The sequence below is a fragment of the Streptomyces longwoodensis genome, from assembly GCF_001514125.1.
GTDB lineage: Bacteria > Actinomycetota > Actinomycetes > Streptomycetales > Streptomycetaceae > Streptomyces > Streptomyces longwoodensis.
On sequence record NZ_KQ948559.1, the window covers coordinates 1 to 46095 of the forward strand.

Consider the following 46095-nt stretch of genomic DNA (forward strand, 5'->3'; position numbering starts at 1 on the left):
CCGCGGGTGCACCGCGTCGTGGCCGCCCTCCGGCGAGCCGATCGCCCACGGCACCCCCACATCGTCCGGACCGGGCGAGAGCGTGTTGTTCTTGCCCTTGCGGAACGTGGTGCCGATCGGGTGGATCGGCGGCAGGTAGACGACGTCGAAGCCCATCTCCGCGATCGCCGGCAGCCGCCGCGCGGCGGTGCGGAACGTGCCGTGCGGCTGCTCGGGGGTGCCCTCCGAGCGCGGGAAGAACTCGTACCAGGACCCGAACAGCGCCCGCTCCCGCTCCACCAGCAGCGGCAGCGGGTCGGAGGCCGTCACCAGGTCGCGCAGCGGGTGCCGGGACAGCACCTCGGCCACCTCCGGCGCCAGCGCCGCCGCCAGGCGGGAGGCCGCCGGGCGGGAGGTGTCGCGCAGGCCCTCCACGGCCGCGCGCACCACGTCGCGCCCGTCGTCCTCGGGCACCCCGTCGGCCGCCCGCTCGTACAGGCGGGCGCCCTCCTCCAGCACCAGCTCGGTGTCCAGACCCGCCGGGATCTTGATCTCGGCGTGGTGCCGCCAGGTGGCGACCGGGTCGCCCCAGGCCTCCACCGTGTACGACCACATCCCCGGCGCGTCGGCGCGCACGGTGGCCCCCCAGCGGTCCGTGCCGGGGGCCAGCTCGCGCATCGGCGTGAAGGGCCCCGGACGGCCTTCCGGGTCGCGCAGCACCACGTCGGCGGCGACCGCGTCGTGCCCCTCACGGAACACGGTGGCCGAGACCTCGAACGACTCCCCGACGACCGCCTTGGCCGGCCGGCGTCCGTGCTGGACGCACGGGCGGACGTCCAGGACCGGTATGCGCCCCACGGCGGTCCCCGGGCCGTGGCCCCGGGCGCCGGCGGAGGGGTCCTCCGGGGCCGGTGGCCGGGTGCGCCCCGGGGGCGCGGAACCGGCCCGGGTGGACCGGGACGTCGGGGGTACTGACGAGTGGTGCGTGGCGGGCATGACCGCTCCTGTCCGCATCGAACGGGGGTGGTGGGCGGAGGGAAGGGGGTGGCGCGTACTGCGGGGGTCCGGGGAACGTGCGAGGGGCCGTACCTGAGGCGTGTTTCCCATGTTGCCCCGAACATGTTTCCGGAGGGTGATCTGCCGGGGAACGCGAGAGCGTGTCCCGGGACCTTCCGGAAGATGCGTCGTGCACCGCAGGAGCCTTCCCATGCTCTTCGGGTGGGCAATCCGGCACGTTGCTAACTACTCGCCCGTATGTCGACCCGTCCGACCCGCCCGATTCGAGACATCCGCAGCCGGTCCCGGCGTCGCTCAACGGACGGCCGGCACCTGGAGGAGCCTGTCCGGCGAACCGGCGCCCCGGCCGGACACCCTCCCGCGCGCCGCGGCCGCCACCAGGGCCCGCCCGACCTGGGCCGGCGACGCCTGCGGGTGGGCGCCCAGGTGGAGCGCGGCCGCGCCCGCGGCGTGCGGCGCCGCCATCGACGTACCCGAGTACACCGCGCAGCCCGTGTCGCTGCGGTGGGACGCGGAGGTGATCGACACGCCGGGGGCGAACAGGTCGACCGCCGAGCCGAGGTTCGAGGTCGCGGCGCGCGCGTCCCCCCGGCCGGTCGCGCCGACCGTGAGGGCCTCGCGCACGTCGGCGGGGGAGTGCAGGGCGGCGGCCTCGCCGTCGTTGCCGGCGGCGACCACGAAGGTGATCCCGGCCCGGATCGAGGCCCGCACGGCCGCGTCGAGCTGGGCGTTGTACGGCCCGCCGAGGCTCAGGTCGGCGACGGCCGGCCGGTGGGCGTGCCGGGTGACCCAGTCGATCCCGGCGATCACCCGGCCGGTGGTGCCCGCCCCCTCGTCGTCCAGCACCCGCACCGAGACGATCCGCGCCCGCTTCGCCACGCCGTACGTCGTCCCGGCGACCGTGGCCGCGATGTGCGTGCCGTGCCCGTTGCCGTCCCCGGCGCTGCCGTCGCCGTCCACGAAGTCCCGGCCGTAGCGCGCGCGCCCGCCGAACTCCCGGTGGGTGACGCGCACCCCGGTGTCCAGGACGTAGACCGTCACCCCGGCGCCGCCCGAGGACGGTGCCGAGAAACGGCCGTCCAGCGGGAGCCGTGGCTGGTCCAGGCGGTCCAGCCCCCAGGACGGCGGTCTGCGCTGGGTCCTCGGCGACGGCCCGGTGCGCCCGGTCCGCGGCGCGGGCCCGCCGTCCACGGCCACCCGCGTGTCCTGCACGACCGAGGCGACCCGCGGGTCCGCGGCGAGCCGGCGGGCCTGTGCCGGGGCGGCCGTGACGGCGTAGCCGTGCAGCACCGCGCCGTAGACATGGCCGATTCTCGCCCCGTACCCCTCGACGGTCTGCCGGGTGTCCGCGGAGTCAGAGCGCACCCCCTCCCGCAGCGACACGAGGTAGCTGCCGCGGACCGACCCCGGTGCCCCGGCGCCCACGACGGTCCCCTCCGGTACGGCGTGCGCGGGCAGGGTGACGGCCGACAGCGCCGCGGCCGCGACCGCTGTGATCAGCCCCCCTGCCCGGCGCGGGCGCCCGTTCCGCGTCCGAGCCATGCTGCGCGTTCCCTCCCTCGACGCGACGCACACCGCCCTGTGCCGGGTGCGTCCGGGGGGAAGCCTCTCGTGCCCGGACGAACGCCCACAAGACGGCCCGGGGGGAGGAAACCGGCCTGATCGGCCGCGTGCGCCCCCGCATGCGCCACCCCGTCACCCCCGAGACGCCCCCACCAACCCCGAAGTAACCACTACGGTCGGGGGTGACGACGAGGACGCACAGCGCCGTGTGTCCCTCCGCACGCGCGACGAGGTGGAATGTGAAGGCGATCCGTCGATTCACCGTCCGACCCGTTCTCCCGGAACCCCTGAGGCCCCTGAGCGACCTAGCGCGCAACCTGCGCTGGTCCTGGCACCCGGAGACCCGTGACCTGTTCCAGTCCGTGGATCCAGAGCGCTGGGCCGCCTCGGACGGTGATCCCGTACGGCTCCTCGGCAGTGTGCGCCCCGCGCGCCTGGCCGAGCTGGCCGAGGACCGCCGCTTCCTGCGCCGGCTCGGCGCGGTCTGCGACGACCTGAACGACTACCTGACCGGCGAGCGCTGGTACCAGGCCCAGCCCGGCGGACTGCCCGCCGCGATCGCCTACTTCTCGCCCGAGTTCGGGATCACCGCCGCCCTGCCGCAGTACTCCGGCGGCCTCGGCATCCTGGCCGGCGACCACCTGAAGGCGGCCAGCGACCTCGGGGTGCCGCTCATCGGCGTGGGCCTGCTCTACCGGCACGGCTACTTCCGCCAGAGCCTGTCCCGGGACGGCTGGCAGCAGGAGCACTACCCGGTGCTCGACCCCAACGAGCTGCCGGTGAGCCTGCTGAAGGAGGAGGACGGCAGCCCGGCGTACGTGGCGCTGGCCCTGCCCGGCGGACGCCGGCTGCGCGCCCGGATCTGGCTCGCCCAGGTCGGCCGCGTCCCGCTGCTGATGCTGGACTCCGACGTCGAGGACAACGACCCCGGCGAGCGCGGGGTGACCGACCGGCTCTACGGCGGGGGCAGCGAGCACCGGCTGCTGCAGGAGATGCTGCTCGGCATCGGCGGCGTGCGGGCGGTGCGCACCTACTGCCGGCTCACCGGTCACCCGGCGCCCGAGGTGTTCCACACGAACGAGGGACACGCCGGTTTCCTCGGCCTGGAGCGGATCGCCGAGCTGTGCGACGAGCAGCGGCTCGACTTCGACTCCGCCCTGGAGGCGGTGCGGGCCGGCACCGTGTTCACCACCCACACCCCGGTCCCGGCCGGCATCGACCGCTTCGACCGCGAGCTGGTCGCCCACCACTTCGGGCCCGACGCCGAGCTGCCCGGCATCGACGTCGAGCGCGTCCTGCGGCTCGGCATGGAGACCTATCCCGGCGGCGAGCCCAACCTGTTCAACATGGCGGTGATGGGCCTGCGGCTCGCCCAGCGCGCCAACGGCGTCTCGCTGCTGCATGGACAGGTCAGCCGGGAGATGTTCTCGGGGCTGTGGCCTGGCTTCGACCCCGAGGAGGTGCCGATCACCTCGGTCACCAACGGGGTGCACGCCCCGACCTGGGTCGCCCCGGAGGTGTTCCGGCTCGGCGCACGCCAGGTCGGTGCCCAGCGCGCCGAGGACGTGCTGAGCCTCGGCGGCTCCGAGCGCTGGGACGCCGTGGCCGACATCCCGGACCAGGAGGTCTGGGACCTGCGGCGCGACCTGCGCGAGCAGCTCGTGCAGGAGGTGCGCTCCCGGCTGCGGGCCTCCTGGCGGCAGCGCGGCGCCGGTACCGCCGAGCTGGGCTGGATCGACTCCGTGCTCGACCCCGACGTGCTGACCATCGGCTTCGCCCGCCGCGTCCCGTCGTACAAGCGGCTGACGCTGATGCTGCGCGACCCGGACCGGCTGATGGAGCTGCTGCTGCACCCCGAGCGGCCGGTGCAGATCGTGGTGGCCGGCAAGGCGCACCCGGCGGACGACGGCGGCAAGCGGCTGGTGCAGGAGCTGGTGCGGTTCGCGGACGACCCGCGGGTGCGCGGGCGGATCGTGTTCCTGCCCAACTACGACATGGCGATGGCGCAGAAGCTCTACCCCGGCTGCGACATCTGGCTGAACAACCCGCTGCGCCCGCTGGAGGCGTGCGGCACCTCCGGCATGAAGGCCGCGCTCAACGGCTGTCTCAACCTCTCGGTGCTGGACGGCTGGTGGGACGAGTGGTTCCAGCCCGACTTCGGCTGGGCGATCCCCACCGCGGACGGCGCCGGCACCGACCCGGAGCACCGGGACGACGTGGAGGCGGCCGCCCTGTACGACCTGCTGGAGCAGCGGGTCACCCCGCGCTTCTACGAGCGGGGCCGCCAGGGGCTGCCGGACCGCTGGATCGAGATGGTCCGCCAGACCCTGATGCGGCTCGGCCCGAAGGTGCTGGCCGGGCGGATGGTCCGCGAGTACGTCGAGCGGCTCTACGCCCCGGCCGCCGTGGCGCACCGCGCGCTGGACGCCGACACCGCGCGGGAGCTCGCCGACTGGAAGGAGCGGGTCCGGGCCTCCTGGCAGCAGGTGACCGTCGAGCACGTGGAGACCTCGGCGGCCGCCGCCACCGCGGAGCTGGGCAGCACCCTCGCGCTGCGCGTCCACGTGCGCCTCGGCGCCCTCGGCCCCGACGACGTGGAGGTGCAGGCCCTGTCGGGCCGGGTGGACAGCGAGGACCGCATCACGGAGGCGGTGACGGTCGCGCTGAAGCCGGCGGGCGGCGCCGACCAGGAGGGCCGCTGGGTGTACGAGGGGCCCCTCACCCTGGACCGCACGGGCCCGTTCGGCTACACGGTCCGTGTCCTGCCGGCCCACCGGCTGCTGGCCTCGGCCGCGGAGCTGGGCCTGGTGGCGGGCCCCTCGCAGGAGCTGGTCGAGGCGGCGGGTGTGCTGATGCGGTGATCGCCTGAGGCGGTCAGGCGGCGTCCTGCGGCGCGCACAGGCGCCGCAGGACCGTCCCGCAGCGGCGGGCGTACGCCTGCTGCAGGCCACGGGTCGCCGGGCCGCCCGCCTTGGCGTACCACTTGGCCGGGCGGCTGAAGGCGGTGACCGTCAGCCAGACCGTGCCGTCGCCGGTGCGGTCGACCACGAAGGACTCCTCGCCGCACTCGGGGTGGCCGCCGAGCGTGCCGTACGCCCAGCCGGCCCGGCGGGGCTCGGACACGGTCCACACCACACGGCACGGGGCCTTGATCATGCCGGCCAGGGTGACCGTGACGTCGACGCCCGGCTCGGCCCGCTCGGCCGTGGCGTCGATGCCGACGCCCAGCTCGCGGTGCATCTCCCAGGTGAGGACCGCCTCGGCGGCGCGGCGGAACAGCGCCTCGCCCTCGCCGATGCGGGTGCGCACCTGCATCGGGCGGAAGCCGGGCGGGCAGCCGGCGGGACCCTCACGGGTCGCGCCGACGGCTTCGTAGGTGAAGGCCGGGGACGTCGAGGACATGGTGCCCAAGCGTACGGCGGCACCCGGAAGCCTGGGCTCCTGGGTGCCGCCGTCGTTCAGCCACCGGCCGACTAGTTGACGTTGACCGCCGACCAGGCCGCGGCCACCGCCTTGTACTCGGCGCTGGTGGAGCCGTACAGGGCCGACGCCGCGTTCAGCGTCGCCGTGCGGGCGCCCGCGTACTTGGTGGTCGAGGTCATGTACGTGGTGAGCGCCTTGTACCAGATCTGCAGCGCCTTGGCGCGGCCGATGCCGGTGACCGTCGAGCCGTTGTACGTCGGCGAGTTGTAGCTCACGCCGTTGATGGTCTTCGCGCCGCTGCCCTCGGACAGCAGGTAGAAGAAGTGGTTCGCCACGCCGGACGAGTAGTGCACGTCCTTGCTGCCCACGGAGGAGGACCAGTAGTCGGCCGAGCCGCCGTCCTTGCTGGGCTTGTCCATGTAGCGCAGCGGGGTGCCGTTGCCGTTGATGTTGATCTTCTCGCCGATGAGGTAGTCACCGGCGTCGGAGGCGTTGCCCGCGAAGAACTCCACGCCCGTGCCGAAGATGTCCGAGGTGGCCTCGTTCAGGCCGCCGGACTCGCCCGAGTAGTTCAGGCCCGCCGTGTTCGAGGTGACGCCGTGGCTCATCTCGTGGCCGGCCACGTCCAGCGAGGTCAGCGGGTGGGTGTTGCTGCTGCCGTCGCCGTAGGTCATGCAGAAGCAGCTGTCGTCCCAGAACGCGTTGACGTAGCTGCTGCCGTAGTGGACGCGGGAGTAGGCGCCGACGCCGTTGTTCTTGATGCCGTTGCGGCCGAACGTCGACTTGTAGAAGTCCCAGGTCTCCTGCGCGCCGTAGGCGGCGTCCGCGGCGGCCGTCTGGTCCGTGGAGGAGCTGGAGGCGGCGCCGGTGCCCCAGATGTTGTCGGCGTCGGTGAACAGGGTGCCGGTGCCGGAGGTGCCGCGGGCCAGGTTGTACGTCTTGTGGCCGCCGCGCGTGGTGTCGTACAGCTGGTACGTCGAGCCCGACAGGTTGGTGGTCAGGCTGACCGTGCCGGAGTACAGGGTCTTGCCGGTGCCGGTCGCGTTCTCGACGCCCTGGTACTCGTAGAGCTTCTTGCCGGTGGCGGCGTCGGTGATGACGTGCAGCTGGTTCGGGGTGCCGTCGTCCTGGAAGCCGCCGACGACCGTCTCGTAGGCGAGGACGGGGGTGCCGGAACCGGCCCAGATGACCTTGCGGGCGCCGTCGGCCGCGGCCTTGTCGGAGCCCAGGGTCTTGGCGGCGCCCAGCGCCTGCTTCTCCGCCGCGCCGGCGGCGATCTTCGGCGTGAGCGAGGAGACCTTGATGGCCGCCTTCGTGGCCTTGGTGACGCCCTCGGCCTTGCCGGCCTTCGAGGTGTGCACGACGAGGTCGCCGCCGAGGACCGGCAGGCCCGCGTAGGTGCGCTCGTAGCGGGTGTGGACGGTGCCGTCGGCGTCCTTCACCACGTCCTTGACGACCAGTCTCTCCTGGGCGCCGAGGCCTATCTGCTGGGCCGTGGTGGCCGCTTCGGCCTGGCGCTCCTGCAGCAGCGAGGTGCGCGCGGAGGCGGACAGCTGCACCGGGGCGGCGAGCGGGGTCGCCGCGGCCGTGGCGTCCGCCTGGGCGGCGGCCGTGCCGGTGGTCACTCCGGTGGCCAGCAGCGCACCGGCCGCGACGGCGGTGGCGATGGCCAGCGTGCTGCGCTTGTGACGCATGGGGAGGGGAGACACACAAGCTCCTTCGTGGGGGAGTCCGGCTCAGTCGTGGGGCGGCCGACCGGGATCTGAGTGAAGTTGTGCGGCGGGTGAGAGGAAGCCTGACAGCAGGTCGCGTACATGTCATGACCCCCTCGTGATGTTGGCCGAAAAGTGACTGTCCGATGAACGTTGCGGGAATGTGAACGCCCGTCACCTCGGTAAAACGCCAACAGGCCGTCGGCAAGGCCCTGGCAAAATACGGGCGTCGCCCCGGGGGGCCGGACCCCCGGGGCGACGCCTTGTACGAGTGCCGCGACCTGGCCGTCTACGGGAAGGTCAGGCTCCAGGAGTTGATGTAGCCGGTGTCCTGCGCCGCCTGGTCCTGGACCCGCAACGCCCAGGTTCCGTTGGCGACTTCGGAGGACGCGTCGACCGTGTACGTGGCCTGGACGTTGTCCGCGGAGTCGGAGGAGCTGAAGCTCTTCAGGCGGTACGCCGTGCCGTCCGGCGCCACCAGGTCGACGACCAGGTCACCGCGCCAGGTGTGCACGATGTCGACCGCGACCTGGAGGTTGGACGGCGCGTTGCCGGTCCGGCCGGAGACGGTGATCGACGACGTGACCGCCGCGCCGTTGTCCGGAATCGATACGTCGGCCGTGTTCTCGAAGGTGGTGCCGCCACCCCCGCCGCCGCCCGAGCGCGCCCCGACCGCGACCGCGGCCCAGGCGTCCTGCACCGCCTTGTACTCGGCGGAGGAGGTGCCGTACAGCTCGCCGGCCGCCGCCAGGGTGCCGGTGCGGGCGCCCGCGTAGTTGGTGGTCGAGGTGAACTTGGTGCTGAGCGCGCGGAACCAGATCTTCTCCGCCTTGGCCCGGCCGATGCCGGTGACCGGCAGCCCGTCCGAGGTCGGCGAGTTGTAGCTGACGCCGTTGATGACCTTGGCGCCGCTGCCCTCGCTCAGCAGGTAGAAGAAGTGGTTGGCCGGGCCGGAGGAGTAGTGCACGTCCACCGAGCCGATGCCCGAGTACCAGCTGTCCTTGGACGCCCCGTCCTTGCTGGGCTTGTCCATGTAGCGCAGCGGGGTGCCGTTGCCGTTGATGTCGATCTCCTCGCCGATGAGGTAGTCACCGACGTCGGAGGCGTTGTTGGCGTAGAACTCGACCGAGGTGCCGAAGATGTCGCTGGTCGCCTCGTTCAGGCCGCCGGACTCGCCGCTGTAGTTGAGCCCGGCCGTGTTGGAGGTGACGCCGTGCGTCATCTCGTGCCCGGCCACGTCGATGGCGGTCAGCGGGTGGGTGTTGCCCGAGCCGTCGCCGTACGTCATGCAGAAGCAGCTGTCCGACCAGAAGGCGTTGACGTAGTTGTTGCCGTAGTGGACCCGCGAGTACGCGCCCACGCCGTCGCCCCGGATGCCGCTGCGCCCGTGGACGTTCTTGTAGTAGTCCCAGGTGAGGGCCGCGCCGTAGTGCGCGTCGGCGCCCGCGGTCTCCGCGTTGGAGGCGCTGCCGTTGCCCCAGACGTCGTCGGGGCCGGAGAACAGCGTGCCGGTGCCGGAGGTGCCCCGGTTGAGGTTGTACGTCTTGTGGTTGCCGCGCGCGGTGTCGGTCAGGGTGTACGTCGACCCCGACTGGCTGGTGCCCAGCGTCACCGTGCCGCTGTACATGGTGTTGCCCGTGCCGGTCTCGATGCCCTGGTACGCGAAGAGCTTCTTGCCGGTGGCGGCGTCCGTGACGACGTGCAGCTCGTTCGGGGTGCCGTCCTCCTGGAGGCCGCCCACCACCGTCTCGTACGCGAGGACCGGGGTGCCGTCCGCAGCCCAGACCACCTTGCGCGGGGCCCGGCGCGCGTCCGCGGAGTCCGCGCCGGCGTCGGCGGCCAGGCGCAGCGCCTGCTTGCGGGCCTGGTCCGCGGGGACGGCCGGGGTGAGCGAGGCGACCTTGATGGTGGCGCGGGTGGCCTTGACCACGCCCCGGGTGTCGCCCGACTTCGCGGTGTCGACGACCAGGTCGCCGCCGAGGACCGGCAGGCCGGCGTAGGTGCGCTCGTAGCGGGTGTGGACGGTGCCGTCGGCGTCCTTGACGACGTCCCGGACGACCAGCGCCTCCTGGGCTCCCAGGCCCAGTTCCCGGGCGGTGGTCGCCTTGGCCGCGTCGGCCTGGCGTATCAGCTCGGCGCGCTGGGCGGGGGCGAGCCGCACGGACTCGGCACCGGGCCGGGCGGCCGCTGCTGCCGAGGAGGGCGCGGCGGACGCGGCGCCCGACTGCACGGCGGCCGCGACCAGGGCCGCGACGCCGACGAGGGCGGCGGCCGCGGTCCTGCGGTACGGGGTGGGGGAGGTGCGTCTGCGTGAGGACCTGCTGCTCAACACTGACTCCTTCTGCGGGCCGTGGGTCGCACGGCCGGGGGAGACCGGGCGGCGGGTGGGCCGTCCGGGCAGAACAGGACGTACACAGTGCTCGGAGAACGGCCGTTCCTGTGTCGGTGCTGTGGGGTTCCTGTGGGAGCGGCCGTGGGAAGAGTGGCAGCAGACCGCGCTTCCTGTCAGGAGCGCGTCAGAAAGTTGACCGGAAACGGTCCGTTGGCCGGGAGTTCGGGTCCGCTATGCGAACGGTTCACCCGCTGAACGGCGGTTCAGCAGTGCGCCGTTCGTCCGCCCCGTCGCCGTGCCAGGTCCGCCACAGGGCCGCGTAGGCGCCGCCCGCCGCCACCAGCTCGTCGTGCGTACCGAGTTCGGTCAGCCGGCCGTCCTCCATCACCGCCACCCGGTCCGCGTCGTGCGCGGTGTGCAGCCGGTGCGCGATGGCGATGACCGTACGGCCCCGCAGCACCGCGGCCAGCGCCCGCTCGGTGTGCCGCGCGGTCGCCGGGTCCAGCAGGGCGGTCGCCTCGTCCAGGATCAGCGTGTGCGGGTCGGCCAGCACCACCCGGGCCAGCGCGAGTTGCTGCGCCCGCGAGCCGTCGGCGCGGCAACCGCCCTGCCCGAGCCGGGTGTCCAGGCCCAGTGGCAGCCCCCGCACCCACCCGGCCGCCCCCACCGTGCCGAGCGCCGCCCACAACCGGTCGTCCGACGCGTCCGGTTCGGCGATCAGCAGGTTCTCCCGGACCGTGCCCAGGAACACGTGGTGCTCCTGGGTGACCAGGACGACCTGGCGGCGCAGCCGCTCCGGCGACAGCCCCGCTACCGGCACCCCGCCCACCGTCACCGTGCCCGCGGTCGGCGCGTCCACCCCGGCCAGCAGCCGGCTCAGCGTCGACTTGCCGGCCCCCGACGGGCCCACCACGGCCAGCCGCTCCCCGGGCCGCACGGTCAGGTCCACCCCGCGCAGCACCTCGCCGCCGCGCTCGTAGGCGTAGCGCACGCCCGTCACGTCGATCCGGTCGTCCGCCGGCACCGCGTCCCCGCCCGACCCGGCGCGCGGCGAGCCCGCCAGGCCCTCCACCCGGGCGAACGAGGCGCCGCTGCTCTGCAGTTGCTCCACCCGCATCAGGACCATGTCCAGCGGCTCGGTGAACTGCCGCAGGTACAGCGCGGCCGCCACCACCGCGCCCAGGCTCACCGCGCCCCGCCCGTGCAGCACCCCGCCCACCAGCAGCACCCCGGCCACCGGCAGGGTGTACGACACCTCCACCGCCGGGAAGAACACCGACCGCAGGTACAGCGTGTGGAACCGGGCCCGGCGCGAGGTCTCCAGCGCGTCCCGGCTCGCCGCGGTCCGCCGCTCGCGCAGCCGGAACGCCTCCACCGTCCGCGCCCCGGCCGCCGTGGACGCCAGCACCTCGGCCACCTCCGAATCGGCCGCGCCCTGCGCGAGGTACCCGGCCCGGGCCCGGCGCAGGTACCAGCGCAGCGCCCACCCGATCGGCGTCAGCGCCAGCACCCCGACCGCGCCCAGCAGCGGGTCGATCGCGAACACCGCGACCAGCAGGAACAGCGCCTGTGCCGAGCACACCAGCAGCTCCGGCCCGGCGTCGCGCAGGGTGGTGCCGACCGCCGCCACGTCCGCGGTGCCGCGCGTGGTCAGGTCGCCCGTGCCGGCCCGCTCCACCACCGACGCGGGCAGCGCCAGCGCCCGGTCCACGAACTCCTCGCGCACCCGGGCCAGCGTCCGCTCGCCGAAGCGGTGGCCGACGTAGCGCGCCCAGCGGGCCAGCAGCAACTGCGCCAGCGAGCAGACCAGGATGCCGAGCGCCAACCGGTCCACCGCACCCACCCCGCCCCCGTCGCGCACCACGTCGACGATCCGCCCGAGCAGCCACGGCCCGGCCAGCCCCGCGCCGGCGGCCAGCGCGTTCAGCGCGATCACCCAGGCGAACGCCCGCCGGTCGGCCCGCACCAGCCGCCCCGCGGCCCGCCGCACCTGCCCGGGCCCGGCGACCGGCAGCCGTCCGGCCGCCACCGCGCCCTCCTCGCCGTCGTCCGCGCCCGCCCGCCCCGTCACCGCACCGCCCCCTCGGCGTCCTGATCGGCGTCCTGATCGGTCTCCCGCTCGGTGTCCCGGGTCACCAGCGCCCGGTAGTCCGGCTCCCGCTCCAGCAGCTCCCGGTGCCGGCCCGTCGCCGCGACCTTGCCGCCGACCAGGTGGACCACCGTGTCGGCGTGGTCGAGCACCAGCGGGGACGTGCTGGTCAGCACGGTCGTACGGCCCCGCCGGGCGTCCCGCAGCCGCGCGGCGACCGTCGCCTCGGTGTGGGCGTCCAGCGCGGACGTCGGCTCCACGGCCAGCAGCACCTCCGGGTCGGCGAGCAGCGCCCGCACCAGCCGGACCCGCTGGCGCTGCCCGCCCGACAGGCTGCGCCCCTGCGCGGACACCGGTGACTCCAGCCCCTCGGGCAGCCCCTGCACGACGTCCTCCGCGGCCGCCGCCCGCACCGCCCGCGCCAGGGCGTCCGGATCGCGCTCGTGCCGCCCCGACACCACCTCGCGCAGCGTCCCGGCGAACAGGTCGGCCTCCGGCTCGGCGACCAGGATCCGCTCCCTGACAAGCGGCAGCGCCACCTCGTCCAGCCGTACCGCGCCCCAGGTGACGTCCGAGGGCGCGTACCGCCCGAGCCGGTCGGCCACGGCGGCGCCGTCCGCGGGGTGCGCCGCGGCCAGCACCGTCAGCCGGCCCGGGACGACCCGCACACCCGACTCCGGGTCGTACAGCACCGCGGGTTCGGCCGGCGGGTCGGCGCTGCCGTGCTCCGGCTCGGGCTCCAGCCGCAGCAGCCGTGCCACCCGGTCGGCGGCGACCACGCCCCGGCTGAGCTGGTAGCCCATGTCCACCAGGAACGCCACCGGGCCCACCAGCACGGCGACGTAGCCGTACACCGCGATCAGCTCGCCCACGCTGATCTCGCCCCGCGCGGCGAGCCTGGCCGCGCACCAGGTCACCGCGGCGAGGAACACCGTGGGCAGGCCCACCCCGAGCGCCTGGAGCCAGCTGGCCACCGCGCCCACCCGGTAGCCCTGCTCCCGCAGCACCGCCGAGTCCCGCCGGAAGGCGTCCGCGAACAGCCCCTTGCCGCCGAGCCCGTTGAGCACGCGCAGCCCGCCCGCGAGGTCGCCCATCCGCGCGGTGAGCACGCCCTGCCGCTCCCGGTAACCGCCCTCCGCGCGCTGGAGCCGCGCCATCAGCGGCCCCACCAGCAGCGCCACCACCGGCATCCCGAGCAGCACCACCCCGGCCAGCACCGGCGAGACCGCCAGCAGCAGCCCGGCGACCACGCCGTACACCACGACCGAGCCGACGCCCGGGCCGATCACCGTCAACGCGTTGCTGATGGTGTGCACGTCGCCCACGCCGATGGTGACGACCTCACCGGCCCCGGTCCGGCGCGGCAGCGCGGCCCCCAGCCGCACCGCGTGCCCGACGACCACCTTCACCGTGCGGAACAGGGCGTCCATCCGCACCCGGGTCATCGTCCGGTGCCGCAGGACGCTCACCCAGGAGTTGACCGCGCCCAGCACGACCAGCACCGCGGTCCACCCGGCCAGCGCCGCCGTGTCACCCGGCTCCAGCCCCTCGTCGACCGCCCGCGCCAGCAGGTACGGCGCGGCGGCCAGCAGCGCCATCCACACGCTGGCCAGCAGCGCCCCGGCCACCGACCGGCCCGCCTGGCACCGCACCAGCCACCACAGGTAGCGGGCGCCGCCGCGCCGGTCGGGCGTCCCGGGATCCTCGTAGGCGTCGATCACCGCGCACCCCCGTGTCGTCGTGTGCCGTCGATCCGTCCGGCGTCAGGCCAGGCTGTCCCGCCAGGCGCGGTGCAGGTCCGCGAACCGGCCCGTCCCCGCGACCAGTTCGGCCGGCGTGCCGTCCTCGACGATCCGGCCGTGCTCCATCACCAGGACCCGGTCGGCGATCTCCACGGTCGACAGCCGGTGCGCGATCACCACCGCCGTACGGCCCTCCAGGACCGTCGACATGGCCCGCTGCACCGCCCGCTCGCCCGGCACGTCCAGCGAACTGGTCGCCTCGTCCAGGATCAGCACCGCCGGGTCGGCGAGCAACGCCCGTGCGAACGCGACCAGTTGGCGCTGCCCGGCGGAGATGCGGCCGCCGCGCTTGCGGACGTCGGTGTCGTAGCTGTCGGGCAGGGAGCTGATGAACTCGTGGGCGCCGATGGCCTTGGCCGCCCGCTCGACCTCCTCCCGGGACGCCTCGGGCCGGCCGATGGCGATGTTCTCGGCGACCGTGCCGGAGAACAGGAACGCCTCCTGGGTCACCATCACCACCCCGCGCCGCAGCTCCCGCACCGACAGCTCGCGCAGGTCGACCCCGTCGAGCAGCACCCGGCCCGCGGACGGGTCGTAGAAGCGGGCGAGGAGCTTGGCCAGCGTCGACTTGCCGGCGCCGGTCGAGCCGACCACCGCGACGGTCTGCCCGGCCGGCAGGGTCAGGTCGAAGCGGGGCAGCACCTCGCCGCCGGTGCGGTAGCCGAAGCCCACCTGGTCGAAGACCACCTCGCGGCCCGGGTGCCCGCCCGCGCGCGGCGGCAGTTCCCGGGGCACCGACGGCTCGGGCACGGTCGGGGTCTGTGCCAGCAGGCCCGCGATCTTCTCCAGCGAGGCCGCCGCCGACTGGTAGGAGTTGAGGAACATCCCGAGCCGGTCGATCGGGTCGTACAGCCGCCGCAGGTACAGCACGGCCGCCGCCAGCACGCCCAGTTCCAGCGAGCCGCCCGCCACCCGGTGGGCGCCCCACAGCACGATCCCGGCGACGGCCGTGTTGGCGACCAGCCGCGAGCCGACGACGTACCGGGCCATCTCCAGCAGCGCGTCCCCGTTGGTGCGTTCGTGCCGCCGGTTCAGCTCCGCGAACTCGGCGTCGTTGACGGCCTCCCGGCGGAACGCGCGCACCGGCCGGATGCCGTTCATCGTCTCCACGAACTTCACGATCACCGCCGCGATGCGCGTCGACCGCTCCTGGTACACCCGGCCCGCGCGCCGCTGGTACAGCCGCACCAGCAGGTACAGCGGCACGAACGAGGCCACCGCGACCGCCCCGAGCCCCAGGTCCAGCCAGAGCAGCATCGCCGAGATGTACAGGAACGACAGCACCACGGTGACCAGTTCCTGCAGGCCCTCGCTCAGCAGCTCGCGCAGCGACTCCACGTCCGTGGTCGAGCGGGAGATCAGCCGGCCCGAGGTGTACCGCTCGTGGAAGTCGATGCTCAGCGCCTGCGCGTGCCGGAAGATCCGCCCGCGCAGGTCCAGCAGCACGTCCTGGTTGACCCGGGCGGACAGCGCGACGAACGCGTACTGCAGCACGCCCGAGACCAGCGCGCACAGCAGGTAGCCGGCCCCGACCGCGACGAGCGGCCCGGTGTCGTCGTGGTCCCGGAACGCGGGCACGGCCCGGTCGATCGCGTACGCCACCAGCAGCGGGCCCGCCTGCACGGCCGCCTGCTGGAGCAGCAGCAACAGCGTCGTCACCGTGACGCGGGCCCGCATCGGGGCGAGCAGCGAGCGCAGCAGAGCGGCGGTGGCGCCCGGGGGAGTGGGCAGGAGGTCACGGTCGAACGGGTCGCCGGCGTCCCGGCGGCGGGGCTCGGGGGCGGTGTCGTCCTCCGCGCCGGTGAGCGGCTCGGCGGGGGTGCTGGGCGCGGTCATCGGCGGTCGGCCTCCTGTTCCCCGGGCTGTCCGGACTCCCCGGACATCAGATGGGCGTACTCGGCGTTGCCGCGCAGCAGTTCCTGGTGGGTGCCGACGGCGACGATCCGGCCGCCGGAGAGCAGCGCCACCCGGTCCGCGAGCAGCACCGTCGACGGGCGGTGGGCCACGATCAGCGCGGTGGTGTCGGCGAGGACCTGCCGCAGCGCGGCCTCCACGGCGGCCTCGGTGTGCACGTCGAGCGCGGACAGCGGGTCGTCCAGCACCAGGAACCGCGGCCGCCCCACGACGGCCCGGGCGAGCGCGAGGCGCTGCCGCTGGCCGCCGGACAGGCTCAGGCCCTGCTCGCCGACCTGGGTGTCGGCGCCCTGGGGCAGCCCGTGCACGAACGCGGCCTGCGCCACGTCGAGCGCCCGCTCCAGCTCCCGGGGTCCGGCGCCGCCGCCCGCGCCCATGAGGACGTTCTCCCCGACGGTCGCCGAGAACAGCGTGGGCTCCTCGAAGGCGACGGCCACCAGGGAGCGCAGCTCGTCCCGCGGCAGCCCGGCGATGTCCCGCCCGTCCAGCGTGATCCGCCCCGAGGTGACCTCGTGCAGCCGGGGCACGAGCGCGGTGAGCGTGGTCTTCCCGCTCCCGGTCGCCCCCACCAGCGCCATGGACTCGCCGGGCCGGATGTGCAGGTCGATCCGGTCGAGCACGGGAGGGGAGCCCGGGGGAGCGTCCGGGTAGCGGAAGGTGACGCCCTCGAAGCGCAGACCGGCGCCGGCCGACCCGGCCTCCCGCCGCTGGACGGGCCCGCCGGACTCCGGCTCCTCGTCCATCACCTCGAAGTACCGCTCCGTGGCGGTCGCCGCCTCCTGGCTCATCGCGAGCAGGAACCCGATCGACTCCACGGGCCAGCGCAGCGCGAGCGCCGTGGACAGGAACGCGACCAGCGTGCCCGCCGACAGGTCCCCCTCGGCGACCTGCACCGCGCCCACGACCAGCGCGGCCGCGATCGCCACCTCCGGCAGGGTCACGATGACCGCCCAGATCAGCGCCAGCAGCCGGGCCTTGCGCAGCTCCGTCCCGCGCAGCGTCCCCGACAGCTCCCGGAACGCCCGCGCCTGACTGCGGTGCCGCCCGAACCCCTTGATGATCCGGATGCCGAGCACGCTCTCCTCGACGACGGTCGTCAGGTCGCCCACCTGGTCCTGGGCGAGCCGCGCCACGTCGGCGTAGCGCTTCTCGAAGACCACGCAGGTGACCAGCAGGGGCACGGCGGGGCCGAGGATCACCAGTCCGAGCGTCCAGTCCTGGACCAGCATGATGACCACGCCCACCAGGATCGTCACGCCGTTGACCAGCAGGAACGTCAGGGGGAACGCCAGGAACATGCGCAGCAGCATCAGGTCGGTGGTGCCCCGGGACAGCAGCTGCCCCGACGCCCACCGGTCGTGGAAGGCGATCGGCAGCCGCTGCAGGTGCCGGTAGAGGTCGGCGCGCATCTCCGCCTCGACGTGCGACAGCGGGCGCGCGACGAGCCACCGCCGCAGGCCGAACAGCAGCGCCTCGGCCAGCCCGAGCAGCAGCAGGTAGAGCGCGCCGAGCCACACCCCGCCCGGGTCCCGGTCGGCGACCGGCCCGTCCACCATCCACTTGAGCACCAGCGGGATGACCAGTCCCACGCAGGAGGCGACGACCGCGATGAACGCGGCGGTGAACAGCCGTGCCCGCACCGGCCGTACGTACGGCCACAGCCGCAGCAGCGTCCGTACGGCGGAGCGGTCCTCGGCGGGGGCCTCTTCGGTGGTTGCGCGCGTCGTCGACATCAGGAGCGAGCCTACGGATCGCCACTGACATCGCCCAGCGAGTTTCGCCCGGACCCGGCTCCGACGCTGGTCCTACGACCTGCGGCTTCGGGCCGGCGGCCACGCGGGCCCCGCCCGTGCGGCGCGGCGGGTCAGCGGTCCGCGACCCGCATCTCGAACCACGTGGTCTTGCCCCGCGGCAGCAGGTCGACGCCCCAGCGGTCGGACAGCTTGTCGACGAGGAACAGGCCGCGGCCGCTGAGGTCGGTCTCCTGGACGGGCAGGAGGCAGGGCAGGGCCCGGGAGGGGTCGCGGACCTCGACGCGGATGCGGCCGCGCGGACGCCGCATGCGCAGCCCGAACGCGCGCGCCCCGGTGTGCCGTACGGCGTTGCCGACGAGTTCGGAGACGAGCAGCACGACGTCCTCGGCGGTCCTGGGGGACAGGCCCCACTGGCGCAGGACCACGACCTGGGCCAGCCGGCGGGCGCCGGCGGCGGACTCGGGGCGCGAGGGGAGCTGGACCTCGCCCTCGGTCGGGTTGCCGAACAACTCCAGTGCCTTGAGCGCCCGTTCGTCCTCGACCGCGGGCGACCAGCGTGCCGCGTCGACACGCCCGTGCCCTCGCGGCTGCCCGCCACCCTCCAGCCCCGCCATGCCCCCATCATGGCCGCCGGGTGGCCGCGGCGTGGGCGTTCCGGGGTAATCCACCCCCCGGAAGCACCCGGCCCCGGCTGACCGTCGGTCTAGAGGAACTTCGCCTTGCCGGGGCCCTCCGCCACGAAGCTGCGCATCCCGCGCTCGCGGTCCTCGGTGGCGAAGAGGCCCGCGAACCAGGTGCGCTCCACCGCGAGGCCCGTCTCGATGTCCGTCTCCAGGCCGGTGTCGACGGCCTCCTTGGCCGCCCGCAGCGCCAGCGCCGGACCCTGCGCCAGCTTCGCCGCCCACGCGTGCGCCTGCGCGTACACCTCGCCGGCCGGCACCACCCGGTCCACCAGGCCCAGCGTCAGCGCCTCGTCGGCCTTGACCATCCGGCCGGTGAAGATGAGGTCCTTGGCCCTGGACGGGCCGATCAGCCGGGCCAGCCGCTGGGTGCCGCCCGCACCCGGGATAAGGCCCAGCAGGATCTCCGGCTGGCCCAGCTTGGCGTCCTCGGCGGCGATCCGGTAGTCCGCGCACAGCGCCAGCTCGCAGCCGCCGCCCAGGGCGTACCCGGTCACGGCCGCCACCACCGGCTTGGGGATGCGGGCGACCGCCGTGAAGGAGTCCTGCAGCGCGCGGGAGCGCAGGACCATCGCGGTGTGGTCCATCACCTGCATCTCCTTGATGTCCGCGCCCGCCGCGAACACCTTCTCGCCGCCGTAGAGGACCACCGCGCGCACGTCGTCGCGGCGCGTGGCCTCCTCGGCGAGCTCCTTCAGCCGGTCCTGCGTGGCCACGTCCAGCGCGTTCATCGGCGGGCGGTCCAGGCGCAGCGTCCCGACACCCTCGGCGACTTCCAGATTCACGGTCATGGCAGCAGGTTAACGGGCACTAACGCCGGCGGGCCCGGTGCCGTGGGTCACAGCACCGGGCCCGCTGCGCGGGTCGTCCCCCGCTACTTCGTCCACTCCGCCCACGACAGGTTCCAGCCGTTGAGCCCGTTGGACGGGTCCACCGTCGGGTCGGTCGAGTTCTTCACGACCACCACGTCGCCGACCATCGAGTGGTCGAAGAACCACGCGGCCGGCACCCCGCTGTCGTAGCCGCCGCGCACGTCGCGCAGGCCGATGCAGCCGTGGCTGGCGTTGTAGTTGCCGAAGGCGTCGCCGCCCCAGTAGTTGCCGTGCACGAAGGTGCCCGAGCCGGTCAGCCGCATGGCGTGCGGCACGTCCTTGATGTCGTACTCGCCGTCGTAGCCGACGGTGTCGCCGTTCATCCGGGTCACGGTGAACTTCTCGCTGATGACCATCTGGCCGTTCCAGGTGGCGTAGCCGGGCTTGCCGGTGGTCACCTTGAGGGTCTTGACGACCTTGCCCTCCTGCATGACCTTCATCGTGTGCTTCTTGGCGTCGACCACGGACACCTGGTTGCGGCCGACGGTGAAGGACACGGTCTTGGACTGCTTGCCGTAGACGCCCTCACGGCCCTCGACGCCGTCCAGGTTCAGCTTCACCGTCACCTTGGTGCCGGCCTTCCAGTACTGCTCCGGGCGGAAGTCCAGCCGGTCGTTGCCGAACCAGTGGCCCCGGACGTCGACCGCCGGCACGGTGGTGACCTTGACGGCCTTCTCGACGTCCTCGGGGTGGGTGATGCCCCGGGTGAAGCGGATCGAGAACGGCATGCCCACGCCGACCGTGGAGCCGTCCTCCGGCGTGAAGGTGCCGATGAAGGTGTTGTCCGGCGTCAGCGTGGTGAAGGAGGAGTCCTCGGCGGCCGTGCGGCCCGCGGAGTCCTTGGCGACCGCGTGCACCTGGTACTTCGTGGCCGCGGCCAGGTGCGTGGCCGGCGCCCAGCCGGTGCCGTCGGCGGTGATCGCGCCGGCCACCGCCGCGCCCTTGTCGTCCTTGACGACGACCTCGGTGAGCTTGCCCTTGGCCGCGCCCACCTTCAGCGCGCCGCTGGTGTCCACGGAGGTGGCGCCGTCCTTCGGCGCGATGGTCACGACGGCCTCCGACTGCCCGCTCGCCGCCTGGGCGGAGGGCTTGCCCTTGCCGTCCTGGGCACCGGAACCGGCGTCCGACCCGTCGCCCCCGCCGCACGCCGTCACCGCCAGCAGCAGACCGCCGACGGCCAGTGCCAGCCGCCCCCCGCGGCGCGCGTGGGCCGACGCCCCCGATATCACGTACACGTGTTTCTCCCCTCGCCGGGCCCCCTGGGCCCGCGCCCCTGCGCGTCTCCCGCGCGCACTGGCGCATCGTAACCACAAGGTCAGGGGCGTGGACGGGCCGGGAATGTCACCGTTCCGTCCCAACTCCGATCACCGGGCGGGGGTCGTGTGCCGAAGTCGTGCGCGCGACGCGTTCGCGACGCGTTCAGCGTGTGTCGAGGGTGTGTCGGGCCTGCGTTCGGGGTCAGTTCACCGCGCTGCCCGCGACCCACTCCTCCCAGCCCATGTTCCAGCCGCCGAGTCCGTTGTCCGGCGCCACCGTCCGGTCCTCGCTGTGCACGACCTCCACGACGTCCCCGATCAGGCTCCGGTCGAAGAACCAGCCCGCCGGCGTGCGGGCGCTGCCGCCCTTGACGTCCCGCAGCCCCACGCACCCGTGGCTGACGTTGACCTTCCCGAAGGCGTACGGCGCCCAGTAGTTGCCGTGCAGGAAGGTCCCCGACTCGGTCAGCCGCATCGCGTGCGGCACGTCCGGGATGTCGTACTCGCCCTTGCCGTCGGCCTTCCTGAACCCGACCGTGGCCCCGTTCATCCGGGTCACCTCGAACATCTCAGTCACGACCATGCGTCCGTTGTACGTGGTGGTGTCCGGGGCGCCCGCCGTGATCGGCACCGTCGCCACGAGCCGTCCGTCGCGCCGCACCTGCATGGTGTGCCGGGCCGCGTCCACCAGCGACACCTGGTCGCGCCCGACGGTGAAGGAGAAGGTGCGCTGCTGGAGCCCGTACACCCCGGGCGCCCCCTCGACGTCGCGCAGCCGCAGCGCGACGGTGACCCGGGTGCCGGGCCGCCAGTAGTCCTCGGGACGGAAGTCCAGCCGGCCCCTGCCGAACCAGTGCGGGCGCACCCGCACGGCCGGCGACGCGGTGACCCGTACGGCCCGCTCGACGGCGGCCCGGTCCTCGATCTCCCGGTTGAAGCGCAGCGAGACGATCATGCCGGTGCCCACCGTCGAGCGGTCGTCCGGCGTGACGTAGGCGACGAAGCGCTCGTCGGGGACGCGCGTGGTGAACCAGGTGTGCCGGGCCGAGCGGCGGCCGTCGCCGTCCACGGCCACCGCGTCCACCGTGTAGCGGGCGGCGAGCGCGAGCCGGTCCTCCTCCGGCGCCCAGGTCAGCCCGTCCCGCGACACCCTGCCGGGCACCTCGCTCTCGCGGGCGTCCTGCACCCGGGTCACCCGCACCGACTCCAGCCGCCCGTCCGGCACCCGCACCCGCAGCCGCTGCCCGGTGCGCACGCCCCGGGCGCCGTCGTCCGGGGTGACGCGGATCGAGTCCGCGGCCGGGGGCGGCCCGCCCAGCACCCGGTCCAGACCGCTCCTGCCGTCCCCCGTGCAGCCGGTGGCCCCGGCGAGGAGTGCTGCCCCTGTCACCACGGCGGCCAGTGCGACCCCCACGCGCCGCGCGCGCCCAGTTTCGTGCCTCACGAGGAACCCAACGACGGGGTGCGCCCCGGGGAAACGTGAGTGCGACGCAACCTCTGGGCAGAACAGGGGGAGGACGACGCGACGCGGGGCCGGGCCGGGACGCCGGACCACCGTGGCCACGCCGTACCAGGAGCCGACCGAAGGGGCTGAACGGTGTCCAGCGCAGCCGAGCAGGAGGCCGTGGCGGAGGGGCGTTCCACGCCGGCCGCCGTGGTGAACGGGGACCGGCGCCGGGCCCCCGCGGTGCCGGTGTGGCCGGGAGCGTCCACGCCGCTCGGCGCCCGCTTCCGGGCCGGCCCGGACGGGGTGGCCGGCACCAACTTCGCCCTGTGGGCGGGCGGCGCCGAGGCGGTCGAGCTGTGCCTGTTCGACGAGCGGGGCCGCGAGACCCGCGCCCGGCTGACCGAGCTCACCCACGAGATCTGGCACGGCTTCGTGCCCGGCGTGATGCCCGGCCAGCGCTACGGCTACCGGGTGCACGGCCGCTGGGACCCGTGGACCGGCGCCCGCTGGAACCCGGCGAAGCTGCTCCTCGACCCGTACGCCCGCGCCGTCGACGGCGAGTTCGGCCTGCCGCCGGAGGTGTACGGGCACGTGCGCGACTGGCCCCAGCAGCAGGTCGCCGACACCGTGCGCGACGAGCGGGACTCCGCGCCGCACGTCCCCAAGGGCGTGGTCGTCCATGACGACGACGACTGGGCCGACGACCGCCGTCCCAAGACCCCGTGGGCCGACACGGTCCTGTACGAGCTGCACGTGCGCGGCTTCACCCGGCTCCACCCCGGCATACCCGAGGAGCTCCGCGGCACCTACGCCGGGCTCGCGCACCCCGCGGCGATCGAGCACCTGGTGAAGCTCGGCGTCACCGCCGTGGAGCTCCTCCCCGTCCACCAGTTCGCCCACGAGGACCACCTGCTGCGCCGCGGCCTGCGCAACTACTGGGGCTACAACTCCATCGGCTACTTCGCCCCGCACGCCGGCTACGCCTCCTCCGGGACCACCGGGCAGCAGGTCGGCGAGTTCAAGCGGATGGTGCGCGCCCTGCACGCGGCCGGCATCGAGGTCGTCCTCGACGTGGTCTACAACCACACCGCCGAGGCGGGCGAGCTGGGCCCGACCCTGTCCCTGAAGGGCATCGACAACCGGGGCTACTACCGCCTCCAGCAGGACGCCCGCCGCTACGCGGACTACACCGGCTGCGGCAACACCCTGCACGTGGTGCAGCCGCACGTGCTGCGGCTGATCACGGACTCCCTGCGCTACTGGGTCACCGAGATGGGCGTCGACGGCTTCCGCTTCGACCTCGCCGCCGCGCTGGCCCGCTCCATGCACGACGTCGACATGCTCTCCCCGTTCCTCGCGGTCATCGCCCAGGACCCGGTGCTGCGCCGGGTGAAGCTGATCGCCGAGCCCTGGGACGTCGGCTCGGGCGGCTACCAGGTGGGCGCCTTCCCGCCGCTGTGGACCGAGTGGAACGACCGCTACCGCAACGCCGTGCGCGACTTCTGGCGCCACGCTCTGCCCGACGTGCGGGAGATGGGCTACCGCCTGTCGGGCTCCAGCGACCTGTACGCCTGGGGCGGCCGGCGCCCGTACGCCTCGGTGAACTTCGTGACCGCCCACGACGGCTTCACCCTGCGCGACTTGGTGTCCTACGAGCGCAAGCACAACGAGGCCAACGGCGAGGGCAACCGCGACGGCACGGACGACAACCGCGCCTGGAACTGCGGCACCGAGGGCGAGACCGACGACGAGCGGATCCACGCGCTGCGCCGCCGCCAGCTGCGCAACCTGCTGACCACCCTGCTGCTGTCGACCGGTGTGCCCATGCTGGTCGCCGGGGACGAGCTGGGCCGCACCCAGCGCGGCAACAACAACGCCTACTGCCAGGACAACGAGATCAGCTGGGTCGACTGGAGCCTGCTGGAGGACCCCGGCTGGAAGGCGCTGTTCGACCTCACCTCCCGGCTGATCGCGCTGCGCCACCGCCACCCGGTGCTGCGCCGCCGGGCGTTCTTCTCCGGCCGCGCGCACTCCGCGGACGGCCTGCGGGACCTGGCGTGGTTCACCGCGCGGGGCACGGAGATGACCGAGGACGACTGGTACGCCCCCGCCGCCGGCCTCGGCATGTACCTCTCCGGCCGGGACATCCCGGGCCGCGACGACCGGGGCGCGACCGTCGTCGACGACAGCTTCCTCGCCGTGCTGCACGCGGGGGAGCGCCCGGCGTCGTTCGCCCTGCCGGGCCCGCCGTGGGCGGAGGAGTACGAGCTGGTCGTCGACACCTCCCGGGAGGACCAGGCGGGGGAGCCGGGCGTCACGTACCCCGCGGGGACGGCGATCACGGTGCAGGCCCGGTCGGTGCTGCTGCTGCGGGTGCGGTGAGCCGACGGGGGCTTTCCCACCGTACCGGGGGGTGAATCAGTCGATTTCACACCATTTGCCCCTTAAATGGTGCGGGTGACCCCCACCGACCGTCGTACCGCGCTGCGGGCGGGTGCCGGGCTGGTAGCCGCCGGCGCGTTCGCCCCGGCGTGCGCACCGCCCGACGCCGACCGTTCCGTGTCCACGTCACGCACGTCACCCGCCCCGCCCACGCCCGCCCCGTCCACGCCCACCGCGGCCCGCGCCCCCACCCGCGCGGCCCCCGCCCCCCGCGCCTTCCCCGGTCAGCCCGCCCAGATCGGCCACGGCCCCCGCGACCGGCCCCGCGTCGCCCTCACCTTCCACGGCCAGGGCGACCCCGCCCTCGCCCGCGCGCTGCTCACCGAGGCCGAGCGGCACGGCGCCCGGGTCACCGTCCTCGCCGTCGGCACCTGGCTGGACGAGCACCCCGAGCTCGCCCGCCGCGTCCTGGACGGCGGCCACGACCTCGGCAACCACACCCACCGCCACATCGACGTCAACGCCCTGCCCGAGGCCGCGGCCCGGGACGAGATCACCCGCTGCGCCGAGCGGCTGCGCCGGCTCACCGGCTCGATCGGCACCTGGTTCCGGCCCTCCCGCGCCGCCCGGGCCTCCCCCCTCGTCGAACGGCTGGCCCGCGCCGCCGGCTACCCGCACGTCCTGTCGTACGACGTGGACTCCCGCGACTTCACGTCCCCCGGCGGCCCCGCCGTCGCCCGGCAGGTCCTCGGCGAGGTCCGCAACGGGTCCGTGGTGAGCCTGCACTTCGGCTACCCGGACACGCTCGCCGCGCTGCCCGCCGTCCTCGATGAACTCGGCCGCCGCCACCTGCACGCGGTCACCACCACGGAGCTGCTGAGCTGATGCACGCACACCGCACACCCGCCCTGCGCCGCGCCCTGCTGGCCGGCTGCTGCCTGCTCGCCCTCGCCGCCTGCGGCACCCAGGGCGCGGACCACGGCACCGGCCACGCGGCCGGCGGGACGACCAAGGCCGCCGCCCCCGCGGGGACACCGGCCGCCACCCCGGCGGTCGCCAAGGGCCTGCCCGGAATGCCGCCCCTGCTCGACCCCCGGGACGTCTACGCGGCCGACCGGCCGGGCCGGCTCTCCCCGGTCGTCAAGGACTTCCCCTCCCGGGTCTACGTCCCCAACACCGAGTCCGACACGGTCACCGTGATCGACCCGAAGACGTACAAGGTCCTCGAGACGATCCCGGTGGGCCGCCAGCCCCAGCACGTCGTGCCGTCCTGGGACCTGAAGACCCTGTGGGTCAACAACGACCGGGGGAACACGCTCACCCCCATCGACCCCCGCACCGGCAAGGCGGGCAAGCCGGTCGACGTGCACGACCCGTACAACCTGTACTTCACGCCCGACGGCAAGTACGCCGTGGTGATGGCCTCCCTGGACCGCGAGCTCGTCTTCCGCGACGCGCACACCATGAAGCGGGTCAGGACCGAGCCGGTGACCTGTTACGGCGTCAACCACGCCGACTTCTCGGCCGACGGGCGGTACTTCATCGTCTCCTGCGAGTTCAGCGGCGAGCTGCTGAAGGTCGACACCGCGAGGATGAAGGTGGTGGGCCAGCAGAAGCTGCCGTTCAAGGGCGCCATGCCGCAGGACGTCAAGATCTCCCCGGACGGCAGGCGCTTCTACATCGCCGACATGACCGCCAACGGCGTGTGGGTCCTCGACGGCGACACGTTCGCCACGCCGTCCTTCCTGCCCACCGGCAAGGGCTGCCACGGGCTCTACGTCAGCCGGGACTCGCGCGAGATGTACATCTCCAACCGGGGCGAGGGCACCGTCTCCGTCTTCGACTTCACCCGCAACGCGCTGACCAGGAAGTGGCGGCTGCCCGACGGCGGCAGCCCCGACATGGGCGGCGTCTCCGCCGACGGCAAGGTGCTGTGGCTGTCCGGCCGGTACGACGCCGAGGTGTACGCCATCGACACCCGCACCGGCGCCCAGCTCGCCCGCATCAAGGTCGGCAGCGGCCCGCACGGCCTGGCGGTCTACCCCCAGCCCGGCCGCTACTCCCTGGGCCACACCGGCGTCTTCCGCTAGCCCCCGGCGCGCCCGGTCGTCCCGCTGTCCGGGCGCCGCAGCAGCAGTTCGGCCCCCACGGGCCGGTAGCCGGCCGACTGGAACGCCCGCAGGCTGCGGGCGTTCCCCGGCGCCACCTGCGCCCACAGCGGCTCGCCGGCCAGGTGCCGGGCGGCGGTCACCAGCAGCCGTCCGAGTCCGCGCTCCCGTACGTCCTCGTCGACCTCGACCGAGACCTCCAGCCGTCCGGCGACCCCGCGCCCGGTCACCAGCACCCCGCCGTCCGCCGTCCACGCGCGCACGTCGTCGCGCCGGCCCCGGGCGTACACGACCCGGGGGTGGTCGGCGTCCTCGATCTCCTTCAGCGCGAGCGGCGGCTCGCCCGGCAGCGGGGAGGCGACCAGCACCGCGTCGACGGTCTCGCAGCCGCGCCCGGTGCGGTCCATCAGGGCCGCCAGGAACCGCGGGTTCATCGTCGCGGCCAGCGGGTCGCAGTCCAGGCCGGCGAGCGTGTCCCGCACCCAGCGCGGGTCCTCGTCGGTGAACACGACGGAGTGCGCGGTGAAGGACAGCACCCCCGCGTCCCGGTCGGAGGGCTGCGGCAGCACCGTCGTACGGCCGTCCGCCGGCGGGAAGACGCCCCGGGCCGCCGCGTCCAGGATGTCGCCCAGGGTCCGCCCCACCACTCGCTCCTCACGTCCGTCCGCGCGGCCGCCCCGGCCGCCCGCCCAGCCTCCCAGACCCGCTCCGCGGGACGGCGGGGTCCCCGGGGCCGTTAATCTGACCTGCGGCACTACGCCAGCACGACATGACACACGCGAACAGAAGCGACAAAAGGGGCGGATCGGTGGCGGACATCGAAGCAGCGCGCAAGGAGTTCCAGCGGATCGACACGGACGGGGACGGCTTCATCACCGCCGCGGAGTTCAAGACCGCCCTCGCACAGGGCGGCGACTGGAACGTCACCGAGTCGGTCGCCGAGGCCATCATCAAGACCCGTGACCTCGACGGGGACAAGGTCCTGTCCTTCGACGAGTTCTGGACCTACCTGAACAAGTGACGCGGCGGTCAGGGGCCGTCCGGACCGGGTCCGGACGGCCCTTGACGCGTTGCCGGGGCGGGTGCGGACCCGCTCGCGCGGCAGCCCGCCGGCTGCCCGGCGCGTCGTCACCCGTTCACCGCGTCCGCGGAATACCTCGCCCGTCCCCCGGGTTGAGCCCCACCAGGAAGATGCACGTGCAAGCAACCTGGAAGGGTCCGGCATGAAGATCGGCATCATCGGTGCGGGCAACATCGGCGGCAACCTCACCCGGCGGCTCACCGCCCTCGGCCACGACGTCTCGGTGGCCAACTCCCGCGGCCCGCACACGCTCACGGAGCTGGCCGAGGAGACCGGCGCGACCCCGGTCAGGGTCGAGGAGGCGGCCCGCGGGGCGGAGGTCGTGGTGGTCACGGTCCCGCTGAAGGCGGTGCCCGACCTGCCCAAGGGGCTGTTCGACGAGGCGGCCGAGGACGTCGCCGTCATCGACACCGGCAACTACTACCCGCAGCAGCGCGACGGCCGGATCGCCGGCATCGAGGACGAGGGCCTCACCGAGAGCCGCTGGACCGAGCGCCACCTCGGCCACCCGGTCGTCAAGGCGTTCAACGGCACCTACGCCCAGGACATCCTGGACCGCCACCGCCCGGCCGGGGCCCCCGACCGCGTCGCCCTGCCCGTGGCCGGCGACGACGAGGCCGCCAAGGCGAAAGTCCGGGCGCTGATCGACGAACTCGGCTTCGACACCGTCGACGCCGGCGGCCTCGACGACTCCTGGCGCCAGCAGCCCGACACCCCGGTGTACGGCCTGCGCGCCGGTGTGGCCGACGTGCGGAAGGCGCTGGACGAGGCGAGCCCGGAGCGCCCGGCGGCCTTCCGCGGCTGAACCGCCCCTGACGTGTGTGAACGGCCCGTCGGACACCCCGCGCCGGGGTGCCCGGCGGACCGCGCCCGTGCGTCGGGCCCCGCCGGCCGGCTCAGGCGCTCCCGGCCCAGGACAGCAGGGCCGCCTTGCTCGCGAACTGCGCGACGTCCTTGTCCACCGGGTCGTCCGTGTACTGGTGGAAGCGCCACGCGGCCTTGATCCGGGGCTTGCCGGCGCTCACGTAGTCGGCGATCCAGAGGCCGTCACCGGCGTACGAGCTGGTGTCGACGTTCAGCCAGAAGTTCCGGTTGCAGTAGAGCAGGACCCTGTTGTCCGGCCGGAGTTCCTTCAGCCTGCGCAGGAAGCGGTCCTTCTCGGCGGTGGAGGCGTGGGTGCCCTCGCCGGTCGTCTCCCAGTCGACCGCGAGGAGGTCACCGGGCCGGTCGGGGGCCTTGGACAGGAAGTACTCCGCCTGCGCGGTCAGGTTCCCCGGCCACAGGAAGTGGTAGAACCCGACCACAAGGCCGGCGTCCCGGCCCCGCTTGACCTGCGCGGCGAGCCGGGGATTGGTGTAGCTGCGCCCCTCGGTCGCCTTGACGAAGACGAAGGAGAGGCCGTCGGTGGCGTAGGAGGCGGACTGGTACGCGCTGACGTCGATGCCACGGAGCATGGGGAGAGCTCCTCAAGGGTGAGTGGGGCAAGGGGAGTTGTCGATGCCCCGCTGATGCCCCGCCCCGGCGCGCACGACTCCTAGGGGGTGTCTTGCCGATCAGGCCGGGCTCAGCACTCGATGATGTTCACCGCCAGCCCGCCCCGGGCCGTCTCCTTGTACTTGACGCTCATGTCCGCGCCCGTGTCCTTCATCGTCTTGATGACCTTGTCCAGGGACACCTTGTGGGAGCCGTCGCCGCGCATCGCCATACGGGCCGCCGTGACCGCCTTGACCGCGGCCATGCCGTTGCGCTCGATGCACGGGATCTGGACGAGGCCGCCGACCGGGTCGCAGGTGAGGCCGAGGTTGTGCTCCATGCCGATCTCGGCCGCGTTCTCGACCTGCTCGGGGGTGCCGCCCAGCACCTCTGCCAGGGCGCCCGCCGCCATCGAGCAGGCCGAGCCGACCTCGCCCTGGCAGCCGACCTCGGCGCCGGAGATGGAGGCGTTCTCCTTGAAGAGCATGCCGATCGCGCCCGCGGCGAGCAGGAAGCGGACCACGCCGTCCTCGTCGGCGCCGGGCACGAAGTCGAGGTAGTAGTGCAGGACCGCCGGGATGATGCCCGCCGCGCCGTTGGTCGGGGCGGTCACCACACGGCCGCCCGCCGCGTTCTCCTCGTTCACCGCCATCGCGTAGAGCGTGATCCACTCCATGGCGTGGGCCAGCGGCTCGCCCTCGGCGCGCAGCTGCCGCGCGGTCATGGCGGCCCGGCGGCGGACCTTCAGGCCGCCCGGCAGGATGCCCTCGCGGCTCATCCCGCGCGCCACGCACTCGCGCATGACCCGCCAGATCTCCAGCAGGCCGGCGCGGATCTCGTCCTCGGTGCGCCAGGCCCGCTCGTTCTCCAGCATCAGCGAGGAGATCGACAGGCCGGTCTCCTTCGTCAGCCGCAGCAGCTCGTCGCCGGTGCGGAAGGGGTACTTCAGCACCGTGTCGTCCAGCTTGATCCGGTCCTCGCCGACCGCGTCCTCGTCGACGACGAACCCGCCGCCCACCGAGTAGTACGTCTTGGTCAGCAGCTCGGTGCCGTCGGCGTCGTGCGCCCACACGGTCATGCCGTTGGCGTGGTAGGGCAGCGCCTTGCGGCGGTGCAGGACCAGGTCGTCGTCGAAGGCGAACGGGATCTCGTGCTCGCCGAGCAGCCGCAGCCGTCCGGTCTCCCGTATCGCGGCGACCCGCTCGTCGGCCGCCTCCACGTCCACCGTGCGCGGGGAGTCGCCCTCCAGGCCCAGCAGCACCGCCTTCGGGGTGCCGTGGCCGTGGCCGGTAGCGCCCAGCGAGCCGTACAGCTCGCAGCGCACCGACGCGACGGAGGGCAGCAGCCCCTCGTTGCGCAGGCGGCGCGCGAACATGCGCGCGGCGCGCATCGGGCCGACCGTGTGGGAGCTGGACGGGCCGATGCCGATCGAGAACAGGTCGAAGACCGAGATGGCCACGGGTGACTCCTCCATGCGGGGGTGGTGCGAGATGCCTGCCGGGTGCCCCGCCCTCTCACGAGTGTGCGGGGCGCCCGGCGAAAACGGGAACTACTGGCCCAGAGCGGGGTACAGCGGGTGCTTCTCGGCCAGGGCCGCGACCCGGGCCTTGAGGGCCTCGGCGTCGTACGACGGCTTGAGCGCCTCGGCGATGACGTCGGCGACCTCGGCGAAGTCCTCGGCGGTGAAGCCGCGGGTGGCGAGGGCGGGCGTGCCGATGCGCAGGCCCGAGGTGACCATCGGGGGCCGCGGGTCGTTCGGGACGGCGTTGCGGTTGACCGTGATGCCGACCTCGTGGAGACGGTCCTCGGCCTGCTGCCCGTCCAGCTCGGACTCCCGCAGGTCGACCAGCAGCAGGTGCACGTCGGTGCCGCCGGACAGGACGTTCACCCCGGCCTCCCGGGCGTCCGCCGCGGTCAGCCGCTCGGCGAGGATGCGGGCGCCCTCCACCGTACGGCGCTGGCGCTCCTTGAAGTCCTCGGAGGCGGCGACCTTGAAGGAGACTGCCTTCGCCGCGATCACGTGCTCCAGCGGACCGCCCTGGAAGCCGGGGAAGACCGAGGAGTTGAGCTTCTTGGCGAAGTCCGTGCCGCGGGCCAGGATGATGCCGCCGCGCGGACCGCCGAGCGTCTTGTGGGTGGTCGAGGTGACCACGTCGGCGTACGGCACGGGGTTGGCGTGCAGCCCCGCCGCCACCAGGCCGGCGAAGTGGGCCATGTCCACCCACAGGTACGCCTCGACCTCGTCGGCGATCCGGCGGAACTCCGCGAAGTCCAGCTCGCGGGGGTACGCCGACCAGCCGGCGATGATCACCTTCGGGCGGTGCTCCTTGGCGAGCCGCTCGACCTCGGCCATGTCGACCAGGCCGGACGCGTCGTCCACGTGGTAGGCGACCACGTTGAACTGCTTGCCGGAGAAGTTCAGCCGCATCCCGTGGGTGAGGTGGCCGCCGTGGGCGAGGTCCAGGCCGAGGATGGTGTCCCCGGGCTGGGCCAGCGCGAACAGGGCCGCCTGGTTGGCGGAGGCGCCGGAGTGGGGCTGGACGTTGGCGTAGGCGGCGCCGAACAGGTCCTTGACCCGGTCGATGGCGATCTGCTCGGCCACGTCGACGTGCTCGCAGCCGCCGTAGTAGCGGCGGCCGGGGTAGCCCTCGGCGTACTTGTTGGTGAGCACCGAGCCCTGGGCCTCCATCACCGCGAGCGGCGCGAAGTTCTCCGAGGCGATCATCTCCAGCGTGGACTGCTGGCGGCGCAGCTCGGCGTCGACCGCGGCGGCGATCTCCGGGTCGAGCTCGTGCAGGGGCGTGTTCAGAACAGACATGCGGGATCCTCAGCCGGCGGTGTAGGCGGTGTACTCGTCGGCGGACAGCAGGTCGGCCGGCTCGTCCGTGACACGTACCTTGAACAGCCAACCGCCCTCGAACGGGGCGGAGTTGACCAGCGCCGGGTCGTCCACGACGTCCTGGTTGACCGCGGTGATCTCACCGGAGACGGGCGCGTACAGCTCGCTGACCGACTTGGTGGACTCCAGTTCGCCGCAGGACTCGCCCGCGGTCACCGTGTCACCGACCTCGGGGAGCTGGACGAAGACCACGTCGCCGAGCGCGTTGGCCGCGTGCTCCGTGATGCCGACCGTCGACACGCCGTCCTCGGCGGCCGACAGCCACTCGTGCTCCTTGCTGTAGCGCAGCTGCTGGGGGTTGCTCATGGCCTGAATTCTCCTGTACGCGGGGGAGTGCTGGTGAAGGGGGGACGGCCGGCGGCACGCGTGACCTGCGGACCTGTGTCCGAGGTCACGCCCGGGCGCCGGGGTGCGGGCACGGGGACGCGAGCGCCGACGCCACCGCGGCCGCGGGCCCACGGGCGCCTGCGGCACCCGGACCGACGGACCACGGGCGCGTCGCCGCGCGCCCAGTGTCTACTTCCGGCGCTTGTAGAACGGCAGCGCCACGACCTCGTACGGCTCGTGGCTGCCCCGGATGTCGACACCGACACCCGCCGTGCCGGGCGCGGCGTGCGCCGCGTCGACGTAGGCCATGGCGATCGGCTTGCCCAGCGTGGGCGAGGGCGCGCCCGAGGTGACCTCGCCGATCACCGCGCCGTCCGCGACCACCGCGAACCCGGCGCGCGGCACGCGGCGGCCCTCGGCGACCAGGCCGACCAGGACGCGCGGCGGGCTTGACTCGGCGCGCGCGGCGGCCTCGGTGAGCGCCTCGCGGCCCACGAAGTCGCCCTCCTTGTCGAACTTCACCACCCGGCCGAGCCCGGCGTCGAAGGGGGTCAGCCCCGCGGTCAGCTCGTGCCCGTACAGCGGCATGCCCGCCTCCAGGCGCAGGGTGTCCCGGCAGGACAGGCCGCAGGGCACCAGGCCGGCGCCCTCGCCCGCCTTGGTGAGCGCCTGCCACAGCTCCACGGCGTGCTCCGGCTTCACGAACAGCTCGAAGCCGTCCTCGCCGGTGTAGCCGGTGCGGGCGATCAGGGCGGGCACCCCGGCGACGGTGCCGGGCAGGCCGGCGTAGTACTTCAGGCCGTCGAGGTCGGCGTCGGTGAGCGCGGCGAGGATGCCGGGCGACTGAGGCCCCTGGACGGCGAGCAGCGCGTAGGCGTCGCGGTCGTCGCGCACCTCGGCGTCGAAGCCGGCCGCCCGCTCGGTCAGCGCGTCCAGCACGACCTGAGCGTTGGAGGCGTTGGCGACGACCAGGTACTCGGTCTCGGCGAGCCGGTAGACGATCAGGTCGTCCAGGATGCCGCCGTCGGCCTGGCAGATCATGGTGTAGCGGGCGCGGCCGACGCCCACGGAGGCGATGTTGCCGACCAGGGCGAAGTTCAGCAGGGCCGCGGCCTGCGGGCCGGTCACAGCGATCTCGCCCATGTGGGAGAGGTCGAACAGGCCCGCCCGGGTCCGCACGGCGAGGTGTTCCTCGCGCTCGGAGCCGTAGCGCAGGGGCATGTCCCAGCCGGCGAAGTCGGTCATCGTCGCGCCGAGGGCACGGTGCACGGCGTCGAGCGCGGTACGACGGGGTTCGGTACTGCTCATCGGTCGGTCGTCTCCCAGGGCATACGGGACGGGGGCGAGGAACGGTCCTCCCCATCTGTCATCGGAACCTGAGAGGTTCGCCGTGATCCCCGCAGGGAGTGGTCACGGCTTGCACCTTGGGTGGGGCCGCCGGGGCGGCCCGCTTTTCAGATGTGCCTCGCCCGCGCGGTAACGGGGCCTGAGAGATTCAAGGGAGGGACTTGCTCCTTCGGCGCCCCGGGCGGTCCAGAGGGGACCCGGGGACTCTCCCGCGCGGATTCAAACGGCCGGTATGCAGTTGGCGGGCTCATCATTGCACGCCGGGGCGGCGGGCGGCAGGCCGGATCTGTAACCGGCTTGTGGCGGTACGCGCATACCGCGGTGAGCCACCGGGCATTACCTTCTCTTTACGCAGGACGGGGAGGGGACCGACACCCGGCCCCAGGGGAGGACGATCACGGTGGACAGGACCACGGCGTACGCGAGCACCCCGGCGGTCGCGCTGCCCGCGCAGGGCACCGCACCGTCCCGGACGTCCCGGGCCGAGGGGCGCCGCCTCCCGGTGGTGCGGGACCTGCGCGACCGGGCCGGCCGCGGGCCGCGCGCCCTGCTCTTCGGGCCGCGCGACCTGGTCGTGATCACCGGGCTGCCGGGCAGCGGCAAGTCCACGCTGATGCGGCGCGCGGCCGGCGGCCGGGGCGTCGACTCCCAGGACACCCGCGACCGCTGGGACGCGCGCCTCGGCGGCGTCCTGCCGTACGCCGTCTACCGCCCCCTGGTGCGCCTGTCCCACTACGCCGGGCTGCGGCGCGCGGTGCGCTCCGGCGAGGGCCTCGTGGTGCACGACTGCGGGACGCAGAGCTGGGTGCGCGCCTGGCTGGGCCGGGCCGCCCGCCGCCGGGGCGGCGCGCTGCACCTGCTGCTGCTCGACGTACCGCCCGGCACCGCGCTGGAGGGCCAGCGCGAGCGCGGCCGGGGCGTCTCGCGCTACGCCTTCTCGCGCCACCGCCGGGCGGCCGCCCGGCTGCTGCGCGCGGTGGAGCGGGGCGCCCTGCCCGACGGCTGCGCCTCGGCGGTCCTCCTGGACCGGGCCGCGGCGGACGCCCTGACCCGGATCGGCTTCACCGGCTGAGGGCCCGGGCGCCGCCCCGGCCGGGCCTCCCGGCCCCGGACGGCCACCCGCTAGCCTTTCCAGCCACAGCAGAGCAAGCCCAGCAGGCGGTAGGCAGATCATGGACTTCCCGGCGGACGTGCCCGCACCCTTCCCGGCCCGGCCCCACCCCCAGCCCCACGGCGGCTGGCCCGGCAACGAGCTGGAGGAGGTGCTCTCCGCCTCGCTCGGTGTGCCGGGCGCGGGCGGGCGCATCGTGGAGGTGCTCGGCCGCAGCTTCGTCTGGGTGCCGCTGCCCAACGGCGGCGGCCCGCACAGCGGCCCCCTCGACCTGCCCACGCTGGAGCTGGACGGCCAGGCGTACGTGCCGGTGTTCAGCTCCGAGGAGCAGTTCCGCCAGGTCGTCGGCGCGCACATGGCGTACGCCATCGCCCCGGCCGTGGAGTTCGCCCGGGGCCTGCCCCCGCAGGTGGGCATCGCGGTCAACCCGGACGGTGTGGTGGGGGTCCCGCTGCCGCCGCCGGCGGTGGCCGAGCTGTGCCGGGCGGGCCGCACGCCGCTGGACGGGTTCGCGAGCGGCGGGCGGGTGCGGCTCTTCGAACCGGACTGGCAGGACGACCCGGTGGACTTCCTGTCCGCGGCGTCGGCCGAGTTCGCCGCCACCGGCCTCGTGCTGACGGCCCGCCGGTGCCTGGCCGCCATCGAGACCGCCGACCCCGTGCTGTTCGTCGGCGTCGAACTCTCCGCGTGGGACGGCGACCTGCGCGCCGTGCCCCAGGACGCCCTCGGCCGCGCACTGGGCCGGGTCCCGGTGCCGTGGCCGGTGAACCTGATCCTGCTGGACGTCACCCAGGACCCGGTGGGCGACTGGATGAAGGCCCAGGTGCGCCCGTTCTACACGGCCGGGACCTGACCGCGGGCGGCGCCGGCGCACCCCCCGGCACCGCACAAGTCGCCCCTCGGGAGGCGGCCGTGGCGGGCGCCGCCACTTAAGCTGTTCCCCTATACGAGTCCTCAGCGAAGGGGCGGTAACAGGTGAGCGCGAGCGGCACGGCCGCGACCGGCCAGGTCGAGCACATGCTGCGCCAGGTCACGCCCGGGCGTTACGACGCCTACGAGGCGCTGCTCCGCGCCCTCGCCACCCCGTCCACCGGCCAGGTCTGGATGCTGCTCTGGCGCGGCCAGGCGGGCTCCCCGGACGCGCAGTACGGCGCGATGGAGGTCGACGGCCACGGGTACGCCCCGTGCGTGACCTCGGCCCAGGAGCTGTCGGCCAGCGGCTGGAACCGGTCGTACGAGGTGATCGACGCTCTCGAGGCGGCCCGCGCCCTGTACCCGGACCACCTCGGGCTCTGGCTGAATCCGCACGCCCCGGGCGGCGGCGTCGGCATCCCCTGGCTCGACCTGCGGCGGATCGCGACCGGCCTGGAGCGCCAGCCGGCGGGCCCGCTGCGGCTGGCGGAGCCGGCCGTGGAGATCCCGCAGTTCTACGCCCTGCTCGCGCAGAACGCGCACCGCACCCCCGCCGTACGCACCCTGCGCCGCGCGTGGGTGCAGCCGGCCCTCGGCGCGCCGTACCTCGCCATCGGCCTGGACGTGTACGACGCCGGCCCGGCGTCCGTGGACGCGGTGCGCGCGATGATGCAGCGGTCCGTCGGCGCCGTGCCCGACGGGCTGCCGGTGTCGACGGTGACGATGACCGACGACCACGACCCGGTCGTGCTGTGGATGCGGGCGCAGGCGCGGCCGTTCTACGACCGCGAGGCGCACGCCCCGGCGGTCCCCGCGGCGCCCGCCCAGGCGCCGGCGGCGGGCTACGGGTACCCCCCGCCCGCACGGTACTGAGCGGCGGCGACCGGATGACCTTACCCCTCACCGACCTTCATCCAGCCATTGAGGGTCTGCGCGCGTAGAGTGGGGCGGTTGCTTCCGTTTGCGTCGCAAGTGTCCGAATTTGCACGCGTCCGGGTGGCGTTACCCACCGTCCGGATAACGGAATACATCAGCGCGTATCACGTTTACGCATCCTTTCACCGCCAAGTCTGGCTACAGATCGCCAAAGCGTTGAAGACTCCCGCTCCAGGGGTGTTCGCCCCTGTGTACGACGGACTGATCACGCCGCTACAGCGGCAAGTGCGGGCCGGCCACCGCCGGTTGAGAGGGGTCCCTGCCAGATGACGGCACCATTGCACGAGCCGACCGCGGAAGCGGCCCCGAGCGCGGCCGAGGAAGCGGCGGTCGCCAGCGCCGACGCGAAGGCCGTACAGGGACGCTCCTTGGGCCGGATCGCCTGGGAGCGCCTGAAGCGGGACAAGCTGGCCCTGACGGGCGGTGCCGTGGTGCTCCTGCTCATCGCGCTGGCCCTGCTCGCCCCGGTGATCACCAGCCTGCTGGGCCAGGACCCGAACGAGTACCACGAGAACCTGATCGACCCCCTGTTCGGTACGCCCACCGGTTCGCTCGGCGGTGTCAGCGGTGACCACCTGCTCGGTGTCGAGCCGGTCAACGGCCGCGACATCTTCGCCCGCATCCTCTACGGTGCCCGGATCTCCCTGCTGGTGGGCTTCCTGTCCGCCCTCGTCGCCGTCGTCCTCGGCACGATCCTCGGCATCCTCGCCGGCTTCTTCGGCGGCTGGGTCGACTCCCTGATCAGCCGCGTGATGGACGGTCTGCTGGCCTTCCCCCAGCTGCTCTTCATCATCGCCCTGGTGTCCGTGATGCCGAACGAGATGCTGGGTCTGACCGGCACGGGCGTGCGCGTCTTCGTGATGATCCTGGTCATCGGCTTCTTCGGCTGGCCGTACATCGGCCGCGTGGTGCGCGGCCAGACGCTCTCGATGCGTGAGCGCGAGTACGTCGAGGCCGCCCGGTCGCTCGGCGCCGGCCGCCTCTACATCCTGTTCAAGGAACTGCTGCCCAACCTGGTCGCCCCGATCATCGTGTACACGACGATGATGATCCCGACCAACATCCTCACCGAGGCGGCGCTGAGCTTCCTGGGCGTGGGCGTCAAGCCGCCCACCGCGTCCTGGGGCCAGATGCTCTCCAGCGCGCTGGACTACTACGACTCGGACCCGATGTACATGGTGGTCCCCGGCGTGGCGATCTTCATCACCGTTCTGGCCTTCAACCTCTTCGGCGACGGCGTGCGGGACGCGCTGGACCCGAAGGGCTCCCGCTGAGCCGGCGGACCTGCAACGTCCCGTGGCACCTGACACGGGGTCTCTCATCAAATCCGGAGGATCCGAGATCGTGACTACCCAACGCACCTCAGGGCGGCGTAAGCAGGCCTTGGCCGCTGCGGCCGCGGTCGCAGCGCTGCTGACCACGGCGGCGTGCGGCGGCGGTGGCGACGACGACGGCGGTTCGAAGAACGGCGCCGCCGGCTTCGACGCCGCGAACAACAAGGTCGCCCAGGCCTCCGCGGTCAAGAAGGGCGGGACCCTGAAGTTCGGTGGCGCCCAGGACGCCGACTCGTGGGACACCACGCGTGGTTACTACGGCTTCATGTGGAACTTCGCCCGCTACTACAGCCGTCAGCTCGTGACGGGCAAGACGGAGCCGGGCAAGGGCGGCGCCCAGCTCACTCCGGACCTCGCCACCGGCCTCGCCAAGGTCACCGACGCCGGCAAGACCTACACGTACACCCTGCGTGACGGGGTGACGTGGGAGGACGGCAAGCCGATCACGTCGAAGGACGTCAAGTACGGCATCGAGCGCGTGTGGGCCCAGGACGTGCTGTCCGGCGGTCCGACGTACCTCAAGGAGGTGCTCGACCCCAAGGGTGAGTACAAGGGCCCGTACAAGGACACCTCCGCCGACAAGCTCGGCCTGAAGGCGATCGACACCCCGGACGACAAGACCATCGTCTTCCACCTCCCGCAGGCCAACTCCGACTTCGAGGAGATCCTGGCCCTGGTCTCGGCCTCCCCGGTCCGCCAGGACAAGGACACCAAGTCGAAGTACGGCCTGAAGCCGTTCTCCTCCGGCCCGTACAAGTTCGAGTCGTACAGCCCGGGCAAGAGCCTGACGCTGACCCGCAACGCGAGCTGGAAGCAGGCCTCGGACCCGGTCCGCAAGGCCTACCCGGACAAGATCACCGTCACGTTCTTCTCGAACGCCAACGAGCTGGACCAGCGCCTGCTCAACGGTGACCTGGACCTGGACATCAACCAGACCGGCATGTCGCCGCAGGGCCGCACCACCGCCCTGAAGCAGCACAAGGCCAACCTGGACAACCCGGTCTCCGGCTACGTCCGTTACGCGGTCTTCCCGCAGAGCGTGAAGCCGTTCGACAACGAGCACTGCCGCAAGGCCGTGATCTACGGCGCCGACCACGTCTCGCTGCAGACCGCCCGCGGTGGCCCCGTCGCCGGTGGCGACATCGGCACCAACATGCTCCCGCCGTCCGTCCCGGGCGCCGAGGGCCAGAAGTACGACCCGTACGAGCTCAACGGTGCCAACAAGACGGGCAACGTCGCCAAGGCCAAGGAAGAGCTCAAGGCCTGCGGCCAGCCCAACGGCTTCAGCACCACGATCGCGGTCCGCAACAACAAGCCGGTCGAGGTCGCCACGGCCCAGTCGCTCCAGGCGTCGCTGAAGAAGGTCGGCATCAACGCCCAGATCGACCAGTACGACGGCTCCCAGACCGCCGGCATCATCGGCAGCCCTTCGAACGTGAAGAAGAAGGGCTACGGCATCATCATCATGGGCTGGGGTCCGGACTTCCCGACCGTCCAGGGCTTCGGTCTGCCGCTGTGGGACAGCAAGTACATCCTGCAGAGCGGTAACAACAACTACGCGCTGATCAACGACAAGGCGATCGACGGTCTCTTCTCCCAGTACGTCACCACGCTGGACGACGCGGGCAAGGAGAAGATCGCCACGGAGATCAACCACAAGGTCATGGAGGGCGGTTACTACCTGCCCTTCGTCTTCGAGAAGTTCATCAACTGGCGCTCGGACCGACTGGCGAACGTGTACACGTCCGACAACTACAGCGGCATGTACGACTTCGTGAACCTCGGTCTGAAGTCCGCCTCCTGACAACCGGCACACCCGCCGAACGGCACGAAAGGCAGGTGAAGGCCGGCGCAGCGTGAACTGCGGGCCACCGGACGACCTCCGGTGGCCCGCGGTCCCGCGGCGGGCCGAGAGCTGTGCTCACTTACCTCATCAGGCGGTTGTTCGCCGCCGCAGTGATGCTGGTGGTCATCATCACGGTGGTCTTCTGCATCTTCTTCCTCGTCCCGAAGTGGGCGGGCGTCGACATCGCCTCGAGCTTCGTGGGCAAGCAAGCCGACCCCGCAGCCGTCGAAGGGGTGCGGCAGAAGCTGGGTCTGGGCGACCCGATCTACGTCCAGGTCTGGGAGTTCTTCAAGGGCATCTTCGTCGGCCGGACCTACACCGGCGGCGGGGACACCATCCACTGTGCGGCTCCCTGCTTCGGCTACTCCTTCCGCAGCGAGCAGGCCATCTGGCCGGTGCTCACCGACCGCTTCCCGGTGACCCTGGGTCTCGCGCTCGGTGCGGCCGTCCTGTGGCTCATCCTCGGTGTCTCGGCGGGTGTGCTCTCCGCCCTCAAGCGCGGCAGCCTGTGGGACCGCGGCGCGATGGTCGTCGCCCTCGCCGGTGTCTCCCTGCCCATCTACTTCACGGGCATGCTCAGCCTGGCGATCTTCGTGTTCGGCCTCAACTGGTTCTCCGGGACCTACGTGCCGTTCACCGACAACCCGGGCAAGTGGTTCACCGGGATGATCCTCCCCTGGGTCACCCTGGCGTTCCTCTACGCCGCCATGTACGCCCGGATCACCCGGGCCACCATGATGGAGATCCTCGGCGAGGACTACATCCGGACCGCGCGCGCCAAGGGCCTGCGCGAGCCGGTGGTCATCCGCAAGCACGCCATGCGCTCCACGATGACCCCCATCCTCACCATGCTCGGCATGGACCTCGGTGCCCTCATCGGCGGCGCGATCCTGACCGAGTCGACCTTCAACCTCCCCGGTCTCGGCCGGGAGGTGCTCCTCGCGATCAGGAACCAGGACCTGCCCGTCATTGTGGGCGTCACCCTGATCACCTCCCTCGCGGTGCTCTTCGCCAACCTCGTGGTGGACATCCTTTACGCCGTGATCGACCCCCGAGTGAGGCTCACATGACCGACCTGAGCAAGACCGGAGCGGCCCTGGGGGAGCCCGTCAGCGGCGCCGCCCCCTCCGCCTTCCTGGAAGTGCGCGACCTGAAGGTGCACTTCCCGACCGACGACGGCCTGGTCAAGTCCGTCGACGGGCTGAGCTTCCAGCTGGAGAAGGGCAAGACCCTCGGCATCGTGGGCGAGTCCGGCTCCGGCAAGTCGGTCACGTCGCTCGGCATCATGGGCCTGCACACCGCCGGCCAGTACGGCAAGCGCAAGGCGCAGATCTCCGGCGAGATCTGGCTGAACGGCACCGAGCTGCTCACCGCCGATCCCGACCACGTGCGCAAGCTGCGCGGCCGGGAGATGGCGATGATCTTCCAGGACCCGCTGTCGGCGCTGCACCCGTACTACACGATCGGCCAGCAGATCGTGGAGGCGTACCGGATCCACCACGACGTCGACAAGAAGACCGCGCGCCGTCGCGCGGTCGAGATGCTCGACCGGGTGGGCATCCCGCAGCCGGACAAGCGGGTGGACAACTACCCGCACGAGTTCTCCGGCGGTATGCGCCAGCGCGCGATGATCGCGATGTCGCTGGTCAACAACCCCGAGCTGCTGATCGCGGACGAGCCGACGACCGCCCTGGACGTGACCGTCCAGGCGCAGATCCTCGACCTGATCCGGGACCTGCAGAAGGAGTTCGGCTCCGCGGTCATCGTCATCACCCACGACCTGGGCGTCGTCGCCGAACTGGCGGACGACATCCTGGTGATGTACGGCGGCCGCTGCGTGGAGCGCGGACCGGCGGACAAGGTGTTCTACGAGCCCCGCCACCCCTACACCTGGGGCCTGCTCGGCTCGATGCCGCGGCTCGACCGCGAGCAGCAGGAACGCCTGATCCCGGTCAAGGGCTCCCCGCCCTCCCTCATCAACGTCCCGTCCGGCTGCGCCTTCAACCCGCGCTGCCCGTACGCGGACATTCCGAAGGACGACGTCACCCGCACGGTCCGCCCCGAGCTGGCCGAGGTCGGCAGCCGGCACTGGGCCGCCTGCCACCTGAGCACGGAGCAGCGGGAGCGTATCTGGACCGAAGAGATTGCGCCGAAGCTGTGAGTGACGTGAAACGCGACGACGAAGCGGCGACGATTCCCGCGCAGAACACGGGCGGCGGCCGCGCCGACGGCGAGGTGCTGCTGAAGGTCACCGGCCTGCAGAAGCACTTCCCCATCAAGAAGGGCCTGCTCCAGCGGCAGGTCGGCGCGGTCCACGCGGTCGACGGCATCGACTTCGAGGTGCGCGCGGGCGAGACCCTGGGCGTCGTGGGCGAGTCGGGCTGCGGCAAGTCGACGATGGGCCGGCTGATCACCCGGCTGCTCGAACCGACCGCCGGCAAGGTCGAGTTCGAGGGCAAGGACATCACGCACCTCGGGGTGGCGGGCATGCGTCCGCTGCGCCGCGACGTGCAGATGATCTTCCAGGACCCGTACTCGTCGCTGAACCCGCGCCACACGATCGGCACGATCGTCGGCGCCCCCTTCAAGCTCCAGGGCGTCGAGCCCGAGGGCGGCATCAAGAAGGAAGTGCAGCGGCTGCTGTCGGTGGTCGGCCTCAACCCCGAGCACTACAACCGCTACCCGCACGAGTTCTCCGGCGGTCAGCGCCAGCGCATCGGCATCGCCCGCGCGCTCGCCCTGAACCCGAAGCTGGTCGTGGCCGACGAGCCGGTCTCCGCGCTCGACGTGTCGATCCAGGCGCAGGTCGTCAACCTGCTGGACGACCTCCAGCAGGAACTGGGCCTGACGTACGTGATCATCGCGCACGACCTGTCGGTCGTCCGGCACGTCTCGGACCGGATCGCGGTGATGTACCTCGGCAAGATCGTGGAGCTGGCCGACCGCGACCTGCTCTACAAGACGCCGATGCACCCGTACACCAAGGCGCTGATGTCCGCGGTGCCGATCCCGGACCCGCGGCGCAAGGCGGAGAAGAGCGAGCGCATCCTGCTCAAGGGTGACGTGCCCTCGCCGATCGCCCCGCCGAGCGGCTGCCGCTTCCACACCCGGTGCTGGAAGGCCACGGAGATCTGCCGCACGACCGAGCCGCCGCTCCTGGAGCTGCGCCCCGGTCAGCGCGTCGCCTGTCACCACCCGGAGAACTTCGAGGACCAGCAGCCGCAGGACACGGTGCTGCTGACCGCCGCGAAGGAGGCGAGCGAGCTGGTGCCGGACGAGGTGCTGGCGGAGTCGGCGGAGACGTCGGCCGCGGTGGCGGCCGAGGTCGCCCCCGCGAAGGCGTCCGCACCGGCCGAGGCCACCCCGGCCGACGCCGCGCCGGCTGCCGACACCACTGCGGAGCCGGCCGCCGACACCACCGTGGAGCCGGCCGTCGACGCCGAGCCGGTCGCGAAGGCGGACCCCGCCGCCGCGGCCGCGCCCGCCGCCGAGGCGGACCCCGCGGTCGAGGCGGAGGCTCCGGCCGCGCCGGACGCTCCCGCCGCGCCGGAGGCTCCCGCGAAGGAGAAGTAGGCAGCGAAGCACCCAGCAGTACCCAGCCCCCGCCTTGCAATGTAAGGCGGGGGCTTCGGGTTGGGTGAGAATGGAAGGGTGGTCCACCAACTCTTCAGCCCGTCCGTCCAGCACACCCTCGACCTGGTCGGCATCTTCGTGTTCGCCATCTCGGGTGCGCTGCTCGCGGTCCGCAAGAACTTCGACGTCTTCGGCATCGCCGTGCTCGCCGAGGTCACCGCGCTGGGCGGCGGGCTGTTCCGGGACCTGGTGATCGGTGCCGTGCCCCCGGCCGCCTTCACCGACCTGGGCTACTTCCTCACCCCGCTGCTCGCCGCGCTCCTGGTGTTCTTCCTGCACCCGGAGGTCGAGCGCATCCAGGCCGGGGTGAACGTCTTCGACGCGGCCGGCCTCGGCCTGTTCTGCGTCGCGGGCACGACGAAGGCGTACGACCACGGCCTGGGCCTGACCGCCTCGGCGGCGCTGGGCCTCGCCACGGCCGTCGGCGGCGGCGTCCTGCGCGACGTGCTGGCCAACGAGGTGCCCTCGCTGCTGCGCTGGGACCGCGACCTGTACGCCGTGCCGGCCATCGTCGGCGCGACCATGGTGGCGCTGTGCCTGCGCTACGGCGTGCTCACCCCGCTCGCCAGCGGGCTGGCCGCGGTCACCGCCTTCGCGCTGCGCCTTCTCGCGATGCGGTACCACTGGCGAGCGCCGCGTGCCTGGCACCGTCGTTCGACGGTGCGTGAGGAGCAGCCCCCTTCGGCTCCCGCCCCGGGTGTGCCTGACCGAGCTGGGCGGTGAGCCAGGTGAAGGCGGGCACCACCTGCGGCCGCCACAGCGCCATGGTGTGGCCGCCCGCGCTCCGCGGGAGGAACACCACGTGCACGCTGGTCGGCGCCTTGGCCTCCTTCAGCAGCGCCACGCCGGCCTCGTAGCCGTCGCCCGGCTGGCCGGAGACGTACAGGGCGACCGGGGGCGGGGTGGCGGCCCGGCGCAGCAGCACGTACGGGTTGTTCTGCGCGCGCAGGGCGCGGCTCTGCGCGGCCAGGGAGGTGCGCTCGGCGATCGGGTCGTTGTAGCCGGACAGGCTGACCGCGGCCCGGTAGCGGTCGGGGTGCGCGACGGCCAGCTTGGCGGCGCAGTGGGCGCCGGCCGAGTAGCCCGCCACCGCCCAGCCCTGGGGCGCGGACTGGACCCGGAAGTTGTCCACGACCATCCGCGGCACGTCCAGGCTGAGCCAGGAGTCGGCGTTGACCGTGCCCGGGATGTTGGCGCAGCCGGTGTCCACGCCGGGCAGCAGGGTGGTGCGCGGGGCGACCAGGATGAACGGGGCGACCCTGCCCTCGCGCATCAGCGGCGCCAGCTGCTCGTGCACCTTCAGGGTGCCGAACCAGGACTTCGCGGAGCCCGGGTAGCCGGGCAGGAGCTCCACCACCGGGAAGCGGTGCGTGCGGTAGGCGGGCTGGTCGTACTGCGGGGGCAGCCAGACGTAGACCTCGGCGTTCACCCCGGAGACCCGCCCGTCGAGCTGGGTGACCCGCACCCCGCCGGCCGCGTGCATGCCGGGCCCCTGCGCGGGCGAGAACTCCTGCCGGACCCGGGGCAGCCTGCTGAGCTCGACGCCGCCGGTGCCGTCCGGGCCCAGGTCGGCGGCCTGCCGCACGTGGCTGCCGGTGCCGAGCAGGTCGTCCCAGGTGTCGTACAGGTTGTTGGCGTTGTTGACCAGCACGAAGACCAGGGCGACCGCGGTGCCCTGGGCGAACAGCAGCATCAGCACCCGGGCCGCGGCGCGCAGCACCTTCGGGCCGCGCAGCCGGGACCACAGGCCCAGCGGCAGGGCGACCGCGACGACGGACAGCACGATCAGGGTGGTGAGGAACGGAGTCCCGGTGAGGCTCATGCCCTAAGAGAGGGCACGGAGCGTTCACGGGTTTACGGACGAGTACGGACACTTACCGAGAAATTGCCGGACCTTCACCCAGTGGAGGGTGTCCCCGGCCTCCGCGCCCGTCGGCCCACGAGAAAAGCTACCGCTTAGTATTGTCCTGTTGTACGGTTCATCCATGTCAGAAGCAGTCACCGCTCCCGCCGCCGTCGGCGACAGCGAGTTCGACCGCGACACCGCGGTCACCGAGCGCGAACCCGGCCTCCACGACATCGACCTCTCGGACGGCTGGACCATCTTCGGCGCGGTCAACGGCGGCTACCTGCTCGCCGTCCTCGGCCGGGCCCTCGCGGACACCCTGCCGCACGGCGACCCCTTCACCCTCACCGCGCACTACCTCAGCGCCTCCCGGCCGGGCCCGGCCGTCGTGCGCACCGAGACCGTGCGCTCCGGCCGCACCCTCTCCACCGGCCAGGCGTCCCTCCTCCAGTACGACGAGGAGGGCCGGGAGGTCGAGCGGATCCGCGTCCTCGCCTCCTACGGCGACCTCGACGCCCTGCCCGACGACGTCCGCACGTCGGCGAAGCCGCCCGCGATCCCACCGCCGAGCCAGTGCTTCGGCCCCGAGGACAGCCCGGTCCCGCAGGGCGACCAGCAGCCCATCGCCGACCGGCTGATGCTCAAGCTGGACCCGGCGACGGTCGGCTGGGCGCTCGGGCAGCCGTCCGGCAAGGGCGAGATGCGGGCCTGGTTCGGCCTGGCCGACGGCCGCGACCACGACCCGTTCTCCCTGCTCCTCGCGGTGGACGCGCTGCCGCCCACCGCCTTCGACCTCGGCATCTCCGGCTGGGTGCCGACCGTCGAGCTCACCGTCCACGTCCGCGCCCGGCCGGCCCCCGGACCCGTGCGCGTGGCGATCACCACGCGCAACCTCGCGGGCGGCTTCCTGGAGGAGGACGCGGAGGTCTGGGACAGCCAGGACCGCCTGGTCGCCCAGTCCCGCCAGCTGGCCCGCGTCCTGCGCGGCTGACCGGGGGGGGGGGGGGCTGACCGGGGGCC

Annotated in this window: 35 protein-coding genes, 1 pseudogene and 2 riboswitches; of the genes and pseudogenes, 16 read left to right on the forward strand and 20 right to left on the reverse strand. The window is 73.1% G+C overall.

Translation table 11 applies throughout. From position 1 onward, the window contains the following. Together AQJ30_RS25950 and AQJ30_RS25955 are read right to left on the reverse strand one after the other, a co-directional pair. Positions 1 to 975, reverse strand: a 975-nt coding sequence (locus tag AQJ30_RS25950; RefSeq protein ID WP_159052393.1) for a maltotransferase domain-containing protein, incomplete at its 3' end; no start/stop codon positions are given. A 315-nt stretch (positions 976 to 1290) separates the two neighbouring features. After that, positions 1291 to 2538 carry a S8 family peptidase gene (locus AQJ30_RS25955; RefSeq protein WP_067238734.1) on the reverse strand — a complete coding sequence of 416 codons (1248 nt, stop codon included), beginning with the start codon at positions 2536 to 2538 and terminating at the stop codon, positions 1291 to 1293. 260 nt (positions 2539 to 2798) lie between these two features. Here AQJ30_RS25955 and AQJ30_RS25960 point away from each other — a divergent pair, with 260 nt between their 5' ends. After that, positions 2799 to 5420: a glycosyltransferase family 1 protein gene (locus AQJ30_RS25960; protein ID WP_067238736.1), complete on the forward strand. Its 2622-nt coding sequence runs from the start codon at positions 2799 to 2801 to the stop codon at positions 5418 to 5420. A 13-nt stretch (positions 5421 to 5433) separates the two neighbouring features. Here AQJ30_RS25960 and AQJ30_RS25965 read toward each other — a convergent pair whose 3' ends face one another. From AQJ30_RS25965 to AQJ30_RS26015, 11 genes are all read right to left on the reverse strand, one after another. Then, positions 5434 to 5961, reverse strand: coding sequence for a DUF1990 domain-containing protein (locus AQJ30_RS25965; protein WP_067239269.1), 528 nt, complete (start codon positions 5959 to 5961; stop codon positions 5434 to 5436). 71 nt (positions 5962 to 6032) lie between these two features. After that, positions 6033 to 7691, reverse strand: a complete 1659-nt coding sequence (locus AQJ30_RS25970) for a M4 family metallopeptidase (protein WP_211279119.1) — start codon at positions 7689 to 7691, stop codon at positions 6033 to 6035. 292 nt (positions 7692 to 7983) lie between these two features. Then, complete coding sequence (locus tag AQJ30_RS25975; RefSeq protein ID WP_067238740.1) at positions 7984 to 10023, reverse strand: M4 family metallopeptidase; 2040 nt, start codon at positions 10021 to 10023, stop codon at positions 7984 to 7986. A 247-nt stretch (positions 10024 to 10270) separates the two neighbouring features. After that, the gene (locus tag AQJ30_RS25980; RefSeq protein ID WP_067239271.1) at positions 10271 to 12055 is read right to left on the reverse strand and encodes an ABC transporter ATP-binding protein; all 1785 of its coding nucleotides are present in this window, start codon (positions 12053 to 12055) and stop codon (positions 10271 to 10273) included. A gap of 38 nt (positions 12056 to 12093) precedes the next feature. Further along, positions 12094 to 13836 carry an ABC transporter transmembrane domain-containing protein gene (locus AQJ30_RS25985; RefSeq protein ID WP_067238743.1) on the reverse strand — a complete coding sequence of 581 codons (1743 nt, stop codon included), beginning with the start codon at positions 13834 to 13836 and terminating at the stop codon, positions 12094 to 12096. Between the two features lie 42 nt (positions 13837 to 13878). Continuing rightward, positions 13879 to 15753 carry an ABC transporter ATP-binding protein gene (locus tag AQJ30_RS25990; protein WP_067238746.1) on the reverse strand — a complete coding sequence of 625 codons (1875 nt, stop codon included), beginning with the start codon at positions 15751 to 15753 and terminating at the stop codon, positions 13879 to 13881. After that, positions 15750 to 17564, reverse strand: coding sequence for an ABC transporter ATP-binding protein (locus tag AQJ30_RS25995; RefSeq protein WP_067238747.1), 1815 nt, complete (start codon positions 17562 to 17564; stop codon positions 15750 to 15752). The genes AQJ30_RS25990 and AQJ30_RS25995 overlap by 4 nt, the downstream gene beginning before the upstream one ends. A gap of 131 nt (positions 17565 to 17695) precedes the next feature. Next, positions 17696 to 18199: an ATP-binding protein gene (locus AQJ30_RS26000; RefSeq protein WP_067238750.1), complete on the reverse strand. Its 504-nt coding sequence runs from the start codon at positions 18197 to 18199 to the stop codon at positions 17696 to 17698. 89 nt (positions 18200 to 18288) lie between these two features. Beyond that, on the reverse strand, positions 18289 to 19056 hold the full coding sequence (locus AQJ30_RS26005) for an enoyl-CoA hydratase/isomerase family protein (RefSeq protein ID WP_067238752.1): 768 nt from the start codon (positions 19054 to 19056) through the stop codon (positions 18289 to 18291). 83 nt (positions 19057 to 19139) lie between these two features. Then, positions 19140 to 20372 carry a L,D-transpeptidase gene (locus AQJ30_RS26010; protein WP_107119707.1) on the reverse strand — a complete coding sequence of 411 codons (1233 nt, stop codon included), beginning with the start codon at positions 20370 to 20372 and terminating at the stop codon, positions 19140 to 19142. 223 nt (positions 20373 to 20595) lie between these two features. Beyond that, a complete protein-coding gene (locus AQJ30_RS26015; protein WP_067238755.1) occupies positions 20596 to 21837 on the reverse strand; it encodes a L,D-transpeptidase in 1242 nt (413 codons plus the stop codon). Positions 21838 to 21990: 153 nt separating this feature from the next. Here AQJ30_RS26015 and glgX point away from each other — a divergent pair, with 153 nt between their 5' ends. The 3 genes from glgX (at position 21991) to AQJ30_RS26030 (ending at position 26312) form a co-directional block, all read left to right on the forward strand. Next, positions 21991 to 24222, forward strand: a complete 2232-nt coding sequence (gene glgX / locus AQJ30_RS26020) for a glycogen debranching protein GlgX (RefSeq protein WP_067238757.1) — start codon at positions 21991 to 21993, stop codon at positions 24220 to 24222. 75 nt (positions 24223 to 24297) lie between these two features. Continuing rightward, positions 24298 to 25107, forward strand: coding sequence for a polysaccharide deacetylase family protein (locus tag AQJ30_RS26025; RefSeq protein WP_245727134.1), 810 nt, complete (start codon positions 24298 to 24300; stop codon positions 25105 to 25107). After that, the gene (locus AQJ30_RS26030) at positions 25107 to 26312 is read left to right on the forward strand and encodes a YncE family protein (RefSeq protein ID WP_067238761.1); all 1206 of its coding nucleotides are present in this window, start codon (positions 25107 to 25109) and stop codon (positions 26310 to 26312) included. Before AQJ30_RS26025 ends, AQJ30_RS26030 begins: the two co-directional genes overlap by 1 nt. Here AQJ30_RS26030 and AQJ30_RS26035 read toward each other — a convergent pair. After that, positions 26309 to 26974, reverse strand: coding sequence for a GNAT family N-acetyltransferase (locus AQJ30_RS26035; protein WP_067238763.1), 666 nt, complete (start codon positions 26972 to 26974; stop codon positions 26309 to 26311). The two genes, AQJ30_RS26030 and AQJ30_RS26035, sit on opposite strands and share 4 nt — an antisense overlap. A 164-nt stretch (positions 26975 to 27138) precedes the next feature. Here AQJ30_RS26035 and AQJ30_RS26040 point away from each other — a divergent pair, with 164 nt between their 5' ends. After that, on the forward strand, positions 27139 to 27351 hold the full coding sequence (locus AQJ30_RS26040) for an EF-hand domain-containing protein (protein ID WP_067238765.1): 213 nt from the start codon (positions 27139 to 27141) through the stop codon (positions 27349 to 27351). Between the two features lie 61 nt (positions 27352 to 27412). Further along, positions 27413 to 28216, forward strand: a complete 804-nt coding sequence (locus AQJ30_RS26045; protein ID WP_342671638.1) for an NADPH-dependent F420 reductase — start codon at positions 27413 to 27415, stop codon at positions 28214 to 28216. Positions 28217 to 28307: 91 nt separating this feature from the next. Here AQJ30_RS26045 and AQJ30_RS26050 read toward each other — a convergent pair whose 3' ends face one another. The 5 genes from AQJ30_RS26050 to gcvT all read right to left on the reverse strand — a co-directional run bounded on the left by AQJ30_RS26050 (position 28308) and on the right by gcvT (position 33418). Beyond that, positions 28308 to 28865, reverse strand: a complete 558-nt coding sequence (locus tag AQJ30_RS26050) for a glycoside hydrolase family 25 protein (protein WP_067238771.1) — start codon at positions 28863 to 28865, stop codon at positions 28308 to 28310. Between the two features lie 110 nt (positions 28866 to 28975). Continuing rightward, complete coding sequence (locus AQJ30_RS26055; RefSeq protein WP_067238773.1) at positions 28976 to 30343, reverse strand: L-serine ammonia-lyase; 1368 nt, start codon at positions 30341 to 30343, stop codon at positions 28976 to 28978. Between the two features lie 90 nt (positions 30344 to 30433). Further along, entirely contained in the window at positions 30434 to 31702 is a 1269-nt protein-coding gene (gene glyA / locus AQJ30_RS26060) for a serine hydroxymethyltransferase (protein ID WP_067238775.1), read from the reverse strand. Between the two features lie 9 nt (positions 31703 to 31711). After that, positions 31712 to 32089 (reverse strand): glycine cleavage system protein GcvH, encoded by a 378-nt coding sequence (gene gcvH / locus AQJ30_RS26065; RefSeq protein WP_067238777.1) that lies wholly within the window; start codon positions 32087 to 32089, stop codon positions 31712 to 31714. Between the two features lie 210 nt (positions 32090 to 32299). Then, positions 32300 to 33418, reverse strand: coding sequence for a glycine cleavage system aminomethyltransferase GcvT (gene gcvT / locus AQJ30_RS26070; RefSeq protein ID WP_067238780.1), 1119 nt, complete (start codon positions 33416 to 33418; stop codon positions 32300 to 32302). Between the two features lie 45 nt (positions 33419 to 33463). Further along, a riboswitch (glycine riboswitch) is annotated at positions 33464 to 33574 on the reverse strand. Next, a riboswitch (glycine riboswitch) is annotated at positions 33575 to 33679 on the reverse strand. A 172-nt stretch (positions 33680 to 33851) separates the two neighbouring features. Between gcvT and AQJ30_RS26075 the strand changes: the two genes are divergently transcribed. From AQJ30_RS26075 to AQJ30_RS26115, 9 genes are all read left to right on the forward strand, one after another. Continuing rightward, entirely contained in the window at positions 33852 to 34529 is a 678-nt protein-coding gene (locus AQJ30_RS26075; protein WP_079084315.1) for an AAA family ATPase, read from the forward strand. A 100-nt stretch (positions 34530 to 34629) separates the two neighbouring features. Next, a complete protein-coding gene (locus tag AQJ30_RS26080) occupies positions 34630 to 35421 on the forward strand; it encodes an enhanced serine sensitivity protein SseB (protein ID WP_067238784.1) in 792 nt (263 codons plus the stop codon). 122 nt (positions 35422 to 35543) lie between these two features. After that, positions 35544 to 36353, forward strand: coding sequence for an enhanced serine sensitivity protein SseB C-terminal domain-containing protein (locus AQJ30_RS26085; RefSeq protein WP_067238787.1), 810 nt, complete (start codon positions 35544 to 35546; stop codon positions 36351 to 36353). A 329-nt stretch (positions 36354 to 36682) separates the two neighbouring features. Beyond that, positions 36683 to 37690 (forward strand): ABC transporter permease, encoded by a 1008-nt coding sequence (locus AQJ30_RS26090; protein ID WP_067238789.1) that lies wholly within the window; start codon positions 36683 to 36685, stop codon positions 37688 to 37690. A 70-nt stretch (positions 37691 to 37760) separates the two neighbouring features. After that, positions 37761 to 39554, forward strand: coding sequence for an ABC transporter substrate-binding protein (locus tag AQJ30_RS26095; RefSeq protein WP_067238791.1), 1794 nt, complete (start codon positions 37761 to 37763; stop codon positions 39552 to 39554). A gap of 113 nt (positions 39555 to 39667) precedes the next feature. Further along, positions 39668 to 40666: an ABC transporter permease gene (locus AQJ30_RS26100; RefSeq protein WP_067238793.1), complete on the forward strand. Its 999-nt coding sequence runs from the start codon at positions 39668 to 39670 to the stop codon at positions 40664 to 40666. Beyond that, a complete protein-coding gene (locus tag AQJ30_RS26105) occupies positions 40663 to 41757 on the forward strand; it encodes an ABC transporter ATP-binding protein (RefSeq protein WP_067238795.1) in 1095 nt (364 codons plus the stop codon). The genes AQJ30_RS26100 and AQJ30_RS26105 overlap by 4 nt, the downstream gene beginning before the upstream one ends. Further along, positions 41754 to 43169, forward strand: coding sequence for an ABC transporter ATP-binding protein (locus AQJ30_RS26110; RefSeq protein ID WP_067238798.1), 1416 nt, complete (start codon positions 41754 to 41756; stop codon positions 43167 to 43169). Before AQJ30_RS26105 ends, AQJ30_RS26110 begins: the two co-directional genes overlap by 4 nt. Positions 43170 to 43247: 78 nt before the next feature. Beyond that, the gene (locus AQJ30_RS26115; protein ID WP_067238800.1) at positions 43248 to 43952 is read left to right on the forward strand and encodes a trimeric intracellular cation channel family protein; all 705 of its coding nucleotides are present in this window, start codon (positions 43248 to 43250) and stop codon (positions 43950 to 43952) included. 295 nt (positions 43953 to 44247) lie between these two features. Here AQJ30_RS26115 and AQJ30_RS39975 read toward each other — a convergent pair. Further along, positions 44248 to 45051, reverse strand: a pseudogene (locus AQJ30_RS39975) (alpha/beta hydrolase); the annotation flags it as partial. Between the two features lie 163 nt (positions 45052 to 45214). On the opposite strand from AQJ30_RS39975, the gene AQJ30_RS26120 reads away from it, so the two are divergent. Beyond that, complete coding sequence (locus tag AQJ30_RS26120) at positions 45215 to 46066, forward strand: thioesterase family protein (RefSeq protein ID WP_067238803.1); 852 nt, start codon at positions 45215 to 45217, stop codon at positions 46064 to 46066. The last annotated feature ends 29 nt before the right edge of the window (positions 46067 to 46095 follow it).

Bases quoted from the DNA above. Each gene is read 5' to 3' on its own strand.
- AQJ30_RS25955 (WP_067238734.1), bottom strand. From the start codon at position 2,538: ATGGCTCGGACGCGGAACGGGCGCCCGCGCCGGGCAGGGGGGCTGATC.
- AQJ30_RS25965 (WP_067239269.1), bottom strand. From the start codon at position 5,961: ATGTCCTCGACGTCCCCGGCCTTCACCTACGAAGCCGTCGGCGCGACC.
- AQJ30_RS25990 (WP_067238746.1), bottom strand. From the start codon at position 15,753: ATGACCGCGCCCAGCACCCCCGCCGAGCCGCTCACCGGCGCGGAGGAC.
- AQJ30_RS25995 (WP_067238747.1), bottom strand. From the start codon at position 17,564: ATGTCGACGACGCGCGCAACCACCGAAGAGGCCCCCGCCGAGGACCGC.
- AQJ30_RS26000 (WP_067238750.1), bottom strand. From the start codon at position 18,199: ATGGCGGGGCTGGAGGGTGGCGGGCAGCCGCGAGGGCACGGGCGTGTC.
- AQJ30_RS26005 (WP_067238752.1), bottom strand. From the start codon at position 19,056: ATGACCGTGAATCTGGAAGTCGCCGAGGGTGTCGGGACGCTGCGCCTG.
- AQJ30_RS26030 (WP_067238761.1), top strand. From the start codon at position 25,107: ATGCACGCACACCGCACACCCGCCCTGCGCCGCGCCCTGCTGGCCGGC.
- AQJ30_RS26050 (WP_067238771.1), bottom strand. From the start codon at position 28,865: ATGCTCCGTGGCATCGACGTCAGCGCGTACCAGTCCGCCTCCTACGCC.
- glyA (WP_067238775.1), bottom strand. From the start codon at position 31,702: ATGTCTGTTCTGAACACGCCCCTGCACGAGCTCGACCCGGAGATCGCC.
- gcvH (WP_067238777.1), bottom strand. From the start codon at position 32,089: ATGAGCAACCCCCAGCAGCTGCGCTACAGCAAGGAGCACGAGTGGCTG.
- gcvT (WP_067238780.1), bottom strand. From the start codon at position 33,418: ATGAGCAGTACCGAACCCCGTCGTACCGCGCTCGACGCCGTGCACCGT.
- AQJ30_RS26080 (WP_067238784.1), top strand. From the start codon at position 34,630: ATGGACTTCCCGGCGGACGTGCCCGCACCCTTCCCGGCCCGGCCCCAC.
- AQJ30_RS26090 (WP_067238789.1), top strand. From the start codon at position 36,683: ATGACGGCACCATTGCACGAGCCGACCGCGGAAGCGGCCCCGAGCGCG.
- AQJ30_RS26105 (WP_067238795.1), top strand. From the start codon at position 40,663: ATGACCGACCTGAGCAAGACCGGAGCGGCCCTGGGGGAGCCCGTCAGC.
- AQJ30_RS26120 (WP_067238803.1), top strand. From the start codon at position 45,215: ATGTCAGAAGCAGTCACCGCTCCCGCCGCCGTCGGCGACAGCGAGTTC.